59 protein-coding genes and 1 tRNA gene (2 of these 60 only partly in view) are annotated in these 56,723 nt (G+C 60.7%); 14 read left to right on the forward strand and 46 right to left on the reverse strand.

From position 1 onward, the window contains the following. The 19 genes from accD to PATSB16_RS12095 form a co-directional block, all read right to left on the reverse strand. Window positions 1-427, reverse strand: the 5' portion of a protein-coding gene (gene accD, locus PATSB16_RS12005; protein WP_047214355.1) for an acetyl-CoA carboxylase, carboxyltransferase subunit beta. It extends 449 nt beyond the left edge of the window; the window shows 427 of its 876 coding nt (coding positions 1-427); it begins with the start codon at window positions 425-427; its stop codon lies beyond the left edge, outside the window. Between the two features lie 16 nt (window positions 428-443). Beyond that, complete coding sequence (trpA, locus tag PATSB16_RS12010) at window positions 444-1,280, reverse strand: tryptophan synthase subunit alpha (protein WP_047214357.1); 837 nt, start codon at window positions 1,278-1,280, stop codon at window positions 444-446. Further along, window positions 1,234-2,094, reverse strand: a complete 861-nt coding sequence (locus PATSB16_RS12015) for a DNA-methyltransferase (RefSeq protein ID WP_047214358.1) — start codon at window positions 2,092-2,094, stop codon at window positions 1,234-1,236. The genes trpA and PATSB16_RS12015 overlap by 47 nt, the downstream gene beginning before the upstream one ends. 40 nt (window positions 2,095-2,134) lie before the next feature. Then, entirely contained in the window at window positions 2,135-3,331 is a 1,197-nt protein-coding gene (trpB, locus tag PATSB16_RS12020; protein ID WP_047214360.1) for a tryptophan synthase subunit beta, read from the reverse strand. Window positions 3,332-3,381: 50 nt separating this feature from the next. Next, complete coding sequence (locus PATSB16_RS12025) at window positions 3,382-4,038, reverse strand: phosphoribosylanthranilate isomerase (protein ID WP_047214362.1); 657 nt, start codon at window positions 4,036-4,038, stop codon at window positions 3,382-3,384. Further along, the gene (gene truA / locus PATSB16_RS12030; protein ID WP_047214363.1) at window positions 4,035-4,832 is read right to left on the reverse strand and encodes a tRNA pseudouridine(38-40) synthase TruA; all 798 of its coding nucleotides are present in this window, start codon (window positions 4,830-4,832) and stop codon (window positions 4,035-4,037) included. Before truA ends, PATSB16_RS12025 begins: the two co-directional genes overlap by 4 nt. 99 nt (window positions 4,833-4,931) lie before the next feature. Further along, window positions 4,932-7,097, reverse strand: a complete 2,166-nt coding sequence (locus PATSB16_RS12035; protein ID WP_156884735.1) for a motility hub landmark protein FimV — start codon at window positions 7,095-7,097, stop codon at window positions 4,932-4,934. Window positions 7,098-7,152: 55 nt separating this feature from the next. Continuing rightward, entirely contained in the window at window positions 7,153-8,280 is a 1,128-nt protein-coding gene (gene asd / locus PATSB16_RS12040; RefSeq protein ID WP_047214365.1) for an aspartate-semialdehyde dehydrogenase, read from the reverse strand. A 60-nt stretch (window positions 8,281-8,340) separates the two neighbouring features. Beyond that, on the reverse strand, window positions 8,341-9,414 hold the full coding sequence (gene leuB, locus PATSB16_RS12045; protein ID WP_047214366.1) for a 3-isopropylmalate dehydrogenase: 1,074 nt from the start codon (window positions 9,412-9,414) through the stop codon (window positions 8,341-8,343). A 25-nt stretch (window positions 9,415-9,439) separates the two neighbouring features. Further along, complete coding sequence (gene leuD / locus PATSB16_RS12050; protein ID WP_047214367.1) at window positions 9,440-10,090, reverse strand: 3-isopropylmalate dehydratase small subunit; 651 nt, start codon at window positions 10,088-10,090, stop codon at window positions 9,440-9,442. Window positions 10,091-10,158: 68 nt separating this feature from the next. Further along, window positions 10,159-10,287: an entericidin A/B family lipoprotein gene (locus tag PATSB16_RS12055; RefSeq protein ID WP_062551277.1), complete on the reverse strand. Its 129-nt coding sequence runs from the start codon at window positions 10,285-10,287 to the stop codon at window positions 10,159-10,161. Window positions 10,288-10,340: 53 nt separating this feature from the next. Next, window positions 10,341-11,750, reverse strand: a complete 1,410-nt coding sequence (gene leuC, locus PATSB16_RS12060; RefSeq protein ID WP_047214368.1) for a 3-isopropylmalate dehydratase large subunit — start codon at window positions 11,748-11,750, stop codon at window positions 10,341-10,343. 162 nt (window positions 11,751-11,912) lie between these two features. Continuing rightward, the gene (gene gltA, locus PATSB16_RS12065) at window positions 11,913-13,214 is read right to left on the reverse strand and encodes a citrate synthase (RefSeq protein WP_047214369.1); all 1,302 of its coding nucleotides are present in this window, start codon (window positions 13,212-13,214) and stop codon (window positions 11,913-11,915) included. Window positions 13,215-13,242: 28 nt separating this feature from the next. Then, complete coding sequence (locus PATSB16_RS12070; RefSeq protein ID WP_047214370.1) at window positions 13,243-13,515, reverse strand: FAD assembly factor SdhE; 273 nt, start codon at window positions 13,513-13,515, stop codon at window positions 13,243-13,245. A gap of 1 nt (window position 13,516) precedes the next feature. Beyond that, window positions 13,517-14,221, reverse strand: a complete 705-nt coding sequence (locus PATSB16_RS12075; RefSeq protein WP_047214371.1) for a succinate dehydrogenase iron-sulfur subunit — start codon at window positions 14,219-14,221, stop codon at window positions 13,517-13,519. A gap of 18 nt (window positions 14,222-14,239) precedes the next feature. Beyond that, window positions 14,240-16,015 carry a succinate dehydrogenase flavoprotein subunit gene (gene sdhA / locus PATSB16_RS12080; RefSeq protein ID WP_047214372.1) on the reverse strand — a complete coding sequence of 592 codons (1,776 nt, stop codon included), beginning with the start codon at window positions 16,013-16,015 and terminating at the stop codon, window positions 14,240-14,242. A 4-nt stretch (window positions 16,016-16,019) separates the two neighbouring features. Further along, a complete protein-coding gene (gene sdhD / locus PATSB16_RS12085; protein ID WP_047214373.1) occupies window positions 16,020-16,388 on the reverse strand; it encodes a succinate dehydrogenase, hydrophobic membrane anchor protein in 369 nt (122 codons plus the stop codon). Continuing rightward, on the reverse strand, window positions 16,385-16,798 hold the full coding sequence (sdhC, locus tag PATSB16_RS12090) for a succinate dehydrogenase, cytochrome b556 subunit (protein WP_047216516.1): 414 nt from the start codon (window positions 16,796-16,798) through the stop codon (window positions 16,385-16,387). The genes sdhD and sdhC overlap by 4 nt, the downstream gene beginning before the upstream one ends. A 132-nt stretch (window positions 16,799-16,930) precedes the next feature. Further along, on the reverse strand, window positions 16,931-17,728 hold the full coding sequence (locus PATSB16_RS12095) for a GntR family transcriptional regulator (protein WP_047214374.1): 798 nt from the start codon (window positions 17,726-17,728) through the stop codon (window positions 16,931-16,933). 307 nt (window positions 17,729-18,035) lie between these two features. Here PATSB16_RS12095 and PATSB16_RS12100 point away from each other — a divergent pair, with 307 nt between their 5' ends. The 6 genes from PATSB16_RS12100 to PATSB16_RS12125 all read left to right on the forward strand — a co-directional run bounded on the left by PATSB16_RS12100 (window position 18,036) and on the right by PATSB16_RS12125 (window position 26,169). After that, window positions 18,036-19,019: a malate dehydrogenase gene (locus PATSB16_RS12100; RefSeq protein ID WP_047214375.1), complete on the forward strand. Its 984-nt coding sequence runs from the start codon at window positions 18,036-18,038 to the stop codon at window positions 19,017-19,019. A 293-nt stretch (window positions 19,020-19,312) separates the two neighbouring features. Then, on the forward strand, window positions 19,313-19,813 hold the full coding sequence (locus PATSB16_RS12105) for a hypothetical protein (RefSeq protein ID WP_047214376.1): 501 nt from the start codon (window positions 19,313-19,315) through the stop codon (window positions 19,811-19,813). A 302-nt stretch (window positions 19,814-20,115) separates the two neighbouring features. Next, a complete protein-coding gene (gene acnA / locus PATSB16_RS12110; protein WP_047214377.1) occupies window positions 20,116-22,821 on the forward strand; it encodes an aconitate hydratase AcnA in 2,706 nt (901 codons plus the stop codon). A 143-nt stretch (window positions 22,822-22,964) separates the two neighbouring features. Beyond that, window positions 22,965-24,413 (forward strand): AlkA N-terminal domain-containing protein, encoded by a 1,449-nt coding sequence (locus PATSB16_RS12115; RefSeq protein ID WP_047214378.1) that lies wholly within the window; start codon window positions 22,965-22,967, stop codon window positions 24,411-24,413. Further along, window positions 24,410-24,904, forward strand: a complete 495-nt coding sequence (locus tag PATSB16_RS12120; RefSeq protein ID WP_047214379.1) for a methylated-DNA--[protein]-cysteine S-methyltransferase — start codon at window positions 24,410-24,412, stop codon at window positions 24,902-24,904. The genes PATSB16_RS12115 and PATSB16_RS12120 overlap by 4 nt, the downstream gene beginning before the upstream one ends. A gap of 68 nt (window positions 24,905-24,972) precedes the next feature. Further along, on the forward strand, window positions 24,973-26,169 hold the full coding sequence (locus tag PATSB16_RS12125) for a DUF2863 family protein (RefSeq protein WP_047214380.1): 1,197 nt from the start codon (window positions 24,973-24,975) through the stop codon (window positions 26,167-26,169). Between the two features lie 18 nt (window positions 26,170-26,187). Here the strand turns inward: PATSB16_RS12125 and trmB are convergent, their stop codons facing one another. Further along, on the reverse strand, window positions 26,188-26,859 hold the full coding sequence (gene trmB / locus PATSB16_RS12130) for a tRNA (guanine(46)-N(7))-methyltransferase TrmB (protein ID WP_047214381.1): 672 nt from the start codon (window positions 26,857-26,859) through the stop codon (window positions 26,188-26,190). A gap of 308 nt (window positions 26,860-27,167) precedes the next feature. Between trmB and PATSB16_RS12135 the strand changes: the two genes are divergently transcribed. Then, window positions 27,168-27,686, forward strand: coding sequence for a BspC domain-containing protein (locus tag PATSB16_RS12135; RefSeq protein ID WP_156884737.1), 519 nt, complete (start codon window positions 27,168-27,170; stop codon window positions 27,684-27,686). Window positions 27,687-27,703: 17 nt separating this feature from the next. On the opposite strand, the gene PATSB16_RS12140 is transcribed toward PATSB16_RS12135, so the two are convergent. Both PATSB16_RS12140 and yaaA read right to left on the reverse strand, forming a co-directional pair. Then, window positions 27,704-28,852, reverse strand: coding sequence for a M14 family metallopeptidase (locus PATSB16_RS12140; RefSeq protein ID WP_047214382.1), 1,149 nt, complete (start codon window positions 28,850-28,852; stop codon window positions 27,704-27,706). 38 nt (window positions 28,853-28,890) lie between these two features. After that, window positions 28,891-29,670, reverse strand: a complete 780-nt coding sequence (gene yaaA / locus PATSB16_RS12145; protein ID WP_047216518.1) for a peroxide stress protein YaaA — start codon at window positions 29,668-29,670, stop codon at window positions 28,891-28,893. Between the two features lie 156 nt (window positions 29,671-29,826). Here yaaA and PATSB16_RS12150 point away from each other — a divergent pair, with 156 nt between their 5' ends. Next, window positions 29,827-30,327, forward strand: coding sequence for a putative toxin-antitoxin system toxin component, PIN family (locus tag PATSB16_RS12150; RefSeq protein WP_047216519.1), 501 nt, complete (start codon window positions 29,827-29,829; stop codon window positions 30,325-30,327). A gap of 76 nt (window positions 30,328-30,403) precedes the next feature. Then, window positions 30,404-31,567, forward strand: coding sequence for a pyridoxal phosphate-dependent aminotransferase (locus PATSB16_RS12155; RefSeq protein WP_047214383.1), 1,164 nt, complete (start codon window positions 30,404-30,406; stop codon window positions 31,565-31,567). On the opposite strand, the gene PATSB16_RS12160 is transcribed toward PATSB16_RS12155, so the two are convergent. Continuing rightward, window positions 31,564-32,211 (reverse strand): glutathione S-transferase family protein, encoded by a 648-nt coding sequence (locus PATSB16_RS12160; protein WP_047214384.1) that lies wholly within the window; start codon window positions 32,209-32,211, stop codon window positions 31,564-31,566. The genes PATSB16_RS12155 and PATSB16_RS12160 overlap by 4 nt on opposite strands. A 120-nt stretch (window positions 32,212-32,331) precedes the next feature. Between PATSB16_RS12160 and PATSB16_RS12165 the strand changes: the two genes are divergently transcribed. The 5 genes from PATSB16_RS12165 to PATSB16_RS12185 all read left to right on the forward strand — a co-directional run bounded on the left by PATSB16_RS12165 (window position 32,332) and on the right by PATSB16_RS12185 (window position 36,785). After that, a complete protein-coding gene (locus tag PATSB16_RS12165) occupies window positions 32,332-33,861 on the forward strand; it encodes a 3-hydroxyacyl-CoA dehydrogenase (RefSeq protein WP_047214385.1) in 1,530 nt (509 codons plus the stop codon). 1 nt (window position 33,862) lies between these two features. Then, window positions 33,863-34,642, forward strand: a complete 780-nt coding sequence (locus PATSB16_RS12170) for an oxepin-CoA hydrolase, alternative type (protein ID WP_047214386.1) — start codon at window positions 33,863-33,865, stop codon at window positions 34,640-34,642. Beyond that, window positions 34,639-35,397 carry a histidine phosphatase family protein gene (locus PATSB16_RS12175; protein ID WP_047214387.1) on the forward strand — a complete coding sequence of 253 codons (759 nt, stop codon included), beginning with the start codon at window positions 34,639-34,641 and terminating at the stop codon, window positions 35,395-35,397. Before PATSB16_RS12170 ends, PATSB16_RS12175 begins: the two co-directional genes overlap by 4 nt. A gap of 204 nt (window positions 35,398-35,601) precedes the next feature. After that, entirely contained in the window at window positions 35,602-36,294 is a 693-nt protein-coding gene (locus PATSB16_RS12180) for a glutathione S-transferase N-terminal domain-containing protein (RefSeq protein ID WP_047214388.1), read from the forward strand. Between the two features lie 155 nt (window positions 36,295-36,449). Then, complete coding sequence (locus PATSB16_RS12185) at window positions 36,450-36,785, forward strand: YegP family protein (protein ID WP_047214389.1); 336 nt, start codon at window positions 36,450-36,452, stop codon at window positions 36,783-36,785. 19 nt (window positions 36,786-36,804) lie between these two features. Here PATSB16_RS12185 and PATSB16_RS12190 read toward each other — a convergent pair whose 3' ends face one another. The 23 genes from PATSB16_RS12190 to PATSB16_RS12300 form a co-directional block, all read right to left on the reverse strand. Continuing rightward, complete coding sequence (locus PATSB16_RS12190) at window positions 36,805-37,281, reverse strand: MaoC family dehydratase (RefSeq protein WP_237170229.1); 477 nt, start codon at window positions 37,279-37,281, stop codon at window positions 36,805-36,807. A 29-nt stretch (window positions 37,282-37,310) separates the two neighbouring features. After that, on the reverse strand, window positions 37,311-37,778 hold the full coding sequence (locus tag PATSB16_RS12195) for a DUF1178 family protein (protein ID WP_047214390.1): 468 nt from the start codon (window positions 37,776-37,778) through the stop codon (window positions 37,311-37,313). Between the two features lie 109 nt (window positions 37,779-37,887). Then, a complete protein-coding gene (locus PATSB16_RS12200) occupies window positions 37,888-38,475 on the reverse strand; it encodes an NUDIX domain-containing protein (RefSeq protein ID WP_047214391.1) in 588 nt (195 codons plus the stop codon). 36 nt (window positions 38,476-38,511) lie between these two features. Next, on the reverse strand, window positions 38,512-38,868 hold the full coding sequence (locus tag PATSB16_RS12205; protein ID WP_047214392.1) for a DUF2818 family protein: 357 nt from the start codon (window positions 38,866-38,868) through the stop codon (window positions 38,512-38,514). Then, entirely contained in the window at window positions 38,829-40,301 is a 1,473-nt protein-coding gene (gene nuoN, locus PATSB16_RS12210; protein WP_047214393.1) for an NADH-quinone oxidoreductase subunit NuoN, read from the reverse strand. The genes PATSB16_RS12205 and nuoN overlap by 40 nt, the downstream gene beginning before the upstream one ends. Before the next feature lie 20 nt (window positions 40,302-40,321). Further along, the gene (locus PATSB16_RS12215; RefSeq protein ID WP_047214394.1) at window positions 40,322-41,803 is read right to left on the reverse strand and encodes an NADH-quinone oxidoreductase subunit M; all 1,482 of its coding nucleotides are present in this window, start codon (window positions 41,801-41,803) and stop codon (window positions 40,322-40,324) included. 16 nt (window positions 41,804-41,819) lie between these two features. Further along, window positions 41,820-43,844: an NADH-quinone oxidoreductase subunit L gene (gene nuoL / locus PATSB16_RS12220; protein ID WP_047214395.1), complete on the reverse strand. Its 2,025-nt coding sequence runs from the start codon at window positions 43,842-43,844 to the stop codon at window positions 41,820-41,822. Window positions 43,845-43,862: 18 nt separating this feature from the next. Next, window positions 43,863-44,174, reverse strand: a complete 312-nt coding sequence (gene nuoK / locus PATSB16_RS12225; protein WP_206093647.1) for an NADH-quinone oxidoreductase subunit NuoK — start codon at window positions 44,172-44,174, stop codon at window positions 43,863-43,865. Between the two features lie 9 nt (window positions 44,175-44,183). Next, on the reverse strand, window positions 44,184-44,813 hold the full coding sequence (locus tag PATSB16_RS12230; protein ID WP_047214396.1) for an NADH-quinone oxidoreductase subunit J: 630 nt from the start codon (window positions 44,811-44,813) through the stop codon (window positions 44,184-44,186). Between the two features lie 60 nt (window positions 44,814-44,873). Continuing rightward, window positions 44,874-45,362, reverse strand: coding sequence for an NADH-quinone oxidoreductase subunit NuoI (nuoI, locus tag PATSB16_RS12235; RefSeq protein WP_206093701.1), 489 nt, complete (start codon window positions 45,360-45,362; stop codon window positions 44,874-44,876). Window positions 45,363-45,387: 25 nt separating this feature from the next. Then, on the reverse strand, window positions 45,388-46,452 hold the full coding sequence (gene nuoH, locus PATSB16_RS12240) for an NADH-quinone oxidoreductase subunit NuoH (protein ID WP_047214398.1): 1,065 nt from the start codon (window positions 46,450-46,452) through the stop codon (window positions 45,388-45,390). After that, window positions 46,449-48,773: an NADH-quinone oxidoreductase subunit NuoG gene (gene nuoG, locus PATSB16_RS12245; protein WP_047214399.1), complete on the reverse strand. Its 2,325-nt coding sequence runs from the start codon at window positions 48,771-48,773 to the stop codon at window positions 46,449-46,451. Before nuoG ends, nuoH begins: the two co-directional genes overlap by 4 nt. A gap of 22 nt (window positions 48,774-48,795) precedes the next feature. Continuing rightward, window positions 48,796-50,097 carry an NADH-quinone oxidoreductase subunit NuoF gene (nuoF, locus tag PATSB16_RS12250; protein WP_047214400.1) on the reverse strand — a complete coding sequence of 434 codons (1,302 nt, stop codon included), beginning with the start codon at window positions 50,095-50,097 and terminating at the stop codon, window positions 48,796-48,798. Continuing rightward, complete coding sequence (gene nuoE / locus PATSB16_RS12255) at window positions 50,094-50,591, reverse strand: NADH-quinone oxidoreductase subunit NuoE (RefSeq protein ID WP_047214401.1); 498 nt, start codon at window positions 50,589-50,591, stop codon at window positions 50,094-50,096. Before nuoE ends, nuoF begins: the two co-directional genes overlap by 4 nt. A gap of 160 nt (window positions 50,592-50,751) precedes the next feature. Further along, window positions 50,752-52,005 carry an NADH-quinone oxidoreductase subunit D gene (locus PATSB16_RS12260; RefSeq protein ID WP_047214402.1) on the reverse strand — a complete coding sequence of 418 codons (1,254 nt, stop codon included), beginning with the start codon at window positions 52,003-52,005 and terminating at the stop codon, window positions 50,752-50,754. Between the two features lie 9 nt (window positions 52,006-52,014). After that, window positions 52,015-52,614, reverse strand: a complete 600-nt coding sequence (locus tag PATSB16_RS12265) for an NADH-quinone oxidoreductase subunit C (protein WP_047214403.1) — start codon at window positions 52,612-52,614, stop codon at window positions 52,015-52,017. A 12-nt stretch (window positions 52,615-52,626) separates the two neighbouring features. Next, the gene (locus tag PATSB16_RS12270) at window positions 52,627-53,106 is read right to left on the reverse strand and encodes a NuoB/complex I 20 kDa subunit family protein (protein ID WP_047214404.1); all 480 of its coding nucleotides are present in this window, start codon (window positions 53,104-53,106) and stop codon (window positions 52,627-52,629) included. A gap of 50 nt (window positions 53,107-53,156) precedes the next feature. Next, window positions 53,157-53,516, reverse strand: a complete 360-nt coding sequence (locus tag PATSB16_RS12275; protein ID WP_047214406.1) for an NADH-quinone oxidoreductase subunit A — start codon at window positions 53,514-53,516, stop codon at window positions 53,157-53,159. A 130-nt stretch (window positions 53,517-53,646) separates the two neighbouring features. Beyond that, window positions 53,647-53,731 (reverse strand) — tRNA-Leu (locus PATSB16_RS12280). Between the two features lie 127 nt (window positions 53,732-53,858). Next, window positions 53,859-54,248, reverse strand: a complete 390-nt coding sequence (gene secG, locus PATSB16_RS12285; protein WP_047214407.1) for a preprotein translocase subunit SecG — start codon at window positions 54,246-54,248, stop codon at window positions 53,859-53,861. Window positions 54,249-54,309: 61 nt separating this feature from the next. Then, complete coding sequence (gene tpiA / locus PATSB16_RS12290; protein ID WP_047214408.1) at window positions 54,310-55,089, reverse strand: triose-phosphate isomerase; 780 nt, start codon at window positions 55,087-55,089, stop codon at window positions 54,310-54,312. A gap of 87 nt (window positions 55,090-55,176) precedes the next feature. Then, entirely contained in the window at window positions 55,177-56,184 is a 1,008-nt protein-coding gene (locus PATSB16_RS12295) for an NAD(P)H-quinone oxidoreductase (RefSeq protein WP_047214409.1), read from the reverse strand. A 105-nt stretch (window positions 56,185-56,289) separates the two neighbouring features. Continuing rightward, window positions 56,290-56,723, reverse strand: partial view of a RelA/SpoT family protein gene (locus tag PATSB16_RS12300; RefSeq protein ID WP_047214410.1) — the 3' portion only. Its footprint extends 1,786 nt past the window's final position; the window shows 434 of its 2,220 coding nt (coding positions 1,787-2,220); its start codon lies off the right edge, out of view — the gene reads right to left on this strand; it ends in the stop codon at window positions 56,290-56,292.

A 56,723-nucleotide genomic window follows, 5' to 3' on the forward strand; every position in this document is an offset into this window, starting at 1 on the left:
CCACCGACCCCATCGAGCCGCCCATGAAACCGAACTCGAAGCAGGCAACGACCACCGGCAGCGTATGGATCGCGCCACCCATGACCACCATGGCATCGGTCTCGCCGGTGTCTTCCATGGCCTCCTTGATGCGCTCCGGATACTTGCGGCTGTCCTTGAACTTGAGCGCGTCGACCGGCACGATTTCCTGGCCGATCTCGTAGCGGCCTTCCGGATCGAGAAGGCCGTCCAGGCGCTCGCGCGCGTTGATGCGCATATGATGGTCGCATTTGGGGCAAACGTGCAGGTTTGCCTCGACGTCATTGCGATACAAAACGGCTTCACACGACGGGCACTTGACCCACAATCCCTCGGGAATGCTTTTGTTGCGTTGGGCCGGATCGGTCTGCTTGATCTTGGGCGGCAACAGTTTATCGAGCCAACTCATCGTTTCTCCTTGGCCGTTATTTACGGGTTGCAGGCATTTCATCCAGTGCAACGCGAATTCCGGCAATGAATTCAGCCAGCGATTTTACCGCTTTCGCGGCACTTTGGTCGTCCTGATCGCGCGTGGCGTCTTCCAGCAACTGAATGATCCGGCTACCGATCACTACGGCGTCGGCCACCTGCCCGATCACGGCGGCCGTCTGGGCGTCGCGGATACCGAAGCCGACACCGACCGGCACGCTGACGTGCCGCTTGATTTGGGGGATCTTGCCGGCAACGCTGTCGGGATCCAGGTGCGCGGCGCCGGTCACCCCGGTAAGCGACACGTAGTAGACATAACCGCTGGCCTGCTTGGCGACCGCCGCGATCCGCTCGTCGGTCGAGGTCGGCGCCAGCAGGAAAATCGGATCGAGGTTGTGCGCGCGCATCTGCGCGGCAAACGCGTCGCTTTCCTCGGGCGGATAGTCAACCACCAGCACGCCGTCAACGCCGGCCATCTGGGCGCGTTGCGCGAACGCTGCGAGCCCCATGCGCTCGATCGGATTGGCGTATCCCATCAGCACGACCGGTGTGTGTGTATTTTTGCGTCGAAACGCCGCCACATTGTCGAGTACTTGCGCCAAGCTGACGCCCTTGACCAGGGCGCGCTCGGCCGCGCGCTGAATCACCGGCCCGTCAGCCATCGGGTCGGAAAAAGGCACGCCGAGCTCGATCACGTCGGCACCGTTGTCGGCCAACACATGCATGAGGTCGACGGTCCACGCCGGCTCGGGATCGCCAGTCATCATAAAGGGAATTAGGCCCTTCTTACCCTGCGCTTGCAGTGCCTGAAAAGTCGCTTGTATGCGGGACATGGTTTTCCAATTGGTGAATGCGTTGATGGGCGAGCGCGCAGTATTGCGGGTTGATTTCGTAGCCGATAAAGCGGCGCCCGTGACGAGCGCACGCAACGGCGGTGGTGCCGCTGCCCATGAAGGGATCCAGCACCAGCCCATCCGGGGGGCAGGTGGCCAGCACCATGCGCTCGATGATATCGAGTGGTTTTTGGGTCGGATGGTCCACTCGCTCCAGATCCTGCCGGTGCAAGCGAGAAACCGACCACAAGTCTTTCGGGTTGTAGCCGAGCTCGAGCCATTTGCTGCCCTCGAAGATGCGTCGGCTACGCGCTTTCTTGGTGACCGGGTCGTAGGGAATACGCACCGCGTCGAGATTGAAGTAATAGTCCTTCGAGACCGCAAAAAAGCCGATGTTGTCGTGCACCGAACTGAAGCGGCGTGTGGTGCCGCCCATGCTTGGAACGCGTCGGTCCCAGATGATTTCGTTGATCATCAGCATGCGCCGTTTGAGAAATACGAACAGTTCGGGCGCGTACTGCCAGGTGCAGAAAATGTAAAGGGACCCGGACGCCTTGAGCTTGGGAATCGCGAGGTCGAGCCAGCCATACGTCCAGGCGAGAAAATCGTCGCCCGAACGCATGTCCGAATCGTTGCCGTAATCCTTGCCGAGACCGTAGGGCGGATCGGCCAGGATCAGGTCGACCGAACCATCGGCCATCTCAGCCGCACTGGCTAGAAAATCGGCGTGACGTATCGATACCGACGTGCCGATGAGCGGTGGGGTGGCCGACGGCGCCGGCTCGCTGATAGGATCATCCGTGGAGCGCGTCATGGTGTGCCTGTTCTCACGGTCGCGACGGGTACCGGCCGCACTATGGCGCGTCCTTGCCCGCGACGGCCATCACCGTATGCATGTCCTTATCGCCGCGCCCTGACAGATTGACCAGCACCAGCTTGTCCTTGGGCAGCGTCGGTGCCAGCTTGCAGGCATAGGCCAGCGCGTGACTCGATTCCAGCGCCGGGATGATGCCCTCGATGCGGCAGCAATCGTGAAACGCCTGCAGCGCCTCGGCGTCGGTGACCGCGACGTATTCGGCGCGATGGCTGTCTTTGAGCCAGGCATGCTCGGGACCGACACCGGGATAATCCAGCCCGGCCGAGATCGAGTGCGTTTCCAGAATCTGGCCGTTGGCGTCTTGCAGCAAATAGGTGCGATTGCCGTGCAGCACACCAGGCGTGCCCCCCACCAGCGCCGCCGCATGGTGGCCGGTGGCAATGCCCTCACCCGCAGCTTCCACGCCGATCAGCTTGACGCCGGCATGGTCCAGATAGGGGTGGAAAATCCCCATCGCATTGGAGCCGCCGCCAACGCAGGCGAGCACGTAATCAGGTTGGCGCCCTGTCAGCTCGGGCATTTGCAGCTTGCACTCCTGCCCGATGACGCTTTGGAAATCGCGCACCAGCATCGGATACGGATGGGGCCCGGCCACCGTGCCGATGATGTAGAACGTATTGTCGACATTCGTCACCCAGTCGCGCATCGCTTCGTTGAGCGCGTCCTTGAGGGTTTTCGAGCCGGATTCGACCGGCACCACGCGCGCGCCCAGCAATTGCATGCGATATACGTTGGCGGCCTGGCGCTTGACGTCTTCGGAGCCCATGTAGACGACGCATTCCATACCGAAGCGCGCGGCGATGGTGGCTGTGGCCACGCCATGCTGCCCGGCGCCGGTCTCGGCGATAACGCGCGGCTTGCCCATGCGGCGCGCGAGTATCGCCTGACCAATCACGTTGTTGATCTTGTGCGCGCCCGTGTGGTTGAGATCTTCGCGCTTGAGGTAAATCTGCGCACCGCCGAGCTCCTGACTCCAGCGCTTGGCATGGTAGACCGGCGACGGGCGGCCGACGTAATGCTTCAGTTCGTAATGGAATTCTTCCTGGAATGCCGGATCCTGCTGGCATTTTTCGTAGGCGGCGCGCAATTCGTCGAGCGCGTAAATCAAAGTTTCGGAGACGAATACGCCGCCATATGGCCCAAAATGGCCTCGAGCATCGGGGAAATCGTACATAGTGTCACTCACCGCGAGGAGACCGCCGGCATGACCGCCGACGGCTTTGATTATCGGGCGTCCGCAGCGCGAACCTCGCGCACGAACGCCGCCATACGGGCGTGATCTTTCACGCCACGCGCGGACTCCACGCCGCTGGAGACATCCACGGCGTAGGGTCGCACACGCTCAATGGCGTCAGCGACATTGTGCGCGTTCAAGCCACCACTTAAAACGGCCCGATGCGCGAGTTCTTTTGGAATAAGTGACCAATCGAAGACCTTCCCTCCGCCGCCGTACCCTTCGACCAGGGCGTCGAGCAAAATGCCCTGCGCGGCGGCGTAACCATCGGCAGATTGTAGCAAATCCGCGGCACTTTTCGTGTCGGGGCCAACCCGCAGTGCGCGCAGCCATGGACGCCCACCCGCGGCCTGGGCTCCCGCCATGCATTGCTCGGCCGACTCGTCGCCATGGAACTGCAACAGGCCCAACGGCACGCGTGCGACGGTGCGGCGGATTTCATCCGGCGTGGCGTTGACGAACAGCCCAACCACTGTGACAAACGGCGGCACCCGGCTCGCCAGCGCGGCCGCCTGTTCGATCGTCACGTAACGCGGGCTCGGCGCGTAAAAAACCAGGCCGATTGCGTCGACGCCCAGCGCGACGGCGTGGTCGATATCGGCCGGCTGGGAAAGACCGCAAATTTTGATGCGAGTGCGTGTAGTCATGTTGGCCACGGCATGGGATAAGGCCACGCCGCCCAGTTGGGCGGCGGCAGTCGGAATTGGTCAGGATAGCCGACCTGGGCCAGATACAGCCCGTCCGGCATGAACGTCGGCGCCGCGCGACGACGGTCGCGGCTCGCCAGGACCTCCGCCATCCAGCCCGGTGGCTGGCGCCCCTTGCCGATACTGACCAGGCACCCCATCAAATTGCGAACCATATGGTGAAGGAAAGCATTGGCCCGGAAGCGGAATCCATAAAAATGCCCTTGCTGGCCGATATCGATCGCATACATATGTTTGACGGGCGTCTTGGCCTGGCATTCCGACGAGCGAAACGCGGAAAAGTCATGCTCTCCGATCAGGCATTGAACCGCCGCGCGCATCGCCGCGACGTCCAGCGGCGTGTGCAACCATCCACACTTGCCCTCCAGCAATGGCGCGCGCACCGGATGCGCATAGAGCATATAAAAATAGGTGCGCTCGAAAGCTGCGAAGCGTGCGTGGAATTCCCCCGACACCGGTGTGGCCCACTGAATTGCCACCGCTTTCGGCAAAAAAGCATTGACGCCGCGAACCCAGGCGTAATCCGTCCTGTCGAGCGGCGTGTCGAAGTGAACCACCTGACCGAGCGCGTGCACCCCTGCATCGGTTCGGCCAGCAACGTGGGTTTGCACCGGCATACCCGCAAACGCCGCCAAGGCCCGTTCCAGCGCGTCCTGTACGGTGTTGCCGTGCGGCTGGGCTTGCCAGCCGGAAAAGGCGAAACCGTCGTACTGTATTCCAAGCGCTATTCGCATAAGACGCCGCGGCGCGGCGCCGCGCGGGGTTCATCGGATCAAAAGAAAAGGCGCCATCGACAATCCGGCGCCCAAAGCTACGGTCAATCGGTACGCGTATTATCCCAGCGCGGCCATCCGCTTGCGCGCCTCGGCCTGCGCGGCCGCGTCGCCGTCCCTGAGCACCTCTTCGAGCAGCTCGCGCGCGCCGGCCTTGTCGCCGATCGCCAGATAGGCATTGGCCAACTCAAGCTTGGTTTGAATCGTGTCGGCCAGTGGCGCGTGCGCCGGGCTCGACTGCGCCGCATCACCTTCGCTCGCTCCCTTCAAGTCGAGATCGAAGCCCGACAGATCGAAAGACAACGGTTTGAGTGATGGGGCCTCCTCGTGCTCAGGTGCCGCAAAAGGCGTCGCCGATTCGTCGTGTAACACTTGCGAGTCGTCGGGGGCAACTGGCGACGGCGCGGTTGCAGCAACGTCGCCAACAGGCGCCATTGTAAAATTAACCGTTCCCCAGGGCGCTTCATCAGGACTCACGATCGGCTTGTCGGTATGCGCTTCGGTCCGCACCAGTTCATCGGCATGGCCCGGCAGGGACAGGTCGATATCCCCGACCATCTGAGCCACGCCATTGACCGGCATGGTCGGCGGCGTCGGTCTCGGCGCCTTTTCCGTTTCCGCCACCAGCCGCTCCAGCGCAGCCCCGGCGCTAAGCGCCCCGGCCGCCAGCGCAACATCTTTCTCGCTGGATACTTTTTCCATGCGCTGTGCTATTCGCTCGTTCATCGTTTTATCGGTATCGCCACCGGCGGTTGCGTCCGCCGTCGCGCCGTGACTGCCGTCGTCGCCGGCGTCATATGGCCCTTCCTGCCCGACTGGCGTCTCCGGTTGAGCACGTCGACGGGTCATGAACCAGAGGATGGCAAGCAGCAGCACCAGCAGCGCCACACCGGGCCACAAATAAGGATTGCGCTTGAGCGCGTCCCATGACAATGCGGGCGCGCCCTTCTTTTGATGCGCGCCGGCGACCGCCGCCGGCGCCTGCGAGGCGACTGCCGGCGCCGCTGTCGGCTGCGATGCCGTCGGCTCCGAGGCTGCGGCGCTACTTGCAGCCTCACCAGCAGCAGCGACAGCGGAGGCGGAGGCGCCGGATTGCGCTGTCGCCTGCTGCGCCGCCTGCTGCTTTTTCAGCGCCAACAGTTTTTGAAGCTCGCCGACATTCTTCTCCAGCGCCTGAACACGCCCTTTCGCTTCGGCAATGGCCTTGTCGCGGGCGATGCTATCTTCCGCCGTATTGCCTGCCTTCAGTCCTTGCTCGGGACGTGACAAGGTCAGTTCGTCGCCTGACGCGGCAGGCGCTGCGGCGGGCGCCTGCTTTTCGATCGTGCCGCCCGCACTGCGGCCGGCAGCTTGGGGGCGTTGCTTCGTCGCACTTTCGGCAAGACGCGCGCGATAGGCCTGAAACTGGGCTCGACTCTCGGCCACAAAGCGGCTTGCAGCCTGCGGCGAAACTGCCTGCACCGCGCCACTTGAGGGTAGTTGCAATGTGGCCCCGGCCTTGAGAAGGTTCGAGTTGCCGTCGATGAAGGCGCCACGGTTGGCGTTGTAAAGCGCCGCCATCATTTGAGCCGATGTCACGCCCGGCACCTCGCTGGCGAATTGGGCAGCCAGTTCCGATAGCGTATCGCCGCGCTCGACGACGTAACGCTTGCCCTCCTGCCCCGCGGTTGCTCCCGACGGGCGAGTGCCCCGGGGTGTCGCCCCCGTCTCGGACGGCGCGGCCGACGGTGCGACGATCGCCGCACTGCCACGGCGAGTCTGTTCGGCAGACTGGTTGATCAGCAGCGTGTAGGGGCTGGTTTGCCGCCCAGAACGCCAATCGAGCACGATCACGAGGTCAAGAAAGGGGCTCGCGACCGGCTGACGGGTACTGACGTGGATAACATAATGGCTCGGTCCGACTTTGGTCAGACCGAGTCTCAGGTCGGCGAGCGCAGGGGCATAATTCACGCCGGTAAGGTTGAAAACCTCCTGCGGCGCCAAGCTGACACTCAATCCATTCGCTTCGTCCGGAGTCACGTCGGTGACCTGGATATCGGCCTGCAACGGCTGGCCGGCACCGGAACGAACAGTCTGATTGCCCAGCGTCATCGCGTTCGCGTTCAGCAGGCCAGCGCCCCATAAGAGTCCAGCCAGGGCCGTCATGCGCAATGCATTGTGTTGTTTGACCATCTTGCTATTTCGCACCTGTGCCCCTTTGTGTTCTATTCCGCTGCACCAGTTCAAACACCCGGATCGGCCCCTCCCCTGGCCTCACCTTGCACCGCCCTCAGGGTTTCCGTCAAGCGTCGAGCAGAATGCGCAAGGTCCGGCGCAACGGCTCGGCCGCTCCCCACAACAGTTGATCGCCGACGGTGAACGCTGACAGATATTGGTCGCCCATTGCCATCTTGCGCAACCGTCCCACCGGAATCTCCAGGGTGCCGGTCACCGCCGCAGGAGTCAAGTCGGTCATGCTCGCCTCACGTGTGTTGGGCACGACCTTGACCCAGTCGTTGGCCTGACCGATGATGTCGTTGAGTTCATCGAGCGGCACATTCTTGCGCAACTTGATGGTAAGCGCCTGGCTGTGGCAACGCATCGCGCCGATGCGCACGCAGAGCCCATCGACTGGAATAGCTGCCACGTCGGAGCCTTCGCCGCGACCAAGAATCTTGTTGGTCTCGGCACCGCCCTTCCACTCTTCGCGTGACACGCCGTTGCCAAGATCCTTGTCGATCCAGGGAATCAGGTTGCCGCCCAGTGGCACGCCAAACTGCCGCGTTTCAGCCTCGGTCAATGCATGCTGTTTGGCCAGTACCTTGCGGTCGATCTCGAGAATCGCCGAGGCCGGGTCATCCAGCAGCGACTTCACCTCGCCATGCAGGCTGCCAAACTGGGTCAGCAGTTCCCGCATGTGCTGCGCACCGCCGCCGGACGCGGCCTGATAGGTCATCGAGGTCATCCATTCGACCAAATCGTGCTGGAACAAACCGCCCAGACCCATCAGCATGCAACTGACGGTACAGTTGCCGCCAACGTAATTCTTTACGCCGCTGCCGAGCGCCTTCTTGATGACATCGAGATTGACTGGGTCGAGCACGATCACGGCATCATTTTTCATGCGCAATGTCGATGCGGCGTCGATCCAGTATCCGTTCCAGCCCGCAGCGCGCAGTTTCGGGAAAATGTCGGTGGTGTAATCCCCCCCCTGGCAGGTGATGATGATGTCGCATTTTTTCAGTTCGTCGACATTATTGGCGTCTTTGAGCACCGCTTCATTTTTCGCTTGCGCAGGCGCTTTGCCCCCTGCGTTGCTGGTGCTGAAGAACACCGGCTCGATCAAGGAAAAATCGTTTTCCTGCTGCATCCGCTGCATCAGGACCGAACCGACCATGCCACGCCAACCTACCAGACCTACGGTTTTCATCTTGCACTCTCTCAATTGACTCTGCGGCCGCACCATCGTGGTGCCGCCGCAGACGATTCATCACTCCTGCAACGCGGCCACCACCGCCTCGCCCATCTGGCGCGTGCCCACCTTGGTGGCGCCTTCCTGCCAGATGTCGGGCGTGCGCAAACCCCGTGCCAGCACCCGCTTGACGGCGTTTTCGATGCGCTCGGCCTGCGCGGTCTTGCCGAACGTGTAGCGCAACATCATCGCGGCCGACAGGATCGTCGCCAGCGGGTTGGCCACTCCCTTGCCAGCGATGTCGGGTGCCGATCCGTGCGACGGTTCGTACAGGCCCTTGTTATTTGCGTCGAGCGAGGCCGACGGGAGCATCCCGATCGATCCGGTCAGCATCGCCGCCTCATCGGAAAGAATATCGCCAAACATGTTGCCGGTCACGATCACGTCGAAGTTCTTCGGCGCTTTCACGAGTTGCATTGCGGCATTGTCGACGTACATGTGCGACAACTCCACATCGGCGTATTCCTTGGCCACGTCAAGCATGACGTCTTTCCAGAGCTGCGAGGTTTCCAGCACATTAGCCTTGTCGACCGAGCACAGCCGCTTGCCGCGCTTGCGCGCCGCCTGAAATGCCACGTGAGCAATGCGACGCACTTCCGGCTCACTGTAGCGCATCGTATCGAAGCCCTCGCGGCTACCGGCAAAAAGACCATCGGGCGCGCTGCGAATACCGCGCGGCTGGCCAAAGTAGATGTCACCGTTCAGCTCGCGGATGATCAGGATATCCAGACCAGCGACGATTTCCGGCTTCAGGCTGGAAGCGCTGGCCAGTTCGTCATAAAGAATTGCCGGGCGAAAATTGGCAAACAGCTGCAGATGCTTACGCAAACCGAGAATGGCTTGTTCCGGGCGCAGTTCACGCGCCAGGGCGTCATATTTCCAATCACCGACCGCGCCGAACAGGACCGCATCGGCAGCCTTGGCCAGCGCCAAGGTTGCGTCAGGCAATGGATGCCCGCTCGCTTCGTAACCTGCCCCGCCGACCGGCGCCTGCTCCAGTTCGAACTTTTCATCCAGCGCGTTCAACACTTTCACGGCTTCGGCGACAATCTCGGGCCCAATGCCATCACCCGGCAACACTGCGATCTTCATTGCATATTCCTTACGTAGATTCGAATTAGCCTGGCAGACGATGGTTAAGCCATGGTTGGGTTGCAAGGCGCCGCGCCTCGAATTCCTTGATCTTGTCGGCATGCTGCAGGGTCAGTCCGATATCGTCGAAACCATTGAGCAGGCAATGCTTGCGAAACGGCTCGACGTCGAATGCAAACTCGCGTCCATCGGGCGCAATCACCATCTGCTTCTGCAGATCGATCGTCAGTTTGTAGCCCACGAATGCAACCGTTTCGTTGAAGAGGTGATCGACTTGGGATTCCGAGAGGACAATCGGCAGCAGGCCGTTCTTGAAGCAGTTATTGAAAAAGATGTCCGCGAAGCTCGGAGCGATGATCGCGCGAAAACCGTACTGCTGTAGCGCCCACGGGGCGTGCTCTCGCGAGCTGCCGCAGCCGAAATTCTTGCGCGCGAGCAGCACGCTGGCGCCTTGATAACGCGCCTGATTGAGCACGAAATCCGGGTTGAGCGGGCGGCGCGCGCAATCCTGCCCCGGCTGTCCTACGTCAAGGTAGCGCCATTCATCGAACAGGTTTTGACCAAAGCCGGTGCGCTTGATCGATTTCAGAAATTGCTTGGGAATGATCGCGTCGGTATCGACGTTCTCTCGGTCAAGCGGGGCAACGAGGCCGCTGTGGACGATAAATTTTTCCATGTTCAATTCACCTGCGACGGAAACATAAAGGCGATCCGTTCGGGGCGGACAGCCACAAAGCGTGTAATTTACTTCTGGGCCGCGTTTTCAATGGCATGCCCGGCCGCCGCCGTATCTTTACCAATACCAGCCACCGTATTGCACCCCGCCAGCATCACGCTCACCAACGCCAACGCCAGCAAAAAAAGCTTTTTCATGATTTCTCCTTATGGGGTAGACGTCGCCAAATGCGACGCCGAGCGGCATCAGATCAAACCAGGCGACGAATATCGACGAAATGCCCTTCAATGGCCGCTGCGGCAGCCATCGCGGGACTCACCAAATGCGTACGTCCCCCGGCCCCCTGCCGCCCCTCGAAGTTCCGGTTCGACGTGGAGGCACAACGCTCGCCTGGCTCGAGACGGTCGGCGTTCATGGCCAGACACATCGAGCACCCGGCTTCGCGCCACTCGAATCCCGCTGCCTTGAAGATCTGGTCGAGCCCTTCGTGCTCGGCCTGCTCCTTGACGAGCCCCGAGCCCGGCACGACCAAGGCCAGACGCACATTCGTCGCGACACGCTTGCCGAGCTTCTTCACGACCCACGCTGCGGCGCGGATATCTTCAATGCGAGAGTTCGTGCACGAACCGATAAAAACCTTGTCGATCGCCACATCTTGCAGCGGTGTATTCGGCTCGAGTCCCATATAGGTCAGGGCTCGCTCCATCGCACTGCGCTTGACGGCATCTTTCTCGCGCTCGGGATCGGGTACACGGTCCTCGATACTCACGACCATCTCGGGAGACGTACCCCAGGTGACTTGTGGACGGATCTGGGTGGCGTCGATTTCCACGACGTGGTCGAAATGCGCTCCCGGGTCGGAATGCAGGGTGCGCCAGTACGCTTGCGCCTGCTCGAACTCCGGCCCCTGGGGCGCAAAGGGCCGCCCCTTGACGTAGGACACGGTCGTGTCGTCGACGGCGACCAGCCCGGCACGCGCGCCCGCCTCGATCGCCATGTTGCAGACCGTCATGCGACCTTCCATCGACAGGGCTCGAATCGCCGGGCCGGCGAATTCGATGGAATATCCGGTGCCGCCGGCCGTACCGATGCGGCCGATGATCGCCAGCACGATGTCCTTGGCGGAGCAACCCCGCGGCAATTGTCCGTCGACCTTGACCAGCATGTTCTTGCTTTTCTTCATCAGCAAGGTCTGGGTCGCCAGGACGTGTTCGACTTCCGAAGTTCCAATGCCAAAAGCCAGGGCACCGAAGGCCCCGTGAGTCGACGTATGGGAATCGCCGCACACGACGGTCATGCCGGGCAACGTTGCGCCCTGCTCCGGTCCGATGACGTGAACGATACCCTGACGCGAGTCGTTCATCTTGAACTGTGTGATGCCGTAATCATCGCAATTGTGATCGAGCGTTTCGACCTGCAATCGCGAGATGGGATCGGCAATGCCGTCGGATCGATCGGTGGTGGGTACATTATGATCCGACACCGCCAGATTCGCGCTGATGCGCCAAACCGGCCGGCCAGCCAGCTTCAGTCCTTCAAAAGCTTGCGGGCTGGTGACCTCATGCAGCAATTGACGATCGATATAAAGCAAGGCGGTGCCATCCTCTTCGGTATGGACCACATGAGCATCCCACAATTTGTCGTACAGCGTCTTAGCCATGATTGCAGAGCCGGGCAAAATCGTTTTATGAATTTTTCATTATGCCATAGCGTAAAAGCGGCTGCGTCCTAAAAAAACCCCCGGCGCCAACGCGCATATGCGTCGGCCACCGGGGGTTTAGGAGCGCCGAGCGAGGCCCTGTCGGCCGGCCTCGGACGCTGATCAGCGCTTGTCGATCGCGGGCACGTCGCGCTTGGTTGCGCCGACGAACAATTGGCGCGGACGACCAATCTTCTGATCCGCTTCGGAGATCATCTCGTTCCACTGGGCGATCCAGCCGACCGTGCGGGCCATCGCAAAAATGCAAGTGAACATCGAGGTCGGAATGCCCAGCGCGCGCTGCACGATGCCCGAGTAGAAATCGACGTTCGGATACAGTTTGCGCGACACGAAGTATTCGTCCTCGAGGGCAATTTTCTCGAGCTGCATGGCGAGCTTGAACAACGGATCGTCGTGCAGGCCAAGCTCTTCGAGCACTTCATGGCAGGTCTCGCGCATCAACTTGGCACGCGGGTCGTAATTCTTGTAGACACGGTGACCGAAGCCCATCAGCTTGACACCCGAATTCTTGTCCTTCACTTGCTTGATGAACTCGGGGATTTTGTCCGGCGATCCGATCTGCTCGAGCATGTTCAGCGCGGCCTCGTTCGCACCACCGTGAGCCGGCCCCCACAGGCAGGCAATCCCCGCGGCGATACAGGCAAACGGATTGGCACCCGACGAACCCGACAGGCGAACCGTCGAGGTCGAAGCATTTTGCTCGTGATCTGCGTGCAAAATCAGGATGCGGTCAAGGGCCCGCACCAGTACGTCGTTGACCTTGTAATCTTCGCAAGGATTGGCGAACATCATGCGCATGAAGTTGGCGCTGTACGACAGGTCGTTGCGCGGATAGGCGAACGGCTGCCCCACGCTGTACTTGTAGGCCATCGCCACCAGCGTCGGCAGCTTGGCGATCAGACGGATCGCCGAAACTTCACGATGGTTGGGATTGTTGATATCCAGCGAGTCGTGATAGAAGGCCGACAAGGCACCGACGGCGGCCACGAGAATGGCCATCGGATGCGCATCGCGGCGGAAGCCGCGGAAAAAGAACTGCATCTGCTCATGCACCAGCGTGTGATGCGTGACGGTATTGACGAACTCCTTTTTCTGGGCGGCGTTGGGCAATTCACCCTTGAGCAGCAGATAGGAGGTCTCCAGGAAATCGCACGACTGCGCCAGCTGCTCGATCGGATAGCCGCGATACAGCAACTCGCCCTTATCGCCGTCGATATAGGTGATCTCCGAATTGCAAGCCGCTGTCGACATGAACCCCGGGTCATAAGTGAACTTGCCTGTCTGGCCGTACAGCTTGCGGATATCGATGACATCCGGGCCCATCGTACCCTGATAGATCGGCATTTCGACGCTCGGCGAGCCATCGGAGAATGATAGGGTGGCTTTAACTTCAGACGGAGTCATATCGTATCCTCAAAAATAAGTCGAAATCCTATACGGAGCGCAGTAGCGCAAGCACATGGCGCACATCCGGTCCATCCAGATCGGCATCGGGCTCCTTGCGGGCCAACAGCAGATCCATCAGATCGTTGTCGCTCAAATCGAACAGCTTGGTCAAAGCGCCAACGTCCTGATCCGAGAGCGCCGCTTCGTGCTTGGCGAAGAAACGCTCCAGAATCAGATCGTTTTCTAGCAGGCCGCGGCGCGCCCGCCAACGCAAGCGCGCGCGTTTGATCGGGTCGGCCTGATGAGTATTGGCTTCCATATCAGACCGTGCGACGCACCATCAACTCTTTGATCTTGCCGATGGCCTTGGTGGGGTTCAGCCCCTTCGGGCAGACGTCCACACAATTCATGATCGTATGGCAGCGGAACAGTCGATACGGATCTTCAAGGTTGTCCAACCGCTCGCCAGTGGCGCGATCACGGCTGTCGGCAATGAAGCGGTAAGCCTGCAGCAGCCCGGCCGGACCGACGAATTTGTCGGGATTCCACCAGAAGCTCGGGCACGACGTCGAGCAGCTCGCGCACAAAATGCATTCGTACAGGCCATCGAGCTCGTCACGCTCCTGCGGCGACTGCAGGCGCTCCTTCTCGGGCGGCGGCTCGTCGTTGACGAGGTATGGCTTGATCGAATGATACTGATTGAAGAAGTGCGTCATATCGACGATCAGGTCGCGGATCACCGGCAGCCCAGGCAGCGGCTTGAGTACGATTTTCTGCGGCAGATCATTCATGTTGGTCTGGCAAGCCAGGCCATTCTTGCCGTTGATGTTCATCGCGTCGGAGCCGCACACGCCTTCGCGGCACGAACGACGGAACGCAATGCCTTCATCGATTTTCTTCAGCTTGCCCAGAGCATCGAGCAGCATGCGCTCATGGCCATCCAGTTCGACCTCGTAGGTCTGCATGTAAGGCGCTGCGTCCTTGTCCGGATCGTATCGGTAAATCTCGAAAGTACGTTTGCTCATGTTGCGAGTCCCTATTCCTTAGAACGTCCGAGCCTTCGGCGGCACGGATTCGACCGTCAGCGGCTTCATCTGTACCGGCTTGTATTCGAGTCGGTTATCGTCGCTGTACCAAAGCGAGTGACGCAGCCAGTTCTCGTCGTCGCGGTCGGGGTAATCACGGTGTGCGTGCGCGCCGCGGCTTTCCTTGCGCGCCTCGGCGGCGATCATGGTGGCCTTGGCTACCTCGATCAGGTTGGCCACTTCGAGCGCTTCCATGCGCGCGGTGTTGAACACCTTCGACTTGTCCTTCAGATGAATGTGCTGCACGCGCTCGGCGACATCCTTGATCTGCTGCACGCCTTCAGCCAACAGCTCCGACGTACGGAACACGCCGGCGTGGGTTTGCATGGTCTTGCGGATATCGTTCGCGACGTCCTGCGCGTATTCTCCGGAGGAGGATCCGTCGAGTCTGGCCAGGCGCTCGAGGGCACGGTCGGCGGCGTCGGCCGGCAACGGCTTGTGCTCGCCCGCGCTCTTGACGAAGTCGATGATGTGGTCGCCGGCGGAGCGGCCAAACACCACCAGATCGAGCAGCGAATTGGTACCCAGGCGATTGGCGCCGTGCACCGACACGCACGAGCATTCACCCACGGCGTAAAAACCGTTGATCGGCGTACTCGTCCCATTCGCCGTGCCGACCACCTGTCCGTGATAGTTGGTCGGAATGCCGCCCATCTGGTAGTGAATGGTCGGCACCACCGGAATCGGTTCCTTGATGCAATCGACGTTGGCGAACTTCAGCGAAATTTCACGAATCGACGGCAGGCGCTTCAGAATCGTCTCCGCACCGATGTGCGACAGGTCGAGCAGCACGTAGTCGCCATTCGGGCCACAGCCGCGGCCTTCCTTGATTTCCTGGTCCATCGAGCGCGACACGAAGTCACGCGGGGCCAAATCCTTCAGCGTCGGTGCGTAGCGCTCCATGAAACGCTCGCCGTTGGAGTTACGCAAAATACCACCCTCGCCGCGCACCCCTTCGGTGATCAGCACACCCGCGCCAGCCACGCCAGTCGGGTGGAACTGCCAAAACTCCATGTCCTCGAGCGGCACCCCGGCGCGCGCAGCCATCCCCAGGCCATCGCCAGTATTGATGTAAGCATTGGTCGAAGCGGCGTAGACGCGCCCGGCACCGCCGGTCGCGAACAGCGTGCACTTGGCTTCGAGAATATGCACTTCGCCGGTCTCGAGTTCGAGCGCCGAGACGCCCAGCACATCGCCATGCTGATCGCGAATCAGGTCGAGCGCCATCCATTCGACAAAGAAATGCGTCTTGGCGCGGACGTTTTGCTGATACAGCGTATGCAACAGCGCGTGGCCAGTCCGGTCGGCTGCCGCGCAGGCGCGTTGCACCGGCTTTTCGCCGTAGTTCGCGGTATGTCCGCCGAACGGACGCTGATAGATGGTGCCGTCGGGGTTGCGGTCGAACGGCATGCCGAAATGTTCCAGCTCGTAGACCGCGTGCGGCGCTTCGCGGCACATGAACTCGATGGCGTCCTGGTCGCCCAGCCAATCGGAGCCTTTGATCGTGTCGTAGAAATGGAAGTGCCAGTTGTCTTCGCTCATATTGCCCAGCGACGCACCGATACCGCCTTGCGCGGCCACCGTATGCGAGCGCGTCGGGAACACCTTGGACAGCACCGCAACCGACAGGCCGGCCTTCGCCAACTGCAGAGATGCGCGCATGCCGGAGCCGCCGGCACCGACGATGACAACGTCAAAACGGCGGCGCGGCAGGGAATTTTTTATTGCAACCATGCTTTTAAACTCTCCAGAGAATCTGTGCGGCATAGCCGGCACACGCCAGCAACCAGACAATCGTCAGCACTTGCAGAACCAGGCGCACACCGACCGGTTTGACATAATCCATCCAGATGTCGCGCACGCCGACCCAGGCGTGGTAGAACAAGGAAAGCAACGTGACGAAGGTCGCCAGTTTCATCCACTGATTGGCGAAAATGCCCGCCCAGCCGTCGTACGAAAAATCCTTCGCAGTGAAAAACCACACCAGAAGAATCACCGTGTAGATGGCCATGACGCAAGCCGTGACGCGCTGCGCAAGCCAATCGCGCAAGCCGTAATGCGCCCCCACCACCAAGCGCTTGGAACCGATATTGTTGTTGGCCATCAGAAGGCTCCAAATAGTTTGAGGGCGATTGCCACGGTGAGCAGCAACGAAAGCACGAGCACCACCAGTGCCGAGCTGCGGCCGCGTTCCTTGGTCACGAGGTGATGGTTCGTGTCCATGCGCAAGTGGCGCACGCCGGCCAGCAAGTGATGCAGGAAACCCCAGGAGAGAACAATGAGAACAACTTTGACAAATCCGTTGGAGACAACAGACTTGAAGGTCAGGAAACTGATCTCTGAAGTGAGACTTTGCTCAAACAGATAGAGGACGAACGGTAAGAGAAGGAACATCAACGCACCGCTGATGCGATGCAGAATGGACACGATGCCAGCCGGCGGAAGTCGATAAGACACAATCTGCCCAATACCGATATTCCGATAAACTGGCCTCTCTTTTTTTACGACTTCAGCCATACTAGACCCCATGTAGTTACGTCAGCCCAAGATTCTAGCGCTGTTTTTAGTGCATTGCACCAACGCACCCCGGCACAGCACCGCCGGCATGGCGCCGCCCGGCAAGATGGGCTGGCGTCGGGAACATCACCGTCAACTCAATTCGTTCTCATAATAGTGCCGCGTGGTGACATACCACCCACGACGCACTTCCACCGGCCGGTCTCCATAAGTGTAGGAAACCCTTTCGACATTCAACAGGGGAAATCCGACCGGCACCTTCAGCAAGTCCGCAATGGCCTCATCGGCGGCCACTGCCCGAATTTTCTCAACGGCTCGGATCATGCGTGTCCCGAATTCGGTCTCGAACAATCCGTACATCGGCCCCTTGTAATCGTTCAGGCGCTCCGCCGTCAGCCCGCGGAACAGCACGCCGGGCAACCAGATCTCGTCGAGCACGGTCGGAGCATCCGAAAAGTCGAGTGCACGGCGAATCAGAATGACGCTGTCACCGGCACGCAAATTGAGTTGCCGGGCGATCTCCGCGGGAGCACGCAACCGGCGGCATTCGATCAGGCGGCTGGGCGGATGCTCCTGCTCGCCGCTGTCCGGCACCAAACGCAGGAATCGGAACTGCACCAGATCTTCGTGATGCGTGGCGACAAAAGTACCCCGCCCCTGCCGCCGCACCAGCAGATTCTCCGCCGCCAGATCATCGATGGCCTTGCGTACCGTCCCCTGGCTCACCTTGAAGCGGCTCGCCAACTCGATCTCGCTGGGAATGATTTCGCCCGGCCGCCATTCGCCGGTTTGCAGGCTCTGCGTGATCAGTGCCTTGATTTGCTGGTATAACGGGCTGAATGTCGGCGAAGAGCCCTCGCGCGTCAACTCCTGCCGTTGCTCGGCATCGCTGGCGGCGCCTTGATTCGTGTCCCTGGCATTCGCGTTCATGCCGGAATTTGACCACAAAACGAGGGGCCGCGTCTATTCAAAAACAGCAATAATCTTATGTCTTATATAAGACATAAGATATTGTTGACATTCGTTTGCCTCACTCCTACACTGGCGCGGGCAAAAGGGGCTGGAAGCGCGGCTGCATACGGAGTATCGTGTCGCAAGTGCACTTTTAATGGTGCGCCATCCCGTCATTCCAACCCCATTTTCACGGAGTCTGGCTGTCAGCCAAGAGCGGCGAGGCTTGCCGCCGTTGGCGCATGACACGACTTCGCAGGTATTTCGTTACGTCTGGAGAATTCTCATGGCAAAACCCGCAATGCGCGTTGCCGTTACTGGCGCCGCCGGTCAAATCGGCTATTCCCTACTGTTCCGCATCGCCAATGGCGACATGCTGGGCAAGGATCAGCCCGTCATCCTGCAATTGCTCGACTTGCCGCAAGCGCAAGCGGCTGTCAAGGGTGTCGTCATGGAACTGGAAGACTGCGCGTTTCCGCTGCTGCAAGGCGTGGTCGTGACCGATGATCCCAAGGTCGCGTTCAAGGACATCGACGTGGCATTGCTGGTCGGCGCACGCCCCCGCAGCAAGGGCATGGAGCGCAAGGACCTGCTGACGGCCAACGCCGAGATCTTCACCGTGCAGGGCCGCGCCCTCAACGAGGTCGCCAAGCGCAGTGTCAAGATCCTGGTGGTCGGCAACCCCGCCAACACCAACGCCTATATTGCGATGAAATCGGCGCCCGATCTGGCGAAGGAAAATTTCACCGCGATGCTGCGCCTGGATCACAACCGCGCCCTGTCGCAAATCGCAGCCAAGACGGGCAAGGCAGTCGCCGACATCGAAAAGCTCGCGGTGTGGGGCAATCACTCCCCGACCATGTACCCCGACTATCGTTTTGCCACGATCGGCGGCCAAAGCGTGAAGGCCATGATCAACGACGACGCCTGGAACCGCGACGTGTTCATTCCGACCGTGGGCAAGCGCGGCGCGGCCATCATCGAAGCGCGTGGCCTCTCGTCTGCTGCATCGGCAGCCAATGCGGCCATCGACCACGTGCATGACTGGGTACTGGGCAGCAACGGCAAATGGGTCACGATGGGCATTCCGTCCGACGGCTCCTACGGCATTCCGGAAGACGTCATCTACGGCGTGCCGGTGATTTGCGCCAATGGCCAATACACTCGTGTGAGCGGCCTGGAAATCGACGCATTCTCGCGCGAGAAAATGGACGGCACGCTGCAGGAACTGCTCGAAGAACGCGAAGGCGTCAAGCATCTGCTGCCGTAATTCAATTTGACGATACGCCGGCGCTCGGTTTGGCGCGCCGGCGCGGCCGGTGCATCAGGCACCGGCGTTTCATCGAGTCTTTTTGGCAAAAAGCAAGTGAACACGAAATCGCCGTTACCGCATGGCGCCGTCACCAAAGACTATTTGGCTTTTTGCCCAAAGGATTGGCTCTCTCCCTCGCGACACGCTGCGCCGGGTCACCAAAAGTGAAATATTTTGTATTCAACCACCGGTGCGCGCGTAGTTCATACGATAATTTGCGCGTTGCGTTCCCTGACACTTGGAGAGTTGAAATGAAGAAGTTGTGCATGTCGGTCATACTGGCGATGTTCTCGGTTTCCGCGTTGCAGATCGCGCATGCAGCGACCAGCAAAACGACGACCCATCACCCGCTTAACCCCTATCACCACTACAAGAAGAAAAAGGTCTACCGCAAGGCCAAGAAAGTCGCCGCCACCCCCGCGGTGCAACCGATTCCCGAGGGTGCCGAGATCTGGCGATGCTCGGATCATCAAACGATGTACATTGCCGGCAACATGAAGCGCGACGCGGTACTGACGATGCACTGGGACGGCAAGAACTACAAGTTGCCGCGCCAGCAAACCACCACTGGCGCCGATCGGTTCCACGATGTCGCCAGCGGCATGGATCTGGTTGTCATTCCCGACAAGGGCATGCTGTTCAGCGACAAATCCGGCGAGCGGATTGCCGACGATTGCAAGACCACCGCGATGGCCCACGAAAATGTCGTCGCACCCACGCAGTCCAGCATCCTGCTCAAGGCAGGCAAGTAACTGATCGACACTTCGCCCCATGTACGCCCCTGCCGCGCTGCCGCCCTGCTTCGCCACTCCTGGTGGGTGTCTGGTGCGGTCGGCCCGCGCTTCATGCCGAGGCGGCATCGGGCGGCGGGCCAGTGCGGCCGTGTGGCGCGACTGGCTGACAAGACGAATGTTGCTTTGCCGACGGGGCCGATCGGGTCTTCGAGCGCTTCCGGGGAACTTCGGGCGATGTCGCCCGCCCACCTATTGAACGATTCATTACACCACTAAACTTTAAAACCGCTTCGTTTTTCTGGTTCACTCAAGGAAAGATCATGGCCCATAACCTCCACAAAACACTCAAAGAGTTCGATATCGGCGGCAAAAAGAAAGGTCAGTTTTATTCTTTGCCTCAGCTGGGCAAGGCCCTCGGCGTCGACGTCTCGCGCCTGCCGGTATCGATCCGCATCGTGCTGGAATCGGTGTTGCGCAACTGCGACGGCAAAAAGGTCACGGAAGAACACGTCAAGCAACTTGCCAACTGGAAGCCGACGGCCAATCGTGTCGATGAAATTCCGTTCGTGGTCGCGCGCGTGGTGCTGCAGGACTTCACTGGCGTGCCGCTGCTGGCCGACCTGGCCGCCATGCGCAACGTGGCCGATCGCATGGGCAAGAATCCGAAGCGGATCGAACCCCTGGTGCCCGTCGACCTGGTGGTCGATCACTCCGTGCAAATCGATCATTTCCGCGAGAAAAAAGCGCTCGATCTGAACATGAAGATCGAATTCCAGCGCAATAACGAGCGTTACCAATTCATGAAGTGGGGCATGCAGGCGTTCGACACGTTCGGCGTGGTGCAACCCGGCTTCGGCATCGTCCACCAGGTCAACCTCGAGTACCTGGCACGCGGCGTGCACAAGAAGAACAACGTCTACTACCCGGATACGCTGGTCGGCACCGACAGCCACACCACCATGATCAACGGCATCGGCGTGGTTGGCTGGGGCGTGGGCGGTATCGAGGCCGAGGCCGGCATGCTGGGCCAGCCGGTCTATTTCCTGACGCCCGACGTGGTCGGCGTGGAACTCAAAGGCCGGTTGCGCGAGGGCGTGACCGCCACCGACCTGGTACTGACGATCACCGAAATGCTGCGCCGCGAGAAAGTCGTCGGCAAATTTGTCGAATTCTTCGGTGAAGGCACGGCGAGCCTCGCCCTGCCCGATCGCGCAACGATCGGCAACATGGCGCCGGAATACGGTGCGACCATGGGTTTCTTCCCGGTCGACGAAAAAACCATCGAATACTTCGAGGGCACTGGCCGTACCAAGGCCGAAATCGCCGCATTCGAGGCCTATTTCAAGGCCCAGAAGCTGTTCGGCATTCCCAAGGCCGGGCAAATCGATTACACCAAGGTAGTCACGCTCGACCTCGGCACCGTCGCACCTTCGCTGGCCGGCCCGAAACGTCCGCAAGATCGCATCGAGATCACCAACGTCAAGCAGACGTTTACCGACCTGTTCAGCAAGCCGGTCGCCGAGAACGGTTTCAATAAAAACCCGGCTGACCTCGCGCAGGCCTACACGGCCGCCAACGGCGTCGACTTGAAGAGCGGCGACGTGCTGATCGCCGCCATCACGTCCTGCACCAATACGTCGAATCCGAGCGTGTTGCTGGCCGCCGGCCTGCTGGCCAAGAAGGCCGTCGAAGCCGGCTTGAAAGTCGCGCCGCATATCAAGACCTCGCTCGCCCCCGGCAGCCGCGTGGTGACGAAATACCTGGAAGCCGCCGGCCTGCTGCCGTATCTGGAGAAGCTGGGTTTTGGCGTTACCGCTTACGGCTGCACGACCTGCATCGGCAACGCTGGCGATCTGCTGCCCGAATTCAACGAGGCGATCACCAAGAACGACATCGTGGCCGCGGCGGTGCTCTCCGGCAACCGCAACTTCGAGGCACGCATTCACCCGAACATCCGTGCCAACTTCCTGGCCTCGCCCCCGCTGGTAGTCGCCTACGCGATCGCCGGCAACGTCACTCGCGACCTGATGACCGAGCCGGTCGGCAAGGGCAAAGGCGGCAAGGATATCTATCTGGGCGACATCTGGCCGACCAGCGAAGAAGTCCACAAGCTGCTCAAATTCGCCATGAACGCCAAAACGTTCAAAGCGAACTACGAAGAAGTCAAGAAGCCGAGCCCGCTGTGGGCCAAGATCAAGGGCTCGAACGGTCAGGTCTACGATTGGCCGAGTTCGACCTACATCGCCGAGCCGCCGTTCTTCGAAGGTTTCGAGATGGAGCCGAGCGACGATATCGCGCCGATCAAGGGTGCCCGCGCACTGGGCGTATTTGGCGATTCCGTGACGACCGACCACATCAGCCCGGCCGGTTCCATCAAGGAAACGTCTCCCGCCGGCAAATGGCTGCTCGAGAACGGCGTACTGAAGGCCGACTTCAACAGCTACGGCTCGCGCCGCGGCAATCATGAAGTCATGATGCGCGGCACATTTGCCAACGTGCGCATCAAGAACCTGATGATTCCGCCGACTGCGGACGGTTCTCGCGTCGAGGGCGGCCTCACGATCCACCAGCCCAGCGGCGAGCAGATGTCGATTTACGACGCTGCAATGAAGTACGTCGGCAGCGATACGCCGACCGTGATCTTCGGTGGCGAGGAATACGGCACCGGCAGTTCGCGCGACTGGGCCGCCAAGGGCACGCAGTTGCTGGGCGTGAAGGCCGTGGTGGCGCGCAGCTTCGAGCGCATCCACCGCTCCAACCTGGTTGGCATGGGCGTGCTGCCGCTGCAGTTCAAGGGCGACGACAGCGTCGATTCGCTCGGCATCACCGGTGCCGAGACCTATGATATCGAAGGGCTCAGCAGCGACCTCAAGCCGCAACAGGACGTGACGCTGGTCATCCATCGCAAGAACGGGGAAACCAAGCGCGTGTCGCTGCTGCTGCGCATCGACACGCCGATCGAAGTCGATTACTACAAGCACGGCGGCATTCTGCCGTTCGTCCTGCGCCAACTGTTGGTTGCCTGAGGCCGCACCGACAAATCTGCTCCGCATGACGCGAAGGGCCAGCCCCGATAAGGCTGGCCCTTATTTTTTGCGGGCCCGGGAGCCTCGAATATCATGTCCGAATTCGGCTAGAAATGCGCTGGCGTCCGGCGTACAGTGCTTCCATGAAACTTGACCGGACTACCTGTTACAAAGCTGTCGCCGCGCGTGATCGCCGCTTCGACGGCTGGTTCTTCGTCGGCGTCTCCTCGACCGGCATCTATTGCCGACCGGTTTGCTCGGTGCGCACCCCTCAATTCGCGAACTGCCATTTCTTTCCCAGCGCCGCAGCCGCGGAGAAAAACGGATTTCGGCCATGTTTGCGATGCCGCCCGGAACTGGCCCCCGGCCACGGCATCTTCGATGCCGCGAGTCGTCTCGCACAGGCCGCGGCGCTGCTGATCGACGACGGCTTTCTCAATCTGGCCGACATGCCGCAATTGGCCGACCGGCTGGGCATCACAGAGCGCCATTTGCGACGCATCTTCAACGTCGAGTTCGGCGTCTCACCCGTCGAATATGCGCAAACGCAGCGCAGACTACTGGCCAAGCGCCTGCTCAGCGACACCGCACTGCCGGTGACCGAAGTCGCCCTGGCGGCCGGGTTCGGCAGCATTCGCCGTTTCAACAGCCTGTTCAAGCAACACTACGGCTTCGCGCCCAGCCGTCTGCGCCAGCGCAGCACCTCGACAGTTCAATCCGACACCATGACATTCGAATTGGCCTATCGCCCGCCTCTCGCCTGGGACGCGCTGCTGGATTTTCTGGCGGCCCGCGCCATTGCTCCGATCGAGCGCGTCGACCAGCGAGTCTACCGCCGCACACTGGCGCTCACGGTCGGGGCAAGGCGCTATTGCGGCTGGCTGGTGGTCGAAAACGTTCCTGGCCGCCACGCGCTCAAAGTAACACTGCCGGCCACGCTGTCCGGGGCGGTGCCGCAGGCGCTCGGCAAGATCCGGCGCCTGTTCGATCTGGCGTGTCGGCCGGACGTGATCGACCTGCACCTTGGCCCGATGGCGCAGCGCCTGCCCGGCATGCGCGTGCCGGGTACGGTCGATGGCTTCGAGATCGCGCTGCGCGCGATTATCGGCCAGCAGATTTCCGTGGCGGGCGCGCGCTGCCTGCTAACCCGTCTGGTGGAGCGCTTCGGCGAGCCGCTCGCCGCGGCGCCTGCCGGCTTGACGCACCTATTTCCGACGGCCGCTGCTCTGGCAGATGCGTCAAGCGGTGAAGTTCAGGCCATTGGCCTGACCCAGGCACGCACCGCCACTGTCATGGCGGTGACGCAGGCCGTGGCGACCGGCGCGTTGCGCATCGACCCTTTGGCGCCGCTCGACGAGACCCTGGCAGCCCTGCGATCCATTCGCGGCATCGGCGACTGGACCGCACAATACATCGCGATGCGCGGACTGGGTTGGCCCAACGCATTTCCAGCAGGCGATCTTGTCCTGCAGCGGCATTTTGGCCTGAGCAGCGCCAAAGCCCTTGGCGTCCACGCTGAACAGTGGGCACCCTGGCGCGCCTATGCCGCCTTGCATGCCTGGCGACAACATCATGAGGAGAGCACGGCATGATCTATTGCGAGTCGACTTCCACTCCGCTTGGCGAGATGCTGCTCGTGTCCGACGAAAACCATTTGTGCGGCGCCTACTTTATCGGTCAGAAGTACTTCCCGCGAATCGCCCCCACCTGGCGCCAAGGCGCCGGCCTGCCGGTCATGCGGCAGGCGCGCGAGGAACTGGATGCTTTTTTTCGAGGCGAGCGGCGGCAGTTCACGGTACCACTAAAGCCGCACGGCACGGACTTCCAACTTCGAGTGTGGCGAATGCTGGCGGCAGTTCCGTATGGCGCGACCGTCTCCTACGGAGACCTTGCCCGCCAGTTGGGCGGTGCCCGCCACGCCCGCGCCGTGGGCAGCGCCACCGGCCGCAATCCGCTTTCCGTCATCGTGCCATGCCATCGCGTGCTGAGTGCCAGCGGCAAGCTCACCGGATACGCGGGCGGACTTCAGCGCAAGCACGCGCTGCTGCGCCTTGAGGGGATCCGTCAGGACGGATCAGTTTGACGGCAAAGGCATCCCGCGGCGCAGATCGACTACAATGAAAAGTTTTCCATCTTTGGATCGCTCGACCTATGCGCTCTCGTAATGCCAAACGCCTGACCCCCGACGCCGAAAAGCTGGTGGGCTTTTCCCTGGCGCTCGCCGCCTCGGGCAGCCGCATGGAAGACCGCTTCTGGGAGGCGCAGCTCGACGAGTTGCTCACCCGTCTGCTGCGCACCGGCAATCAAAATGCGCTGGACGCTGCACTCGATCATCTGCAGCAAAATCATAGCGACGCCTACGGCGCACTTGCCGATCTGCTCGAATCGCAAAGCGAGTCGGCTCACTTGACGGCTGAGTCCGCCGCGCCCGACGCCGCCGCGCGGTGGGATGCCCTGCTGGTCGCCATACCCGTGCTGGCCTGGACTCGCTATGCCATACCCTCCGGCCCGATCAAGGAGGATGCGCTGGGCAGCTTGAAGGCGCACCTGCAGGCCCATGTGCTGGCAGGCGGCGCGCGCGTCGCGCTCGCCCCATACATCTACAGCATCGACCAACTACCCCGCACCCACTGCGAGACCTGGCGCCTGACGCAATCGCTCTCGCAAGCTGCGCTGCAAGGCAATGCGCCCCGCCTTCATCTGGGCGAGCTGCCGGAGACCGCCCCGATCCTCGCCGATCCGCGCTTTCTGCTCGCCGCCGTCGCCGTGCCGGCGGGCACGGCGATGTTTCGCTGGCAGGAAGACGGGGGCCATCGCGCCGAGCGCGGCCAGTGTCAGGAAATGTGGGCCCAACAAGGGGGGCCGAATCTGGCCACGCTGCTGCCGGCCTGCGAATTCGAATGCCTGCTGCCCGATGCGTACTATGCGAGTTGCCGCGAGGCCGACGAACGCATCCGTCCGCACACGATTCGCACCGCGCTGCGTTATCTGGAGGATATTCTCTCGCTCACGCCTGCCGAGCTGCGCGCCGTGGTCGCGGGCTTCGGCGAGGAGCGGATCGACGAGTACCGCATCGGCTTTACCACGCGTGGCAGCAACGATGTGATCTACGGCGTGGTATGGCCGCTCTATGGCCGCGAGAGCGGTGAGGCCGAAAACGGCCTGCTCGACGAAGTGCTGAACCTGCTCAAGGAATGCGGCATTACCGATATCCGCAAGCACCCGGGCTGCTTCGATCCGGAATACTGCGACGATTGCGGCGTGCCGCTTTATCCCGATCCGCTTGGCGAGATCGTGCATGCCGAGATGCCCGACGACGCCGAGCCGACGCCGCCGCAATTTCACTGAACGCCGAGCCGCGGCGCGTCACGCGCCGCTGTCGACGCAACGATGCAGTGCGTGGCCAGAGGCAAGGTACTTGCGCTCGAATGGCGTGATCGGTGACGGCGGTCGCCATGCCTCGACCGCCGGCCCGCGCCCGTTCAGCCATTGCAGCGCGAATGCGAACTCCTCCACGTACACCGACCAGTTACTGCGACACTCCAGCACCCCCCCCAACGCGGCGACAGTCGGAAATACCGCATGCCCATGCCAGCGCCGCGCAAGTTGTCCAAGCTTCGGCCAAGGGTTCGGATATAGGATATAGTGGCGTGTCAGTGGCACCTGCGCCAGCGCCAATTGACGCCAGAAATCCACCAGATCGGCTCGAATCCACACAAAATTTTCTGGCCAGGGGTCGCGCCACCAGTCCTTGCCGCGCTGCAGCCGATGCGCCGATTGATCGACGCCGACGACGAAGTGATCAGGAAAGCGTGTCGCCAGATGCAAGGTGCTCTCGCCGACACCGCACCCGGCGTCGAGGATCAGCGCGGGTTCGCCGGCACGGCGCCATGCCTGCATCGCCTGATCGAATGCGCTCAGGCTGTATGACGCCAGCGGTTTGCGGAACACCGCGCGCCGATGACGCTCCAATAGCGTGACAAGCCGCTCGTGCGCCCCCACTTGTTCGCTGCTGACCGGGCGCGAATTTGCAAACATCGACGACTCTACCTTTGAGACAAAATGGGCTGTATTTTAAAACCTAAACGCCCCGGCTAGCCGGCCGAGCGATCCATCGATTACCCGCAACGTCCCGGACAACTCAGTTCGGGTAAGATGCACAGACTGCACCGGGGCCTGTCGGCCCTCGCAATTTCCCTCGCCAAAGAATACCGATGTCATCCCGAATTTTGTCAAGATCCTTGAAGAGCTTGATTCGATGGGCCTATGCCGGGCTCGTCCTGCCGCTTGCAATTGCGCCCTTGAGCGCACGCGCGGATCAACTCATCGGCCAACACGACCAACTTGTGAAGCAGTTCGAAACCGAACGCCACGCCAACCCGCTGATCGCCGATTGCGCCGCCCACGCCAGCTTCGTGGTGTCGACCGCGCCGGGCTATGACAGCGTGGTCTATCCTCCGACCGCGCTCGACGCCGATCACGCGCACATCGAGCCGTGGCAAAAGCCCTTCGACGATCGCAAGCAACGTATCAATGTGTCGACCGTGGTCACCATCGACGCGCTGGGCCACCGCCCCTCCGGCAAGGAGGATCCGATTCACATTCGCTGCGGCTACAACGAAGGCCAGCTAATGGCGTTCACGTACAAGGCGCCGCTGCCGCAGGTCGAGCCAGTGCACCATTACCGCCGCAAGCCGGTCTACCACCGCCGGTACGCGCATCACCGCGTGGTCCACCATCGGGTCACGAAGAAAGCCACTCACGCCAAAACGACTCACCGAAAGGCGAGCACCACGCACACGACCCGGCGCACCACTTCGAGCAAGCACCATGCGCCGCCCGCTCACAAGTCCGGCACCAACTGAGCGCCGGAGGCGCGGGCTCAATCCCGCACGGCCATGACCTGACGGCAAATCGCCTCGAGCATCGCAGCGCCGAGCGCGGCGCTGCGCGCGCCGCTCCAGCCGACCCGCGCATCAGGCAGATTGGCGTTGTCCTTGAACGGCATTTCCAGCGTCAGCGAGAGGCAACCGAATCGGTGCGACATATATTTGGAGGCCAGCTTGAGCGCCTCTTCCTGGTATTTGCCTGCTGCGTAACCGTACTGATCCTGAAAATCCGGGCTGGCCTGCTTGAAGTGCTCGATGAACGATCGCTGCGCCGCTTCCTGCGTCGGCGTAAATCCAGGCAGCATTTCGTTGCCGGCGACGAAGACATAGGGCAACGCCTCGTCGCCGTGGATATCGAAGAACATATCGCAGCCGGCTGCGTGGATCGCCTCACGCACATGCCACACTTCGGGGCTGCGCACCGGGTCGGGAGCCTGCCACTCGCGATTGAGATTGGCGCCAGCGGCATTGGTCCGCAGATTGCCCCGCGCCGCGCCGTCTGGGTTCATATTCGGAACCACGTAAAACACCGCGCGCTCGAGCAGTGCTCGCGCCACCGAATCACCCGCCCAGTCGCCGGCGCCGATCAGGCGGCGCAACATGCCCTCGACGAACCATTCGGCCATCGTCTCGCCCGGATGCTGGCGTGCAATGATCCAGATTTTCTGCTTCGCCGGACCGGCCGAGCCGACCGTCAGCAGACTGATATCCCGGCCGTCGACCGAACTGCCGAGATCGGTCGCCCGCACCAGCGGAGAATTCTGTGCGGTACCGACCAGCGCCAAATGACGCTCCTCGCTGTACGGCTCGAAATAGGCGTAATACACGCTATCGTGCGCCGGGCAATGGTCGATCACCATCACCTGGCCATCGAACGTCGTCGGCACCCGAAACCAATTGACCCGATCGTATGACGCGACTGCCCGATAATCGCGCCAACCCTCCGCAAAGGTGCACTGTGCGGCGTTATCGAAGTGAATGCGACAGGCCTGGCCGACAGCCCCCTGCAGGCGGAAATAGAACCATTGGGCAAACGCCGCGTGCGAGTCCTTGCGAATGCGCACGTGGATATCGTCGGCTTGCCGGCATGTAATGACCTCGATCGCACCCGCGTCGAAGTGCTGGCTGATTTTCAGTGTCATGTCAGGTCAATCCCATGGTTGCGCGCGGGGCCCGCGCCTTACGCCAGCTTACGACGAAATACCCAGATCGCGTCGGATGAAACGTCTTCGGCGAAAGTGTACCCCTCGCTGTCGAACTGCTTCAGGCGCTGCACGTCGCGCACCCCATGCTTGATCGCATAGCGCGCCATCAAGCCGCGCGCGCGCTTGGCGTAGAAGCTGATGATCTTGTATTTGCCATTCTTCCAATCCTCGAATACCGGCGTAACGATCGGTGCCTGCACCAGGCGGCGCTTGACGGATTTGAAGTATTCTTCCGACGCCAGATTCACCAGCACGCGGCTTTTGAGCGGCTCCTCGGCCAGTTGCGCGTTGAGCGCCTGAGTGATCTGTTCGCCCCAGTACGCATACAGGTCGCGGCCTTTGTCATTGTGCAGGCGCGTGCCCATTTCCAGGCGATAAGGCTGCAGCAAATCGAGCGGGCGCAACAGGCCATACAGTCCGGACAGGATTCGAACGTGGCGCTGTGCGAACTCGATCTGCTTGTCCGTCATCGACTTCGCATCGAGCCCCTCATACACGTCGCCATTGAACGCCAGGATCGCCTGCTTGGCGTTTTGCGGACTGAATTGCGGCGACCAGTCGGCGTAACGCTGGACGTTGAGGGCCGCCAGCGGATCCGAAATGCTCATCAATGTCGCCACTTGAGCCGGCGCGAGCGGACGCAGCGTATCGATCAGTTTCTGCGCCTGCGGGATGAATTGCGGCAGGGTGTAGCGGTCGGTGTGAGGCGGCGTGTCGTAATCGAGCGACTTGGCCGGCGATAGAACGATTATCATGGGAGCGGTTTTTTCTCTTTTCTGTTGCTTGACTGCGTAATACGACGTAATACGACGGCGACCCGACATATGTATAAACACCGCGGCAACGCCGTTTATTTCCGCTCCGCATTTTAGCCAATGCCCATGATCTTTGCTCCGCCCATGCCGGCGGAAATGTCGCGCCTGCGAGAATACGCCCAGGCCCTGCCCAAGCCGGCACGGTGCGTGATCGACTCGAATGTCTGGATCGATATTCTCGTGTTCGACGACCAGGACAGTCGCGCGATCCGCGACGCTTTGCTGGATGGGGCGCTCGACGCGATCATCAGCCCGCCCTGCCGCGCTGAACTCGAGCATGTGCTCGCCTACCCGCAATTCGCCGCACGCACGGTCGACATCGCGCAGGCGCTCGCCTGGGTCGACCGTCACACGCGACGGCTCGACGGCCCCGCCGATGGCGCGGCACTCCGCGCCCTGCCGCAGTGCCGCGATCCGGACGATCAGAAATTCCTCGAACTGGCCCGCGACGGCGCGGCCCACTGGTTGATCAGCAAAGACAAGGCACTGCTCAGACTCAAGCCGCGCATTGCCCGCGACTTCGGTTTCCAGATCGTGACCGCGGCAACTTTCTCGCGGCTCGGAGCGCTGCCCGCGCCGCCGGGCATGCCAGAGTAAAATAATCCGAAGTCCGCGCCGCCGACTCGACGGCGCCCGTTACCCATCGATCGCTTACGTCCTGCCGCCCGTGACCATGAACGCCGCCCTCGACCTGCCTCAGATTGCTTCGCGCCTGCCCAATGTGGGTACCACGATCTTCACTGTCATGTCGGCATTGGCGACGGAACGGGGAGCGGTCAATCTGGGACAGGGGTTCCCCGACTTCGACTGCGACAGCCGCATTCTGGACGCAGTCGCAGACGCCATGCGACAGGGCCATAATCAATATCCGCCGATGGCGGGGGTGCCCGCCCTGCGTCAAGCCATCGCCGCCAAGATTCAGGCCCTGTATGGCACGCAGCTCGATTGGGGAGAAGAAATCACTATCACGGCCGGCGCCACGCAGGCGCTGCTCACGGCGATTCTTTGCTGCGTGCACCCCGGCGACGAGGTGATCGTTTTCGAACCTACCTATGACAGCTACGTCCCGTCGATCGAACTCGCCGGCGGCAAGCCGGTTTTCATCACGCTGGAGGCGCCCGAATACCGCATTCCGTTCGATCGCCTGGCCGCGGCCATCACGCCGCGCACGCGACTCATTTTGCTCAATACGCCGCATAACCCGAGCGGTACCGTCTGGCATGCCGGCGACATGCAGCAACTCGCCGAGCTGGTGCGCGACACCGATATCCTGCTGTTGTCCGACGAAGTCTACGAACACATGGTCTACGACGGGCAACGCCATGAGAGCGTGTTGCGCCACCCCGAGCTGGCCCGGCGCAGCTTCGTCGTGTCGAGCTTCGGCAAGACCTACCACGTGACCGGCTGGAAAGTCGGTTACGTCGCGGCACCGGCGCCGTTGAGCGCCGAATTCCGCAAAGTCCATCAGTTCAACGTATTTACCGTGAACACGCCGATGCAGCACGGGTTGGCGCGTTACATGGAAGATCCCGCCCCGTACCTCGACCTGCCGGCTTTTTATCAGAGAAAGCGGGATCTGTTTCGCGCCGGCCTGGCCAACACGCGCTTCAAGCTGCTGCCATGCGAAGGCACTTATTTTCAGTGCGTGGACTACAGCGCGATCAGCGATCAGACCGAGGCCGAATTCGCCGCATGGCTGACGACCGAAATCGGCGTCGCCGCCATCCCGGTGTCGGCGTTCTATCATGCGCCGCACGAATCCGGCGTGGTCCGGTTTTGTTTCGCCAAGCAGGACGCCACGCTCGAGCAGGCGCTGACCCGGCTCGCCAGGATCTAGCGCTTGGCTTGCTGCGCGATGTAGGCCTTGCGATCAGCCGTCACGCGCTGCGCCGACGGCCGCTCGCCGATCGTCTTGACGTACCCCTTCCAGTCGATGCCGTGCTCGATGAGCAGATCGCTGCCATAGATCTGCTGGGTTGCCAGGCCAATCACCGGCAAATGCACGAACGCCGCGCAGTCGGCCGCACTGAATTCGCCCCCCGCCAGATACGGATCGAATTTGGCCACTTGCCGGAACGCCGTGATATGGCGCTCCAGGCGCTTGCGCACGCGCGCCTGAGCGCTCTCGCTCACCGTGCCGCCAAAGAACGCCTGCGGATAAAGCTCGCGGGCCACCAATTCCAGGTGCAGTTCGAGAAAGACGATCAGCTCGCGCTGCTTGGCGGCGATGAATGGATCGCGCGAATACACCGGGCGCTCCGGGTGAAGCGCCTCCAGATATTCGATCATCGGCTGCGATTCGCATAACGGACCTTGCGCCGTCTCGAAAAACGGCACCTTGCCAAGCGGCGAACGGGCCAGGAATGCCTCGTCCTGACTCGGGTAGGCAAACGACTCTTCGAATGGCACCCCCTTCTCGAGCAGTACCATCTTGACCTTGTTGTAATAGTTGCTGAGGGCAAAGCCACATAGTTTTAGCATATTGTCTCCAGGACAGGGGCGCCGGCCGTTCCGCAGGGTGGAAACACCGGCCACAGGTCGAGCCAGCCACGATAGAATCGAACAATTGACCGATTCTAACCTCCTCCGTAGTCGCACATCATGAGTTCTCCCTCTAATGCCATTCAAACGCTGGGGCTCGTCGGCACCGGCGCCATGGGGCGCGGTATTGCCCAAATCGCCGCACAAGCCGGGCTCACCGTGAAGCTTTACGACGCCAATCCGGCGGCTGTCGACGCGGCCCTTGGCGCCCTGCGAGATACGCTCGACAAACTGGCGGCCAAGGGCAAAGTGACTCCCGAACAGGCCAAGGCCGCGCTCGAACGCCTGCATCCGTGCACCCAGCTCACCGAACTGGCCGGCTGCCAGCTGGTGATCGAGGCCATCGTCGAGCGCCTTAACGTCAAGCGCGATCTGTTCAAGCAATTGGAAGGCATCGTTGCGCACGACTGCGTCCTGGCCTCCAATACGTCGTCGTTGTCGATCACGGCGATTGCCGCGGCGTGCGCCAAGCCTGAGCGGGTCGCTGGCTATCACTTCTTCAACCCGGTGCCGCTGATGAAAGTGGTGGAAGTCATCGACGGCCTGCGCACCGAGCGCGCCGTCGGCGACGCCCTGATGGCTCTCACCCGCACGCTCGGCCATACGCCTGTGCGCGCCAAGGATATGCCGGGATTCATCGTCAACCACGCCGGGCGCGGCATGAATACCGAAGGGCTGCGCGTGGCCAGCGAGGGCATCGCAGACTTTGCCACGGTCGACCGCATCATGCGTGAGCAGGCGGGTTTCCGGCTCGGCCCGTTCGAGCTGCTCGACCTCACGGCGCTCGATGTCTCGCATCCGGTGATGGAGTCGATCTATCATCAATTCTATGAGGAGGCCCGCTTCCGTCCGTCGCCGATCACCGCGGTACGTCTGGCCGGCGGCCTGGTCGGACGCAAGGCGGGTGAAGGGTTCTACCGCTATGTCGACGGCAAACAGCAGGTGCCGGCAGAGGCGCCGGTGCCTGGCGTGCAGCCGACACGCGTTTGGGTCAGCCGCGCCGACGCGCGCGCTCACGAGGCAACGATGCAGTTGCTCGGCAAGCTTGGCGCCACCATTGATCAAGGCGAGCGCCCCGCGGACGATGCGCTTATCATCGTTACGCCGCTGGGGCTGGACGCCACCACCTGCGCGGTCGAACAGCAACTGGATGCGCAGCGTACCGTCGCGCTCGACACGCTGTTTCCGTTGCTCGAGGCCAAGCGTCGCACCCTGATGACCACGCCGGTCACGTGTCCCGAGGTGCGCGACGCAGCGCATGCACTGTTTGCCAAGGATGGCGTGCCTGTCAGCGTGATTCGCGATTCGGCCGGGTTCGTTGCGCAACGCATGGTGGCGACGATCGTCAACATCGGTTGCGATATCGCTCAACAACAGATTGCGTCGGCACAGGATATCGACCGGGCCGTCACCCTTGGGCTCGGTTATCCGCGCGGCCCGCTGGCCCTTGGCGATGCTCTCGGCGCTGGCGAAATCGTGACGATCCTGCGCAATATGCAGGGTTTCTACGGCGACCCGCGTTACCGGCCGTCGCCCTGGTTGACCCGCCGCGCGCAGCTCGGCGTTTCGCTACTGACCGAAGAGAGCTGATATGAGCGCCGAACTGCTGGCTGAACGGGTCGATCAGACCCTGGTCCTGACGCTGTCCAACCCGGGAGCGCGCAATGCCCTGCATCCCAGCATGTATGCGGCCGGCATCGAAGCGATCGTCACCGCCGAGCGCGACGCGTCGGTGCGAGCGATCGTACTGACCGGGGCCGATAATTTCTTTTGCGCGGGCGGCAACCTGAACCGCCTGCTGGAAAATCGCGCCAAGGACAAGTCGGTGCAGGCCGAAAGCATCAATCGGCTGGCCGAATGGGTTGAGGCCATCCGCACCTGCCCCAAGCCGGTGATCTGCGCGGTCGAAGGCGCCGCCGCAGGTGCCGGCTTTTCGCTGGCGCTGGCCTGCGATTTGCTGGTTGCCGCCGATAACGCCAAATTCGTCATGGCATACGCCAAGGTTGCTCTGACGCCGGACGGCGGCGGCTCCTGGTTTCTCAGCACCGCGCTGCCGCGCCAATTGGCCACCGAGATCCTGCTCGAGGGCAAGGCCATCGACGCACAGCGGATGGCTGGCGCCGGCTTGGTCAATCGCGTGGTCAAGCCCGGCGAGGCGCGCGATGCGGCGCTGGCGTGGGCCGAACAGCTAAGCCAGTTGTCGCCTCATGCGCTCGGCCGCATCAAGGCGCTGATCGAGGCGGGGCCCGCCAACACCCTGCGCCAGCAGTTGGAGCTCGAGCGCGATAATTTCATCGAGGCGCTGCAACATCGCGACGGTCTGGAGGGCATCAGCGCATTCCTGGAAAAGCGTCCGGCGCAATACAAATGACGAAGACTCCATTGACGAATTCGGGCGTGCCGCTCGATGCCGAGGCTTACGCGCCGCCCAGGCGTCGCCGCATTTATCTGATGCGACATGGCGCGGTGACTTATTTCGACGACAGCGGCAAGCCCATCGTGCCGGAGAGCGTTCCCCTCAATGCCACCGGCCGTGCGCAGGCCCGCGCCGCCGGCGAGCTGTTTGCCGCGCAGGCGATTCGCTTCGATCGTGTCATCGTCAGCGGCTTACCCCGCACGATCGAAACGGCCCAACACGTGCTTGCTGAAATCGGCCAGGACATCGCGCTCGAGTCCTGGCCGGAATGGCAGGAAATCCGCGGCGGCCGGCTCTCCGAGATTGCCCCGCAGGATATCCATGCGGCATTCGTCGGCGCGTTCGACGGCGTTGCCCCGGAAGATCGCCGCTTCCTGGGCGGCGAAACGGTCGGCCAACTGCTGGACCGGATTTTGCCGTCGATCGCCAAGCTGCGCGCCGATCCGCACTGGGACACCGTGCTGCTGGTGCTGCACGGCGGCGTCAATCGCGTAATCCTTTCGCATGCGATCCATCCGACGCAACGCCTGTTCATCGGTCAATTGGCACAGGCAGCCGGTTGCATCAATGCGCTGGACGTGGGTGAAGCGCCCCACGACTGGGTCGTGCGGATGCTGAATTTTTCGCCGCCAGCGCCGCTGCATCGCGACATGCGACAGACCATCATGGAAACCATGTTCCAGGAATATCTCCGCCACCGCACGCGTTGAGCTCGCGGCGAACCTCCCTGCACCGCTTACCCCCCTCGCCCGATGGAAACGCGCGCCCGACGCGGCGCCCTGCACGGGTGGTGTTTCTGTGGTGTAATTTTCTGCACACGGCCCATCCGGCACCGTGACTGTCTTGCGATTCGCCGTGGCGCGACGCGCAGGTCAAACTCCCGCCCCGACGCTGAAAAATTCAAGGAGGTTCAATTGATTGAGCTCTATTCCTGGGCCACGCCCAATGGCCATAAAGTGCATATCATGCTGGAGGAATGCGGATTGCCCTACCGGGTGCATGGGATCGATATCGGCGCGGGAGATCAATTCAAGCCCGAGTTTCTGGCGATTTCACCTAACAACAAAATTCCCGCTATCGTCGATCCTGATGGTCCGGACGGCAAACCGATCTCGATTTTCGAATCCGGCGCGATTTTGCTATACCTTGCCGGCAAAACCGGCAAATTTCTGCCCGCCGACGTACGCGGCAAATATGAGACGCTGCAGTGGCTGATGTTCCAAATGGGGGGCGTCGGACCGATGTTGGGACAGGCCCACCATTTCCGCATTTATGCGCCGGAGAAAATCGACTACGCGGTCAATCGTTACACCAATGAGGCCAAGCGCCTCTACGGCATACTCGATAAACGTCTGGGGGAGGTGCCCTACGTGGCGGGCGACACTTACACGATTGCCGATATGGCCATCTGGCCGTGGCTGCGCTCCTGGAAAAACCAGGGCGTCGAGCTGGAGGATTTCGCCAACGTCAAACGATGGTTCGACATCATCGAAGCCCGCCCGGCGGTGCAGCGCGGCGTTAAAGTGCTGGCCGATGCGCGCAAGGCTTTGCAGGATGACAAAGCCAGGGAAATCCTGTTTGGCGCAACCCAATACGCGCGCCGCTGAATGGCGCCCGGGGCACTTGCGAGGCCTGGCATTATCTTTACAAAAGGAAACATTTTAGCGGCCTGCCAAGCCACATGCCGATGCTAAGCTGGGGACTGTTTTCGCAGCCCCCAGCAGCCGAGCGGCCTGGGATTTGACGATTCACAGACGGACTTATGTCGGGAACCTTCGAACTCAGACGCGCCGCCAACGGCGACTTCACCTTCCGCCTCGTGTCGAGCCAGGGACAGATCATCGTATCGAGTGCAAACTACAAGGCACGCGCATCTGCACGCAACGGGATCGCGTCGGTACGCAAAAATGCTTTGGAAAGCGGCCGTTACGAACGCAGGATTTCAACTGCCGGGCGACACTACTTCATTCTGAAAGCGCGTAACGGCGAGCCTATTGCACAAAGCCCGATGCTGGCATCCGATCAGGACGTGCAAGCCGCGATCGACTTACTGAAACAAACCGTAACGGAGGCGGATGTCGCGGACGTCTCGTTATGACACAGAAGCCCGGGAAGAGTCAGGCTGCAGCCGGGTAATAGCGAACAATCAGTTCGGCCACGCATACGGATTTGGGCGCGCCCTGGGCCTCGAACTCAGCACGCCAGACGACCTGAAAAGTTCGCTCGGGCAATTCGATGAGTTCGACGGACTGCAGGTGCAAATGAACACGGATACGGCTATCGACAAGCACCGGCGCCGGGAAGCGAACCCGGTTCAGGCCGTAGTTGACCGTCATTCGGGCATCGCGGATAGCGACCAGCCGGTCAAGCTGTGCCGGGAGTAGCGCTAGCGTCAGAAAACCGTGTGCGATCGTACCTCCGAATGGAGACTCCCGTCGCGCTCGCGCCGGATCGACATGAATCCATTGGCGATCGCCAGTGACATCGGCAAAGGCATCGATCAGCGCTTGGGACACGGTCAGCCAATCGCTGAGCGCGATCTCCTGACCCACCAATTGCGCCAGGGAATGTAATTCGATTTGCCGCTGAGCCACTGGGTCACTCCGAAAGGGCTGGGGCCCGATTACTGTAGCCGATCCTTGAAATCGGCGGGCAGCGGCAATGGCAGGACCTCGATGCCTTCGTCGATGAGTTCGGCTGCTTCCTCGGGCGAAGCCACACCGTGAATATTGCGCTCCGGTGTTTCCTGATAATGGATTCGCCGCGCTTCTTCGGCAAAGCGCTCGCCGACATCCTCGCTGTTGGCCATCACATGCCGCACCGCGCGCAGCCACAACTGCTGCAATTGCTGCTGGATCTGCCGCGCATCGCCTGCGCTTCGAGCGGCATCGGCAGAGCGCGCGGGTGCCTGTGTGTCGCGTTGCGTCGACAGGTTGAGGCGCGGCGCCGACGGCAAGCGCGTGACGGCCTCATCGCCGCACATCGGGCACGTAATAAGATGCCGCGCCTGCTGGTCGACGAAGTCTTCCTCCGAGGCAAACCAGCCTTCGAAAGTGTGGTCGTGCGCGCAGCGCAAATCGAGAACCTTCATGCTCGCATCAACGGATTAAAGTTGCATTATCACCGAAATGTCATTTTAACGTGGCCGCTCCCATGGACCCGACCGATCGCGGGCGGCGACCGCCGCCAACGACGCAACGTCATCCGGCGTCCGGTTCGGGCGACCACTGGCCGTCAAGAATTTTTTCAAGCCAGAATGCCCCAATGACCGTTTTCACGTCGCTGACTTGCCCGCAGCGAACCCAGTCGAGCAATTGGGTCGCGGGCATCGTGAAGGTCTCCAGAAACTCGCCGTCGTCCAGTTGTCGCTGGCCCGCGCTCAGATCGCGAGCGAGAAAAATATCGATGAATTCGGTGGAGTAGGAAATGACCGGATGGATACGCGTAATGCGCTGCCAGCGACCGGCGCTATAGCCGGTTTCTTCAAGCAGTTCGCGCTGGGCGCAGAATAGTGGCGACTCGTCGGCATCGAGCTTGCCGGCGGGAAACTCGCACATAACCTGGCGCAGCGGATACCGGAACTGCCGCTCCATCAGCACCTGTCCATCGTCGAACAGCGGGATGACCATCACCGCGCCAGGATGCTCGAGGAACTCCCGCGTGGCCTCCTTGCCATCCGGCAAGCGCACGCGATCTCGTTTGAGCGTCAGGAAGTTCCCCTCGAAGAGGGTTTCGCCATCGATGCGGGTTTCGATTAGCCCGCGTTCATGGGAGTGGATGTCGGGCATGATCGTCTCGTCACAGAGAGAAGCGTCGAGTCTGAATTAACGGTGCCGCCAGAGATAGCGATAAACGAAACCAGGAAACGCCAAGACCAAAAACATGCTCGCCGTGACCGCATAGAACTGCCAGCCCTGATGAAACACATTGCCGATGCGCGCTTCGATCACCCAGGCCAACAAGCCAACGACAAAATAAACGACGATCAGCTCAAGAAGCCGCAGCCAGGGGCTCTTCGTAATGCCGCCCAGCGGTATCAAGGCGAACAGGCGTTGATTGAGAAACGGCAGGTTGGCCCCGACCAGGGCCAACAGAATCACTAACCATCCGCCCGCAGATAGACTCACGCTTGCCCCGGTATTCAGGAGATCAGCGTGAGGTGAATGGTCCTCAGGCACCATTCCATCAACGAGCCCGGCAGCACGCCGAACCACAGCATCGCCAGGCCGTTGAGCGATAGCAGCACACGCATCGATCCAGTGCTTTGCAGGGCTTCGGTGTCGGTGGGTGCGTCGAAGTACATCAACTTGACCACGCGCAGATAATAGAAAGCCCCGATCAGCGAAGCCAACACCGCGACCACCGCCAACCAGACCATGCCAGCGTTGACAACCGCCTGCAGCACGGCAAGCTTGGCATAGAACCCCGCCATCGGCGGCACGCCAGCCAACGAGAACATCAGCATCAACATGACGAAGGCAAACCACGGGCTGCGCTGGTTAAGCCCCTTGAGGTCGTCGAGTTCGCTGCCCTCGAAGCCTCGGCGCGAGAGCAGCATGACGATGCCGAACGTGCCCAGCGTGGTCAGCACATAAATGATGCTGTAATACATTGCCGAACCGTATGCGCTGGCCACGCCATTGCTTTTGCCGTCGACCACGCCCGAGAGCATGCCGAGCAGCACGAACCCCATGTGCGAGATCGTCGAATAGGCGAGCATCCGTTTCAGGCTGGTTTGCACGATCGCGGTGAGATTACCGACCACGAGAGACAATACCGCGAGGATGACCAGCATTTGCTGCCAGTCGATCGCCAATGGCAACATACCCTCGACCAGCAAGCGCAACAGCAAGGCAAAGGCGCCGAGCTTGGGGGCAGCCGCAACCAGCAACGTGACAGGCGTGGGAGCCCCGTCATACACGTCGGGGATCCACATGTGGAATGGCGCCGCGCCAATCTTGAAAGCCAGGCCTGCGACGATGAATACGAGGCCGAACACCAGCACGATCTTGTTGACCGCGCCCGAGGCGATGACTTCGAAGACTTTCGACAATTCGAGCGACCCGGTGGCACCGTACATCATCGACATGCCGTACAGCAGGAAACCCGATGCCAATGCACCCAGCACGTAATATTTCATGCCGGCCTCAGTCGCCCGCGGCGACGTGCGCCAAAGAGCCACCAATGCATACAGCGACAACGACATCAGTTCTAACCCGAGATACAGCGTCAGGAAGCTGTTGCCGGAGATCATGACCGTCAGACCGAGCAATGAGAAAAGGCTCAGGACGAAAAAGTCCCCGCGGAACAATTGTCGTGCCTCGAGATAACGGCGGCCGTAGACGAACGTCAAGGCTGTCGCCAGACAACTCAACGATTTAAGCAGATTCGACATCGGATCGGCAACGAACAGATTGCTGAACAGATAGTGCGAATTGGGGTCACCGGTATTCACGCCGTACCAGACAGCCAGCACGGCGGTCGTCGCGACAGACAGGCCATAGGTGATGCCGCGGCGAGCGTCGGAGATGAAGATGTCGAGCATCATGATCAAAAAGATCATGAGCAGCAGGAAAAACTCCGGCAAGATCGGCGCCAAATTCAGGTTTTGCATGATCGTTCTCTCCTCCTCTTTTACGGCAGTTTCGATTGCGCCACGTGGGCGAGGAGGTTAACCACGGAAGATTGCATCGTATCGGTAAAGGTCTTTGGATAAATACCCATGAACAACACCAGCACAGCCAGTACCGCCAACATGAAGAATTCACGAGCGCCGATATCTTTCATGGCGGCGACCCGCTCATTGGCCACCGCGCCGAACACCACGCGCTTGTACATCCACAGCGAGTAAGCGGCGCCGGTGATCAATGTCGTTGCCGCCAGCAATCCGATCCAGAAATTCAACTTGACCGCGCCCAGAATCACCAGGAATTCGCCCACGAATCCCGAGGTGGCAGGCAAACCGCTATTGGCCATCGCAAACAGCATGAACAGCATCGCAAACTTCGGCATGGTGTTGACGACACCGCCGTAATCGGAGATTTGGCGACTGTGCAAGCGGTCATACATCACGCCGATGCACAGGAACATCGCCCCGGAAACGAATCCGTGGGAAATCATCTGCACAATCGCGCCTTGCATGCCGATCTCGCTGAACATGAAAAAGCCGAGCGTGACGAAACCCATGTGGGCGATCGACGAATACGCCACCAGCTTCTTCATATCGGTCTGCACCAGCGCCACCAGCCCGATGTAGACGACCGCAATCAGCGAAATGGCGATGATGAAACCCGACAGATAGTGGCTCGCATCAGGCGTGATCGGCAGCGAGAAGCGCAGGAAACCGTACGTGCCGAGCTTGAGCATGATCGCCGCCAGCACGACCGAGCCGCCCGTCGGTGCTTCCACGTGGGCGTCCGGCAGCCATGTGTGAACCGGCCACATCGGCACCTTGACGGCAAAGGCGAGGAAGAAAGCGATGAACAGCAATATCTGCACGTTCATCGGCAGCGGCAGCTTGTACCACGTGGCCAAATCGAAAGTGCCGGACTGGTTGTACAGATAAATCAGGGCCACCAGCATCAGCAGCGAGCCCATCAGCGTGTACAGGAAGAACTTGAACGCCGCATACACGCGATTCGGGCCGCCCCAGACCCCGATGATGATGTACATCGGGATCAGCGTGGCCTCGAAGAAGACGTAAAACAGCAGGCCGTCCATCGCGCAGAATACGCCGATCATGAGACCGGAAAGAATCAGGAACGACGCCATGTACTGGGCGACCCGCTCCGTGATGACTTCCCATCCTGCGACCACCACGAGCACGGTGATCAGCGCGGTCAACACCACCAACCACAGCGAAATACCGTCGATGCCGAGGTGATAGGTGATGTGAAACCGATCAATCCACGCCGTCTGCTCGATGAACTGCATCGCCGGGGTCGACGGATCGTAGCCCGAGATCAGCGGCAGCGTAACCAGGAAACTCACCACGGCGCCCAATAGCGAGAGCGTGCGAACCGTGCCGGGGTTGCGGTCGGACCCGACAACCAGGACTGCGATGCCGAACAGGATGGGCAGCCAAATGGCCAGACTCAGAAGCGGTAGCGATTGCATTTGTTATTGCTCCCCCTTATTTGCTCAAGGTGACAAACAAGGTCAGGAGTCCAAGCATGCCGATAATCATGGCGAAAGCGTAGTGGTAGATATAACCGGACTGCATGAAGCGGATGACACCGGCAAACCAGCCAACCAGCCGGGCGCTGCCATTGACGAGCGCGCCATCGATCACCCCTTGGTCGCCCCCTCGCCACAGACCGCGACCGATCTTGAGCGCGCCGTTGGCGAACACCACTTCATTGATCTTGTCCATGTAGTACTTGTTATCCAGCAGCTTGTACAGGCCCGAGAAGCGCCGCGCGAGGGCCTCCGGAATATCGGGCCGCTTCAGATAGAAGAACCAGGTCACGACGACACCGGCAATCGACAACCAGACGGGCAGCGTGGTGAACGAGTGCAGCGCCATCGGCAGCCAACCGTGGAAGTCTTCGGTAATGGCGGCCATCGCCGGATGGTTCGGCGCAATGAAGATGACATCCTTGAAAGCCACGCCGTGCTGGAACAGGTTGGAGAACAGCATCGGTTTGATGGCAATTGCACCGAGCACCACCGACGGAATCGCCAGCAGGATCAGCGGCAGGGTCACCACCCAGGGCGTTTCATGAGGCTCGTGCGCGCCATGATGCGCGTCATCGCCGTGATGCGCATGATCGTCGTGGTGATGAGCGAGCTTGCGGAAGCGCTCCTCGCCATGAAACACCAGGAAGTACAGGCGGAACGAGTAGAACGCGGTGACGAACACACTGGCCACGACGGCGAAATAAGCGAAACCCGAGCCAGGCAGGTGCGACGCGGCGACCGCCTCGATGATCGAGTCCTTCGAATAAAAACCGGCGAAGAACGGCGTACCAATCAGCGCCAGGGACCCGACCAGCGACGTGATCCATGTGATGGGCATGTATTTGTAGAGCCCGCCCATGTGACGGATATCCTGGTCGTGATGCATGCCGATGATGACCGACCCGGCGCCCAGGAACAGCAACGCCTTGAAGAAAGCATGCGTCATCAGGTGGAACATCGCCACCGGGTAAGCCGAGGCACCCAGCGCCACGGTCATGTACCCGAGCTGCGACAGCGTCGAGTAAGCGATCACGCGCTTGATGTCGTTCTGGATCATGCCGAGGAAGCCCATGAACAACGTCGTGATCGCCCCGATGACGAGGATCAGCGACAGCGCAGTATCGGAGAGCTCGAACAGCGGCGACATGCGACTGACCATGAAGATGCCCGCGGTCACCATGGTGGCCGCGTGAATCAGTGCGGAAATCGGAGTCGGGCCTTCCATCGAGTCAGGCAACCACACGTGCAGCGGAAATTGCGCCGACTTACCCATCGCACCGATGAACAGGCAAATGCAGGTCACGGTAATCAAATGCCAGTCGGTGCCGGGAAACGACAGCGCCGCCAGATCGTTGGCCTTGGCGAATACGTCGCTGTAGTTCAATGAGCCGGTATAGGCCAGCACCAGGCCGATCCCCAGCAGGAAGCCGAGGTCGCCGACGCGATTGACCAAAAAGGCTTTCAGGTTGGCGTAGATTGCCGTCGGGCGCGTGTACCAGAAACCGATCAACAGATAGGAGACGAGACCCACCGCTTCCCAGCCGAAAAACAGCTGGAGGAAGTTGTTGCTCATCACCAGCATCAGCATCGAGAAAGTGAACAACGAAATATACGCGAAGAAGCGCTGATAGCCGGGATCGTCCGACATGTAACCAACGGTGTAGATGTGCACCATCAGCGACACGAAGCTGACCACGCACATCATGATCACGGTAAGGATGTCGACCAGGAAGCCGACCTCGAACTTGATCGATCCGATCTGCGCCCATTGGTAAATGGTGCCGTTGAAACTGGCACCGTTGAGCACGTCGACAAAGGTCATTGCCGATAGGACGAAAGCGACCAGCACGCCAAGGATGGTGACGGTGTGGGCTCCTGAGCGGCCGATTTGCTTGCCGAACAGACCGGCCAACACCGCCCCTGCCAGCGGCGCCAGCGGAATCGCGAGCAACAGGTTGGGATTGAGTGTAGTTGCCATAACAGCGTTCGCTTTTTATTAACCTTTGAGCTGGTCGAGATCTTCGACATTGATCGTATCGAGCTTACGGAACATAGTGACCAGAATGGCCAGCCCGATGGCGGCTTCCGCCGCCGCGACCGTAAGAATGAAGAACACAAACACCTGCCCCGCCATGTCACCGAGATAGTGAGAGAACGCGATGAAATTGAGGTTGACCGAGAGCAGCATCAACTCGATGGCCATCAGCAGCACAATCACGTTCTTTCGGTTCAGGAAAATACCGACGATGCTGATGGCGAACAGAATCGCGCCAAGCACCAGATAATGCGCAAGCGACAACGACAACATGGGGCCTCCTTATTCCGATGCCGGCGTGTCGCCGGTGCCTTGCCGCGCTTCCGCCGGCATCGATACCAGCCGCACGCGGTCCTGGCGGCGCACCTTCACTTGACGGCTCGGCTCGGTCTGTTTGTGATCCTTGCGCGAGCGCATCGTCAAGGCAAGCGCCGCCACGATGGCAACCAGCAGCACCAGGCCCGCGACCTCGAAGGCAAATATGTAATTTGTGTAGAGCAGACGTCCCAACGCCTGCGTATTCGGAACGTCGGAATTTGCCATGGCGTGCACCGGCGCGTGGGTCGCGCCGTAGCCTCGCATCAGCACCAAGGCCGACTCGACGATGATGATCGCGCCGACCAGGCTCGCCATCGGCACGAAGCGCCGGAAGTCGCGGCGTAACGCGTCGATGTTGATGTCGATCATCATCACCACGAACAGGAACAGCACCATGACCGCGCCGACGTACACGACCACCAGCATGATCGACAGAAACTCGGCCTGCAGCAGCATCCAGATGGCGGCTGCATTGAAGAACGACAGCACCAGAAAGAGTGCCGACTGAACAGGATTGCGCGCGGTCACGACCTTGAGGGCCGAGATCACCAGGATCAGCGCAAACACATAGAAGAGAAAGGTTGTGAATTCCATAATCACCGGACTGTCACCGAACTTAGCCTACGGAGTACCAAAGGTGAGACGTTCTGCATCTCAACGGTACGGAGCATCGGCCGTTCTGGCCGCCGCGATTTCTTTTTCATACCGGTCGCCGACGGCGAGCAGCATCTCCTTGGTGAAGTACAGATCGCCCCGCTTCTCGCCGTGATACTCGAGAATGTGGGTCTCGACAATGGAATCCACCGGACAGCTTTCCTCGCAGAAGCCGCAGAAAATGCACTTGGTCAGATCGATGTCATAACGTGTGGTGCGGCGCGTGCCGTCGTCCCGCACGTCGGACTCGATGGTGATGGCCACCGCCGGGCACACCGCTTCGCACAGCTTGCAGGCGATGCAGCGCTCTTCCCCATTGGGGTAGCGGCGTAATGCATGCAGCCCGCGAAAGCGCGGCGACAGCGGCGTCTTTTCTTCCGGAAACTGAACGGTGATCTTACGCGCGAACGCGTAGCGCCCGGTCAGGGCCAGTCCCTTGAACAGCTCGACAAGCAAGAAGCTGCCAAAAAAATTCTTGATTGCGCTCAGCATCGCATTCCCCCAGTTTTTCCCATCACTTCCAGATATTCCACGGCGACATGATCCAGAAGCCGACCACGAGCAGCCAGAACATCGTCAGGGGTAAAAACACTTTCCAGCCGAGGCGCATGATTTGGTCATAGCGATAACGCGGAAAGGTCGCGCGCACCCAAATGAACACCGACAGCAACAGAAAGACCTTGAAGGCCAACCAGAAGATACCCGGAATGAATGACAGGAAGCCGAACGGCGCGCTCCAGCCCCCCAGAAACAGTACCGAGGCCAGCGCCGAAATGACGATCATGTTGATATATTCGGCAAGGAAGAACAGCGCAAAACCCATGCCCGAATATTCGATCATATGACCGGCGACGATTTCCGATTCGCCCTCGACCACGTCGAACGGATGGCGGTTGGTTTCCGCAATGCCCGAGACGAAATACACGACGAACATCGGCAACAGCGGCAGCCAGTTCCAGGACAGCAGATTCAGACCCATGCCAGCGAAAATGCCGCGCTCCTGCGAGTGGACGATGTCCGACAGATTCAGCGTGCCAGACGTCATCAACACGGTCACCAGCGCAAAGCCCATGGCGATTTCGTAGGAAATCATCTGCGCCGAAGCCCGCATTGCGCCGATAAACGCATACTTCGAGTTCGATGACCAGCCCGCCAGAATCACACCGTAGACGCCCAACGACGAGATCGCCAGCACATACAGCAACCCGGCGTTGATGTTGGCCAGCACCATTTTCGATTGAAATGGAATCACTGCCCAGATCGCAAAAGCGGGCATCACGGCCATCACCGGCGCGATCGCATAGACCCATTTGGTCGCCTGGGTCGGCGTAATGACTTCCTTGAGCAACAATTTCAGAACGTCGGCGATCGGTTGCAACAACCCTCGCGGCCCGACTCGGTTCGGTCCGATCCGCACATGCATCCAGCCGATCAATTTGCGTTCCCAGAGAATCAGATAGGCAACGCACAGCAGCAAAACGACTGCGACCACCAGAATACGCACCAGTGCCCACACCGTCGGCCAGGCCGCACCGAGCCACTCCTGACCGTGCGATGTAATGATGTCAACCAGACTCATTGCGCCTTCTCCACCTTGATTTGGCCGAACATCGGGCCCAGTGCCGCTCCAGCCGGCGTCGCGGACGACACCCGCACCGTGTTGGATGGCAGTGCCGCATCCCGTGCCGCGGGCAGCGTCGTCACGCACTCGCCTTGGCGCACTGTAACGGCATCCCCTTCGTTGATGCCCAGGCTGTCGAACAACTCAGCGGGCAACGATGCAACCATCGCGCGTCGGGCGTCGTTCGTCAGGTGCAACGAGGGCGCCCGCCGCACCAGCGCATCGGCGTGATATATCGGCACATCGGCGATGCGCTCGAGGTCGTTGGATTGCGAGGCGGTAGCCGCGATGGATGCGGACGTAGCATTGCTCAGCGCGGTGTTCATGTCGATCGCCGACAGCACTTCATCGCGCACCTGCTCCGGCGTTTCATAATCAAACCCGGAAAGTTTCAGCAGATTCCCGAGCACACGCAATACTTTCCATGCCGGACGGGTTTCACCCAACGGACGGACGACGCCGTTGAAGCTCTGCGCGCTGCCCTCGCAATTGACGAAGGTGCCCGCCGTCTCCGTGAACGGTGCCACCGGCAACAGGACATCGGCGTAATCTGCTGCAGCGGTATTTTTGTACGGCGACAGCACCGCAACCATTTTCGCGCCGCGCAACGCCTTCAATGTGGTCACAGGATCGGCGCTATCGAATTCGGGTTCTGCATGCAGCAGCACGTATGCCTGACGGGGTTTCTCGAGCAGTTCCTTCGCGCCCAACGGACTCACGGCGCGCGTGAGATAGCCGCCGACCGTGTTGGCCGCTTCGGTGAGAAACCCGAGTTTTGCGCCAGTAGCCTCGGCAATCCATTGCGCAAGCGCATGCAATTGGGCGAACTGCGGATGTTGAACCGCACTATTGCCAAGCATCACGGCCCGGCGCTCGCCACTGAGCAGCGCATCGGCAATTCGACGTGCACGCTGGCTGGGCTCTGCATCGCTGAGCGCCGACGGCAGCGCGACGTCCTTGGCCGCGGCGACTGCCGCAGCAACGCCAGCGAGCTCGCTCGCCCATGCGCTCGGCGCGGCGATGATCTTGCCGGTCAGCGGAATCAACGGATCGTCGTCGCAAGCGTGCAGTACGCTCAATTTGCCACCGTTTTTTACCGCGTGACGCAAGCGGGCGGCGAGCAGCGGATGATCCTTGCGCAGGAACGAGCCGATCACGAAGGCGGCGTCGAGCCGCTCGACATCGGCAATCGCCATACCCAGCCAAGGCGCGCCCTTGAGTTGATTGGAAAAATCGCTTTGGCGCAGTCTGAAATCGACGTTGCTGCTGCCGAGGCCACGCACGAGTTTCTGCAGAAGATAAAGCTCTTCCAGCGTGGCGTGGGGCGTCGCGAGAGCCGCGATGCCGTCACTGCCATGTTCGCGCTGGATATCGGCCAACCCATGACCGAGGTATTCGAGTGCGGTCTGCCAGTCGACCTCATGCCACTGACCGCCCTGCTTGAGCATCGGCTTGGTCAGGCGTTCATCGCTGTTGAGACCTTCGTAGGAGAAGCGGTCCTTGTCCGAAATCCAGCATTCGTTGATGGCTTCGTTCTCGAGCGGCACGACGCGCATCACCTTGTTGTTCTTGACCTGAACCGTCAGATTCGCGCCCAGCCCATCGTGCGGGCTGACCGACTTGCGGCGAGACAATTCCCATGTCCGCGCGCTGTAGCGAAACGGCTTGGATGTGAGCGCGCCGACCGGGCACAGATCGATCACGTTGCCGGACAGCTCGGAATCGACCGTCTTGCCGACAAACGAAGTGATCTCGGAATGCTCGCCGCGCCCCAGCATGCCAAACTCCATGATGCCGGCGATTTCCTGACCAAACCGTACGCAGCGCGTGCAGTGGATGCAGCGGGTCATCTCCTCCATCGAGATCAGCGGCCCGACGTTCTTGTGGAACACCACGCGCTTCTCTTCCTGATATCGGGAGGCGGACTTGCCGTAGCCGACGGCGAGATCCTGCAACTGACATTCGCCACCCTGATCGCAAATCGGGCAATCCAGGGGGTGATTGATCAGCAGGAACTCCATCACGGACTGCTGCGCCTTGATGGCTTTTTCCGACTTGGTGCGCACGATCATGCCAGCGGCGACGGGCGTAGCGCAGGCCGGCACGGCCTTCGGCGCTTTCTCGATGTCGACCAGACACATGCGACAGTTTGCTGCAATCGACAATTTCTTGTGATAGCAGAAATGCGGGATATAAGTGCCGACTTTCTTGGCTGCCTGGATCACCATGCTGCCTTCGGACACTTCGACCTTTTGGCCGTCTATTTCGATTTCAACCATAGCGGTTCAGAGCCACGCTTTGTCAAAGAGAATGGGATGCGCCGACCATGCAACGCTTGTGCTCGACGTGGTACGCGAATTCGTCCCAGTAATGCTTCAGCATGCCGCGCACGGGCATCGCGGCGGCGTCACCCAACGCGCAAATGGTGCGTCCCATGATGTTTTCAGCCACCGAGTTCAGGAGATCCAGGTCTTCCTGACGCCCCTTTCCATGCTCGATGCGATTGACCACTCGCCACAGCCAGCCAGTGCCTTCACGACAAGGCGTGCACTGACCGCACGATTCCTCGTAGTAGAAATACGACAGGCGCAACAGCGAACGCACCATGCAGCGGGTTTCATCCATCACGATCACCGCGCCGGAGCCGAGCATCGACCCTGCCTTGGCGATCGAATCGTAGTCCATGTCGGTCTGCATCATCACGTCACCCGGCACGACCGGTGCCGAAGACCCGCCCGGAATGACCGCCTTGATCTTCTTGCCGCCGCGCATGCCGCCGCACAACTCCATCAGCTTGGAGAATGGCGTGCCCATCGGGATTTCGTAGTTGCCGGGGCGTTCGACGTCACCCGACACGGAGAAGATCTTGGTGCCGCCGTTATTCGGCTTGCCCATCTCCAGGTACTTCTGCGCGCCAACCGCCAGAATGAATGGCACTGCAGCGAATGTTTCAGTGTTATTGATCGTGGTCGGCTTGCCGTAAAGCCCAAAGCTCGCCGGGAATGGCGGCTTGAAGCGCGGCTGACCTTTCTTGCCTTCGAGCGATTCGAGCAGCGCCGTTTCCTCGCCACAGATGTAGGCGCCGTACCCATGGTGGGCGTGCAGTTGAAACGAAAATCCGGAGCCAAACAGATTGTCACCGAGGTACCCTGCGGCGCGAGCCTCTTCGAGCGCGCGTTCGAAGAGTTCATAGGTATCCCAGATTTCGCCGTGGATGTAGTTGTAGCCGACCGAGATGCCCATTGCGTAGGCGCCGATGGCCATCCCCTCGATCAGGGAATGCGGGTTGTAACGCAGGATGTCGCGATCCTTGAACGTGCCCGGCTCACCTTCGTCAGAATTGCAGACCAGATACTTCTGACCAGGGAACTGGCGCGGCATGAAGCTCCACTTCAGACCGGTCGGGAAGCCTGCGCCGCCACGGCCGCGCAAGCCGGACGCCTTGATATCGGCAATCACTTGCTCCGGCGGAATTTTTTCGGTGAGAATACGCCGCAGCTGTTGGTAGCCGCCGCGAGCGACGTAATCTTCCAGGTGCCAGTTCTCACCGTTCAATCCGGCCAGAATGAGCGGTTCGATATGGCGATCGTGCAAACTCGTCATGCCTTTTCTCCTCGATCCGCAGCCTTGAGTTCAGCAATCAGCGCATCGAGCTTTTCGTCGCTCATGAAACTGCACATACGCTTGTTGTTCACCAGCATCACCGGCGCGTCACCGCAAGCGCCCATGCATTCGCCTTCCTTCAGCGTGAACAGGCCGTCGGCCGTGGTCTCATTGAAGTCGATGCCGAGCTTCTGCTTGAGGTAATCGGCCGCGTGATCGCCGCGCGACAGCGCACACGGCAGATTCGTGCAAACGGTCAACTTGAATTTGCCGACCGGCGCAGTGTCGAACATGCCGTAGAACGTCGCGACCTCTTCGACCGCGATCGGCGGCATTTGAAGGTAACTGGCGACGAATTGCATGACCTCTGGCGACAGCCAGCCCTTTTCGTCCTGTGCGACCGCAAGTGCGGCCATCACCGCAGATTGCTTTTGCTCCGCCGGATACTTGGCGACGGCATGGTCGATTTTCTTTAGCGCTTCGGGAGAAAGCATTTCCGATCCGACTTGGTCTCTACTTAACGATTGCTCCGGCCGCAACGAAGCCGGCAATTGCGCTTTCGCGCGATTCCTGCCTCGTAGCTAATTGCTGGAACGGCATTGTTACGTCTTAGATACAACCGGGCGGACGAATCCATCGCCCACGCCCGCATTACTATCGGTCAATTTCACCGAACACGATGTCCTGCGTACCGATGATCGCCACCGCATCGGCGATCATATGCCCTCTAGCCATTTCGTCGAGCGCGGCCAGGTGGACAAATCCAGGTGCACGAATCTTCAGGCGATACGGCTTGTTGGCACCGTCCGACACCAAATAGATGCCGAACTCGCCCTTCGGATGCTCGATCGACGCATAGGTTTCGCCTTCCGGAACGTGGAAGCCCTCGGTGAAGAGCTTGAAATGGTGAATCAGCTCTTCCATGTTCGACTTCATGTTGACCCGTTTGGGCGGCGCGACCTTGTGATTGTCGATCATCACCGGACCGGGATTTTTGCGCAGCCAGTCGATGCACTGCTTGATGATGCGATTGGATTGCCGCATCTCTTCGACCCGCACCAGATAGCGGTCGTAACAGTCACCTTCGGAGCCGACCGGCACTTCGAATTCCATCCGGTCGTAGACCTCGTACGGCTGCTTCTTGCGCAAGTCCCAGGCAATCCCCGAGCCGCGCAACATTGCTCCGGTGAAGCCGAGCTGCAACGCGCGCTCCGGACTGACGACACCGATACCGACCAGACGCTGCTTCCAGATGCGATTGTCGGTCAGCAGCGTCTCGTATTCGTCGACATACTTGGGAAAGCGATTGGTGAAGTCCTCGATGAAATCGAGCAGCGAACCTTGGCGGTTCTCGTTCATCTTGCCGATCGCGCGGGCGTTATGCTGTTTCGATGCGCGATACTGCGGCATGGCATCCGGCAAATCGCGGTAAACGCCGCCCGGCCGATAATAGGCCGCGTGCATGCGCGCGCCCGAGACCGCCTCGTACATGTCGAACAGGTCTTCGCGCTCGCGGAATGCGTAAAGGAAAATCGCCATCGCACCGACGTCCAGGCCGTGCGATCCGATCCACATCAAGTGATTCATCAGTCGCGTGATTTCATCGAACATCACACGAATATATTGCGCGCGGATCGGCACTTCGATGTTGAGCAACTTCTCGATCGCCATCACATAGGCGTGCTCGTTGCACATCATCGAAACGTAATCGAGCCGGTCCATGTAGGGCACCGACTGGATGAATGTCTTCGACTCGGCCAGCTTTTCGGTCGCGCGATGCAGCAATCCGATGTGCGGGTCGGCGCGTTGAATCACTTCGCCGTCGAGTTCCAGCACGAGGCGCAGCACACCATGCGCCGCAGGGTGTTGCGGACCAAAATTCAGCGTGTAGTTCTTGATATCTGCCACGAGCGCACCTTAATGTTTCAATCCGCCGTACTCTTCCTCGCGGATCACGCGTGGCGTGATTTCCCGCGGCTCGATCGTCACCGGCTGGTAGATCACCCGCTGTTGCTCGGGGTCGTACCGCATTTCCACGTAACCGGACAACGGAAAGTCCTTGCGGAAAGGATGGCCGATAAAACCGTAGTCGGTCAAAATGCGGCGCAAATCCGGATGGCCTTCATAGACGATGCCCAGCAAATCGAACGACTCGCGCTCAAACCAGTTGGCGGAGCTCCAGATATCGACCATCGACGCCACGACGGGCAGATCGTCGTCCGGCGCGAAGACACGCACGCGAACCCGCCAGTTATGGGTAATGGAGAGCAATTGCACGACGGTGGCAAAACGCGGCCCATTCCAGGCGCCATCACCGAAGGCGGAGTAATCCAGCCCGCACAAATCGATCAGTTGTTCGAACTTCAGGCTCGGATCGTCGCGCAGCTTGAGCGCGACTTCGCGATAGTCGGCCGCCTTGACGATCAACGTCAACTGCCCCATTGACTCAGTCAGGTTCTGAATCGCGCCGCCCAATACGTTTTGCAGATTGCTTTTTAGTGTTTCGAGTTTCGACATGCGCGTCCCCGGTTATTTGCGCGCGATCGTGCTGGTTCGCTTGATCTTGGATTGCAGCTGAATGATTCCATAGACCAGCGCTTCAGCCGTCGGCGGGCATCCCGGCACGTAGACGTCCACCGGCACGATGCGATCACAGCCACGCACGACGGAGTACGAATAATGATAGTAGCCGCCGCCGTTGGCGCATGACCCCATCGAAATTACCCAGCGCGGCTCCGCCATCTGGTCGTAGACCTTACGCAACGCGGGCGCCATCTTGTTGCACAGCGTGCCGGCCACGATCATCACATCCGACTGTCGAGGGCTCGGGCGAAACACCACGCCGAAGCGATCCAGATCATAGCGGGATGCGCCTGCGTGCATCATTTCGACCGCACAGCAAGCCAACCCGAACGTCATGGGCCATAGCGACCCGGTGCGCGTCCAATTGATGAGCTTGTCAGCCGTGGTGGTGACAAACCCTTCGCGCAATACCCCTTCGATACTCATATGCTTTTCCAGATTTCCGCTGAAACGCCATTGCCTTACAGGCTACGCGCTCACTCCCAATCGAGTGCGCCACGCTTCCAGAGATAGATGAAACCGATCAGCAACTCGACCAGAAATACCACCATGGAAATGAAACCAGGCCAACCGATGTCGCGCAGTGCTGCGCCCCAGGGGAAGAGGAAGGCCGTTTCCAGGTCAAACAGGATGAACAGAATGGCGACGAGATAGTAGCGCACATCGAACTTCATGCGCGCATCTTCGAAAGCTTCGAAGCCGCATTCGTAGGGAGAGAGTTTTTCGCTGCCTGGATTGTTAGGCCCGAGGAATTTGCCCAAGCCAACCAGCGCAACACCCAGGCCGGTACCTACCAGAATAAAAAGCAGGACGGGAAAATAGGCTCCGAGGTTCAATGCAACCCTCTATCGGTTAGTTCACAAACCGCCCTACCTGGCCTGGGGACCGGCCGGTAGTACGGGACGGACAAAGCACAAAATAAAATGCCAGCCGGAGCGCATAAGCAAGGCTGGCATCGTAGAACTGTGGTGCCGACGATGAGACTCGAACTCATACGGCTTTCGCCACTACCCCCTCAAGATAGCGTGTCTACCAATTTCACCACGTCGGCATACATAGTCTGCAATTCGCAACCCCGAATCGCTTCAAGACCGCCATTGTAACGCCATTGCTTTTTTTGTTCAACGCACAAAAGGCTTACGCGAATACAAATAGTCTTGTTGTCTTATTGCAAAAACTTACTTTGGTACGTCTTGCGAATTAGTTGTCGACGCTCCCGCCGGCGCACTGACGCCCGAGGCACCCGCCGCGACGGCAGATGCAGCCGAAGCGGCGGCTGGCGCCGTCGTCACCGGCACGCTACCCAACACGCCGGCAGACAGCTTGGGCTTGTAAGATCCGATGTAAGTCAGCGAAAGCGTGACGACGAAAAAAATGGTCGCAAGCACCGCCGTGGTGCGCGACAGAAAATTCGCCGAACCGGAGGCCCCGAACAAACTGCCGGAAGAGCCGCTACCGAACGCGGCCCCCATGTCGGCACCCTTGCCATGCTGAAGCAAAACCAAACCGATGATACCCAGTGCCGATAGCACCTGAACCACGATCAACACTGTTTTCAATAACCCCATCTCATCACCTATTCCAAAAATTCATGCGCCGCCCCTGAGCGGGCGGAGTTGAGCGGCGACGTCACGCCGCGCCGCAAATCGCGAGGAAATCCTCAGCCTTGAGCGACGCGCCGCCAATCAATCCACCATCGATGTCGGGCATCGCAAACAAATCGGCGGCGTTATCGGGTTTGACACTGCCGCCATAGAGAATCTTTACCGCAGCCACCTCGCCCCCTTTGGCCGCCAGCTGAGCTCGCAAGCGCTCATGCACCGCTTGCGCCTGCTCGCGCGTGGCCGTCTTGCCGGTGCCGATCGCCCAGACCGGCTCATATGCGACGACAATTCGCGCCGCCTGAGGCACGTCGAGCGCGGCGAGCACGGCGCCCAACTGACGCTCGACGACCGCATCGGTCTGCCCCGCGTCCCGTTGAGCCAGCGTCTCTCCAACACAGACGATCGGCGTCATTCCCGCGGCGAGCACCCGCCCCGTCTTGGCAGCGACCAGCGCATCGGTCTCGCCGTGATACGCGCGGCGCTCCGAGTGGCCAACGAGCACGTAAGACGAGCCAAATTCACCGATCATCGGCGCCGACACCTCACCGGTGAAAGCCCCATTGATCTCAGCCGAAACGTCCTGCGCCCCCCAGGCAAGCGGGCTGCCGCCAAGCAGTTGCTGACACTGCGCCAAGTAGGGGAATGGCACGCAAACGGCAGTAACCGCGCGCCCTTGCGCCAAAACCGGCGACGCCAGCAGTCGTGCCAATAATTCCGCGTTGGCAGCCAAGCTGCCATGCAACTTCCAGTTGCCGACGACCAATTTCGCCGCCGCTTTGTTCGCCTTCGCGCTTGCGGAATCCACGCCCCTTCACCCCATCAATAAGCAAAAAACTGGCTATTCTAATTCCCACCGCCCCAAAGGGTCAATTTTCGGCTTGGCGGCCCGGCATCAGGGCCACGTCAATACGATTTTTCCGATATGCGCGCTGCTCTCCATCAGCGCATGCGCCTGCGACGCATCGGTAGCTGAAAATGTACGATAAATCACTGGCCGGATAGCCCCGTTCGAAAGCAGTGGCCAGACGCGCTCCTTCAGTCGGGCAGCGACGTCGGCCTTGAAAGCGACCGAGCGAGGCCGCAGCGTCGACCCGGTGATCGTCAAGCGACGGCGCAGCACCTGGCCCAAATCGAGCGGCGCCTTTGCGCCTCCCAGCAAAGCGATCACGGCAATGCGCCCGTCGGTGGCGAGGCAGTCTATCTCGCGCGGCAAATAAGCGCCGCCGACCATATCCAGGATCACGTCGACGCCACGGCCGCCGGTCAACTCCTTCACGACCTGCGCGAAGTCCTCGCTCTTGTAGTTGATGCCGCGCTCGGCGCCCAATTTTTCGCAGACGCGGCATTTGTCATCCGATCCGGCAGTCGCGAAAACGCGGTGGCCGAGCGCCTTCGCCAGCTGGATAGCCGTCACGCCGATGCCGCTGGTACCCCCTTGCACCAGCAGGCTCTCGGGCGTGCCGTCCTCGGCGGTACCGAGGTGAGCGCGATCGAAGACATTGCTCCACACGGTAAAAAACGTTTCAGGCAGCGACGCTGCCTCCACATCGGACAACCCCTGAGGCACCGGCAGGCATTGCGCAAGCGGCGCGGTGCAGTATTGGGCATAGCCACCGCCCTGCACCAGCGCACAGACCCGGTCCCCAATGCGCAGCCCCCATCGGTTATCGGCGCCGTCCAACTGACCGTCGACGATCTCCCCGGCGACTTCCAGGCCAGGCAGGTCGGAGGCCCCCGGCGGCACCGGATAATTCCCTTGCCGCTGAAACACGTCAGGCCGGTTGATGCCCGCCGCCGCCACCTTGATCAACACCTCGCCCGGCTTCGGTTGCGGCATCGGCCGCTCGACCAATTGCAACACCTCGGGTCCGCCATACTGGGTAATTTCAATCGCTTGCATCACACGTTCCTCGCCATTAATGAGCATTCCGCATCAACGCCGCCGGGACGACGCCACCGCCGTTACGATAGCACTGACCGGCATGACCCTGTTGCCACGCCACGCCTACTTGCGCTTGGCGTCACGAACGCCGACGACACCGCCCAATTGCGCCAGCGCGCGCTGCAGCTGACCGGCGTCGCGCACCTCGACCGTGAACTGCATATACGCGTGCGCGGTGCGCGACTGCGTGTTCACTCCAGTCACATTGATCTTCTCACGAGAAAATATTTCGGAGATATCGCGCAATAGCCCTTGCCTATCCGTAGCCTCGATCTGAATATCGACCGGGTACGCCGCCTCCCCACGACCTTCGAGCACCTCGCTCGACCACGCGGCCTGGAGCACGCGCTCCGGGGCGCGGCGCCGCATCGCGGCGAAATTCCGGCAATCGCAACGGTGCACGGAAATGCCCTTGCCGTGGGTGACGAAGCCCACGATCTCGTCCGGCGGCGCGGGCTTGCAGCACTTGGCCAGCTGCGTGAGCAGCGCCCCAACCC

The organism is Pandoraea thiooxydans, from assembly GCF_001931675.1.
In the GTDB taxonomy this organism is placed as follows: Bacteria; Pseudomonadota; Gammaproteobacteria; order Burkholderiales; family Burkholderiaceae; genus Pandoraea; species Pandoraea thiooxydans.

Excerpts from the sequence above, each read along its gene's own strand:
- trpA (WP_047214357.1), bottom strand. The coding sequence starts at position 1,280 with ATGTCCCGCATACAAGCGACTTTTCAGGCACTGCAAGCGCAGGGTAAG.
- PATSB16_RS12015 (WP_047214358.1), bottom strand. The coding sequence starts at position 2,094 with ATGACGCGCTCCACGGATGATCCTATCAGCGAGCCGGCGCCGTCGGCC.
- trpB (WP_047214360.1), bottom strand. The coding sequence starts at position 3,331 with ATGTACGATTTCCCCGATGCTCGAGGCCATTTTGGGCCATATGGCGGC.
- PATSB16_RS12025 (WP_047214362.1), bottom strand. The coding sequence starts at position 4,038 with ATGACTACACGCACTCGCATCAAAATTTGCGGTCTTTCCCAGCCGGCC.
- truA (WP_047214363.1), bottom strand. The coding sequence starts at position 4,832 with ATGCGAATAGCGCTTGGAATACAGTACGACGGTTTCGCCTTTTCCGGC.
- asd (WP_047214365.1), bottom strand. The coding sequence starts at position 8,280 with ATGAAAACCGTAGGTCTGGTAGGTTGGCGTGGCATGGTCGGTTCGGTC.
- leuB (WP_047214366.1), bottom strand. The coding sequence starts at position 9,414 with ATGAAGATCGCAGTGTTGCCGGGTGATGGCATTGGGCCCGAGATTGTC.
- leuD (WP_047214367.1), bottom strand. The coding sequence starts at position 10,090 with ATGGAAAAATTTATCGTCCACAGCGGCCTCGTTGCCCCGCTTGACCGA.
- PATSB16_RS12055 (WP_062551277.1), bottom strand. The coding sequence starts at position 10,287 with ATGAAAAAGCTTTTTTTGCTGGCGTTGGCGTTGGTGAGCGTGATGCTG.
- leuC (WP_047214368.1), bottom strand. The coding sequence starts at position 11,750 with ATGGCTAAGACGCTGTACGACAAATTGTGGGATGCTCATGTGGTCCAT.
- gltA (WP_047214369.1), bottom strand. The coding sequence starts at position 13,214 with ATGACTCCGTCTGAAGTTAAAGCCACCCTATCATTCTCCGATGGCTCG.
- PATSB16_RS12070 (WP_047214370.1), bottom strand. The coding sequence starts at position 13,515 with ATGGAAGCCAATACTCATCAGGCCGACCCGATCAAACGCGCGCGCTTG.
- PATSB16_RS12075 (WP_047214371.1), bottom strand. The coding sequence starts at position 14,221 with ATGAGCAAACGTACTTTCGAGATTTACCGATACGATCCGGACAAGGAC.
- sdhA (WP_047214372.1), bottom strand. The coding sequence starts at position 16,015 with ATGGTTGCAATAAAAAATTCCCTGCCGCGCCGCCGTTTTGACGTTGTC.
- sdhC (WP_047216516.1), bottom strand. The coding sequence starts at position 16,798 with ATGGCTGAAGTCGTAAAAAAAGAGAGGCCAGTTTATCGGAATATCGGT.
- PATSB16_RS12095 (WP_047214374.1), bottom strand. The coding sequence starts at position 17,728 with ATGAACGCGAATGCCAGGGACACGAATCAAGGCGCCGCCAGCGATGCC.
- PATSB16_RS12100 (WP_047214375.1), top strand. The coding sequence starts at position 18,036 with ATGGCAAAACCCGCAATGCGCGTTGCCGTTACTGGCGCCGCCGGTCAA.
- PATSB16_RS12105 (WP_047214376.1), top strand. The coding sequence starts at position 19,313 with ATGAAGAAGTTGTGCATGTCGGTCATACTGGCGATGTTCTCGGTTTCC.
- acnA (WP_047214377.1), top strand. The coding sequence starts at position 20,116 with ATGGCCCATAACCTCCACAAAACACTCAAAGAGTTCGATATCGGCGGC.
- PATSB16_RS12115 (WP_047214378.1), top strand. The coding sequence starts at position 22,965 with ATGAAACTTGACCGGACTACCTGTTACAAAGCTGTCGCCGCGCGTGAT.
- PATSB16_RS12120 (WP_047214379.1), top strand. The coding sequence starts at position 24,410 with ATGATCTATTGCGAGTCGACTTCCACTCCGCTTGGCGAGATGCTGCTC.
- PATSB16_RS12125 (WP_047214380.1), top strand. The coding sequence starts at position 24,973 with ATGCGCTCTCGTAATGCCAAACGCCTGACCCCCGACGCCGAAAAGCTG.
- trmB (WP_047214381.1), bottom strand. The coding sequence starts at position 26,859 with ATGTTTGCAAATTCGCGCCCGGTCAGCAGCGAACAAGTGGGGGCGCAC.
- PATSB16_RS12140 (WP_047214382.1), bottom strand. The coding sequence starts at position 28,852 with ATGACACTGAAAATCAGCCAGCACTTCGACGCGGGTGCGATCGAGGTC.
- yaaA (WP_047216518.1), bottom strand. The coding sequence starts at position 29,670 with ATGATAATCGTTCTATCGCCGGCCAAGTCGCTCGATTACGACACGCCG.
- PATSB16_RS12150 (WP_047216519.1), top strand. The coding sequence starts at position 29,827 with ATGTCGCGCCTGCGAGAATACGCCCAGGCCCTGCCCAAGCCGGCACGG.
- PATSB16_RS12155 (WP_047214383.1), top strand. The coding sequence starts at position 30,404 with ATGAACGCCGCCCTCGACCTGCCTCAGATTGCTTCGCGCCTGCCCAAT.
- PATSB16_RS12160 (WP_047214384.1), bottom strand. The coding sequence starts at position 32,211 with ATGCTAAAACTATGTGGCTTTGCCCTCAGCAACTATTACAACAAGGTC.
- PATSB16_RS12165 (WP_047214385.1), top strand. The coding sequence starts at position 32,332 with ATGAGTTCTCCCTCTAATGCCATTCAAACGCTGGGGCTCGTCGGCACC.
- PATSB16_RS12170 (WP_047214386.1), top strand. The coding sequence starts at position 33,863 with ATGAGCGCCGAACTGCTGGCTGAACGGGTCGATCAGACCCTGGTCCTG.
- PATSB16_RS12175 (WP_047214387.1), top strand. The coding sequence starts at position 34,639 with ATGACGAAGACTCCATTGACGAATTCGGGCGTGCCGCTCGATGCCGAG.
- PATSB16_RS12185 (WP_047214389.1), top strand. The coding sequence starts at position 36,450 with ATGTCGGGAACCTTCGAACTCAGACGCGCCGCCAACGGCGACTTCACC.
- PATSB16_RS12195 (WP_047214390.1), bottom strand. The coding sequence starts at position 37,778 with ATGAAGGTTCTCGATTTGCGCTGCGCGCACGACCACACTTTCGAAGGC.
- PATSB16_RS12200 (WP_047214391.1), bottom strand. The coding sequence starts at position 38,475 with ATGCCCGACATCCACTCCCATGAACGCGGGCTAATCGAAACCCGCATC.
- PATSB16_RS12205 (WP_047214392.1), bottom strand. The coding sequence starts at position 38,868 with ATGGTGCCTGAGGACCATTCACCTCACGCTGATCTCCTGAATACCGGG.
- nuoN (WP_047214393.1), bottom strand. The coding sequence starts at position 40,301 with ATGCAAAACCTGAATTTGGCGCCGATCTTGCCGGAGTTTTTCCTGCTG.
- PATSB16_RS12215 (WP_047214394.1), bottom strand. The coding sequence starts at position 41,803 with ATGCAATCGCTACCGCTTCTGAGTCTGGCCATTTGGCTGCCCATCCTG.
- nuoL (WP_047214395.1), bottom strand. The coding sequence starts at position 43,844 with ATGGCAACTACACTCAATCCCAACCTGTTGCTCGCGATTCCGCTGGCG.
- nuoK (WP_206093647.1), bottom strand. The coding sequence starts at position 44,174 with ATGTTGTCGTTGTCGCTTGCGCATTATCTGGTGCTTGGCGCGATTCTG.
- PATSB16_RS12230 (WP_047214396.1), bottom strand. The coding sequence starts at position 44,813 with ATGGAATTCACAACCTTTCTCTTCTATGTGTTTGCGCTGATCCTGGTG.
- nuoH (WP_047214398.1), bottom strand. The coding sequence starts at position 46,452 with ATGAGTCTGGTTGACATCATTACATCGCACGGTCAGGAGTGGCTCGGT.
- nuoG (WP_047214399.1), bottom strand. The coding sequence starts at position 48,773 with ATGGTTGAAATCGAAATAGACGGCCAAAAGGTCGAAGTGTCCGAAGGC.
- nuoF (WP_047214400.1), bottom strand. The coding sequence starts at position 50,097 with ATGACGAGTTTGCACGATCGCCATATCGAACCGCTCATTCTGGCCGGA.
- nuoE (WP_047214401.1), bottom strand. The coding sequence starts at position 50,591 with ATGCTTTCTCCCGAAGCGCTAAAGAAAATCGACCATGCCGTCGCCAAG.
- PATSB16_RS12265 (WP_047214403.1), bottom strand. The coding sequence starts at position 52,614 with ATGTCGAAACTCGAAACACTAAAAAGCAATCTGCAAAACGTATTGGGC.
- PATSB16_RS12270 (WP_047214404.1), bottom strand. The coding sequence starts at position 53,106 with ATGAGTATCGAAGGGGTATTGCGCGAAGGGTTTGTCACCACCACGGCT.
- secG (WP_047214407.1), bottom strand. The coding sequence starts at position 54,248 with ATGGGGTTATTGAAAACAGTGTTGATCGTGGTTCAGGTGCTATCGGCA.
- PATSB16_RS12295 (WP_047214409.1), bottom strand. The coding sequence starts at position 56,184 with ATGCAAGCGATTGAAATTACCCAGTATGGCGGACCCGAGGTGTTGCAA.